Origin of the sequence: Streptosporangium sp. NPDC049644 (genome assembly GCF_040675205.1) — a bacterium.
In the GTDB taxonomy this organism is placed as follows: Bacteria; Actinomycetota; Actinomycetes; order Streptosporangiales; family Streptosporangiaceae; genus Streptosporangium; species Streptosporangium fukuiense.
On the sequence record NZ_JBFAOJ010000074.1, the window covers coordinates 1 to 50,037 of the forward strand.

Annotated in this window: 43 protein-coding genes and 1 pseudogene; 22 read left to right on the plus strand and 22 right to left on the minus strand. The window is 71.1% G+C overall.

Annotation, left to right across the window (positions count from 1 at the left end; genetic code table 11):
- Positions 1-247: 247 nt before the first annotated feature.
- On the minus strand, positions 248-532 hold the full coding sequence (locus AB0J58_RS31775; RefSeq protein WP_364222733.1) for a hypothetical protein: 285 nt from the start codon (positions 530-532) through the stop codon (positions 248-250).
- Positions 533-1,077: 545 nt separating this feature from the next.
- Between AB0J58_RS31775 and AB0J58_RS31780 the strand changes: the two are divergent.
- Positions 1,078-1,251 (plus strand): annotated as a pseudogene (locus tag AB0J58_RS31780) (IS110 family transposase); the annotation flags it as partial.
- 523 nt (positions 1,252-1,774) lie between these two features.
- Here AB0J58_RS31780 and AB0J58_RS31785 read toward each other — a convergent pair.
- The gene (locus AB0J58_RS31785) at positions 1,775-2,326 is read right to left on the minus strand and encodes a hypothetical protein (protein ID WP_364222736.1); all 552 of its coding nucleotides are present in this window, start codon (positions 2,324-2,326) and stop codon (positions 1,775-1,777) included.
- 219 nt (positions 2,327-2,545) lie between these two features.
- Positions 2,546-3,205 carry a TetR/AcrR family transcriptional regulator C-terminal domain-containing protein gene (locus AB0J58_RS31790; RefSeq protein ID WP_364222739.1) on the minus strand — a complete coding sequence of 220 codons (660 nt, stop codon included), beginning with the start codon at positions 3,203-3,205 and terminating at the stop codon, positions 2,546-2,548.
- Positions 3,206-3,265: 60 nt separating this feature from the next.
- Between AB0J58_RS31790 and AB0J58_RS31795 the strand changes: the two genes are divergently transcribed.
- Positions 3,266-3,919 carry a DUF998 domain-containing protein gene (locus tag AB0J58_RS31795; protein ID WP_364222742.1) on the plus strand — a complete coding sequence of 218 codons (654 nt, stop codon included), beginning with the start codon at positions 3,266-3,268 and terminating at the stop codon, positions 3,917-3,919.
- A gap of 104 nt (positions 3,920-4,023) precedes the next feature.
- Entirely contained in the window at positions 4,024-4,857 is an 834-nt protein-coding gene (locus AB0J58_RS31800; RefSeq protein WP_364222745.1) for a hypothetical protein, read from the plus strand.
- 134 nt (positions 4,858-4,991) lie between these two features.
- Here AB0J58_RS31800 and AB0J58_RS31805 read toward each other — a convergent pair whose 3' ends face one another.
- Positions 4,992-7,517, minus strand: a complete 2,526-nt coding sequence (locus AB0J58_RS31805; protein WP_364222748.1) for a M14 family zinc carboxypeptidase — start codon at positions 7,515-7,517, stop codon at positions 4,992-4,994.
- Positions 7,518-7,639: 122 nt separating this feature from the next.
- Complete coding sequence (locus tag AB0J58_RS31810; protein ID WP_364222751.1) at positions 7,640-8,401, minus strand: SDR family oxidoreductase; 762 nt, start codon at positions 8,399-8,401, stop codon at positions 7,640-7,642.
- Positions 8,402-8,643: 242 nt separating this feature from the next.
- On the opposite strand from AB0J58_RS31810, the gene AB0J58_RS31815 reads away from it, so the two are divergent.
- The 5 genes from AB0J58_RS31815 (at position 8,644) to AB0J58_RS31835 (ending at position 14,394) form a co-directional block, all read left to right on the plus strand.
- A complete protein-coding gene (locus tag AB0J58_RS31815; RefSeq protein ID WP_364222754.1) occupies positions 8,644-10,503 on the plus strand; it encodes an ABC transporter substrate-binding protein in 1,860 nt (619 codons plus the stop codon).
- Between the two features lie 66 nt (positions 10,504-10,569).
- On the plus strand, positions 10,570-11,544 hold the full coding sequence (locus AB0J58_RS31820; protein ID WP_364222837.1) for an ABC transporter permease: 975 nt from the start codon (positions 10,570-10,572) through the stop codon (positions 11,542-11,544).
- Positions 11,545-11,549: 5 nt separating this feature from the next.
- On the plus strand, positions 11,550-12,422 hold the full coding sequence (locus AB0J58_RS31825; protein WP_364222840.1) for an ABC transporter permease: 873 nt from the start codon (positions 11,550-11,552) through the stop codon (positions 12,420-12,422).
- Positions 12,419-13,399: an ABC transporter ATP-binding protein gene (locus AB0J58_RS31830; protein WP_364222757.1), complete on the plus strand. Its 981-nt coding sequence runs from the start codon at positions 12,419-12,421 to the stop codon at positions 13,397-13,399. The genes AB0J58_RS31825 and AB0J58_RS31830 overlap by 4 nt, the downstream gene beginning before the upstream one ends.
- Positions 13,396-14,394, plus strand: a complete 999-nt coding sequence (locus AB0J58_RS31835) for an ABC transporter ATP-binding protein (RefSeq protein ID WP_364222760.1) — start codon at positions 13,396-13,398, stop codon at positions 14,392-14,394. The genes AB0J58_RS31830 and AB0J58_RS31835 overlap by 4 nt, the downstream gene beginning before the upstream one ends.
- A 72-nt stretch (positions 14,395-14,466) precedes the next feature.
- On the opposite strand, the gene AB0J58_RS31840 is transcribed toward AB0J58_RS31835, so the two are convergent.
- Entirely contained in the window at positions 14,467-15,765 is a 1,299-nt protein-coding gene (locus tag AB0J58_RS31840) for a DUF2252 domain-containing protein (protein WP_364222763.1), read from the minus strand.
- A gap of 172 nt (positions 15,766-15,937) precedes the next feature.
- On the opposite strand from AB0J58_RS31840, the gene AB0J58_RS31845 reads away from it, so the two are divergent.
- Together AB0J58_RS31845 and AB0J58_RS31850 are read left to right on the plus strand one after the other, a co-directional pair.
- Positions 15,938-16,681, plus strand: coding sequence for an SDR family oxidoreductase (locus tag AB0J58_RS31845; RefSeq protein WP_364222766.1), 744 nt, complete (start codon positions 15,938-15,940; stop codon positions 16,679-16,681).
- A gap of 317 nt (positions 16,682-16,998) precedes the next feature.
- Entirely contained in the window at positions 16,999-19,566 is a 2,568-nt protein-coding gene (locus tag AB0J58_RS31850; protein WP_364222769.1) for a glycosyl hydrolase family 18 protein, read from the plus strand.
- A 261-nt stretch (positions 19,567-19,827) separates the two neighbouring features.
- Here AB0J58_RS31850 and AB0J58_RS31855 read toward each other — a convergent pair whose 3' ends face one another.
- The 5 genes from AB0J58_RS31855 to AB0J58_RS31875 form a co-directional block, all read right to left on the minus strand.
- Positions 19,828-21,030: an FAD-dependent monooxygenase gene (locus tag AB0J58_RS31855; protein WP_364222772.1), complete on the minus strand. Its 1,203-nt coding sequence runs from the start codon at positions 21,028-21,030 to the stop codon at positions 19,828-19,830.
- Between the two features lie 103 nt (positions 21,031-21,133).
- Entirely contained in the window at positions 21,134-24,304 is a 3,171-nt protein-coding gene (locus AB0J58_RS31860) for a BTAD domain-containing putative transcriptional regulator (protein ID WP_364222775.1), read from the minus strand.
- Positions 24,305-24,385: 81 nt separating this feature from the next.
- Positions 24,386-25,165, minus strand: a complete 780-nt coding sequence (locus AB0J58_RS31865; RefSeq protein ID WP_364222778.1) for an SDR family oxidoreductase — start codon at positions 25,163-25,165, stop codon at positions 24,386-24,388.
- A gap of 26 nt (positions 25,166-25,191) precedes the next feature.
- Positions 25,192-26,337 carry an acyl-CoA dehydrogenase family protein gene (locus tag AB0J58_RS31870; protein WP_364222781.1) on the minus strand — a complete coding sequence of 382 codons (1,146 nt, stop codon included), beginning with the start codon at positions 26,335-26,337 and terminating at the stop codon, positions 25,192-25,194.
- Positions 26,338-26,353: 16 nt separating this feature from the next.
- Positions 26,354-26,974 (minus strand): flavin reductase family protein, encoded by a 621-nt coding sequence (locus AB0J58_RS31875; RefSeq protein ID WP_364222784.1) that lies wholly within the window; start codon positions 26,972-26,974, stop codon positions 26,354-26,356.
- 225 nt (positions 26,975-27,199) lie between these two features.
- Here AB0J58_RS31875 and AB0J58_RS31880 point away from each other — a divergent pair, with 225 nt between their 5' ends.
- Together AB0J58_RS31880 and AB0J58_RS31885 are read left to right on the plus strand one after the other, a co-directional pair.
- A complete protein-coding gene (locus AB0J58_RS31880) occupies positions 27,200-28,357 on the plus strand; it encodes an acetyl-CoA acetyltransferase (protein ID WP_364222787.1) in 1,158 nt (385 codons plus the stop codon).
- A gap of 3 nt (positions 28,358-28,360) precedes the next feature.
- Positions 28,361-28,747 (plus strand): OB-fold domain-containing protein, encoded by a 387-nt coding sequence (locus AB0J58_RS31885; RefSeq protein WP_343972124.1) that lies wholly within the window; start codon positions 28,361-28,363, stop codon positions 28,745-28,747.
- A gap of 186 nt (positions 28,748-28,933) precedes the next feature.
- On the opposite strand, the gene AB0J58_RS31890 is transcribed toward AB0J58_RS31885, so the two are convergent.
- Positions 28,934-29,287, minus strand: coding sequence for a hypothetical protein (locus AB0J58_RS31890; protein ID WP_364222791.1), 354 nt, complete (start codon positions 29,285-29,287; stop codon positions 28,934-28,936).
- A 136-nt stretch (positions 29,288-29,423) separates the two neighbouring features.
- Here AB0J58_RS31890 and AB0J58_RS31895 point away from each other — a divergent pair, with 136 nt between their 5' ends.
- From AB0J58_RS31895 to AB0J58_RS31905, 3 genes are all read left to right on the plus strand, one after another.
- Complete coding sequence (locus AB0J58_RS31895; protein ID WP_364222794.1) at positions 29,424-30,170, plus strand: GntR family transcriptional regulator; 747 nt, start codon at positions 29,424-29,426, stop codon at positions 30,168-30,170.
- Between the two features lie 314 nt (positions 30,171-30,484).
- On the plus strand, positions 30,485-31,066 hold the full coding sequence (locus AB0J58_RS31900; RefSeq protein ID WP_343972115.1) for a GNAT family N-acetyltransferase: 582 nt from the start codon (positions 30,485-30,487) through the stop codon (positions 31,064-31,066).
- Between the two features lie 43 nt (positions 31,067-31,109).
- On the plus strand, positions 31,110-31,784 hold the full coding sequence (locus tag AB0J58_RS31905) for a copper homeostasis protein CutC (RefSeq protein ID WP_364222798.1): 675 nt from the start codon (positions 31,110-31,112) through the stop codon (positions 31,782-31,784).
- Between the two features lie 55 nt (positions 31,785-31,839).
- Here AB0J58_RS31905 and AB0J58_RS31910 read toward each other — a convergent pair whose 3' ends face one another.
- Positions 31,840-33,027, minus strand: coding sequence for an aldolase (locus AB0J58_RS31910; RefSeq protein WP_364222801.1), 1,188 nt, complete (start codon positions 33,025-33,027; stop codon positions 31,840-31,842).
- A gap of 194 nt (positions 33,028-33,221) precedes the next feature.
- Here AB0J58_RS31910 and AB0J58_RS31915 point away from each other — a divergent pair, with 194 nt between their 5' ends.
- Positions 33,222-33,734 carry a hypothetical protein gene (locus AB0J58_RS31915; protein ID WP_364222804.1) on the plus strand — a complete coding sequence of 171 codons (513 nt, stop codon included), beginning with the start codon at positions 33,222-33,224 and terminating at the stop codon, positions 33,732-33,734.
- A 50-nt stretch (positions 33,735-33,784) separates the two neighbouring features.
- Here the strand turns inward: AB0J58_RS31915 and AB0J58_RS31920 are convergent, their stop codons facing one another.
- The 5 genes from AB0J58_RS31920 to AB0J58_RS31940 all read right to left on the minus strand — a co-directional run bounded on the left by AB0J58_RS31920 (position 33,785) and on the right by AB0J58_RS31940 (position 40,343).
- Positions 33,785-35,113 (minus strand): FAD-dependent oxidoreductase, encoded by a 1,329-nt coding sequence (locus AB0J58_RS31920; protein ID WP_364222807.1) that lies wholly within the window; start codon positions 35,111-35,113, stop codon positions 33,785-33,787.
- Positions 35,114-35,402: 289 nt separating this feature from the next.
- Positions 35,403-36,992: an AMP-binding protein gene (locus AB0J58_RS31925; RefSeq protein WP_364222810.1), complete on the minus strand. Its 1,590-nt coding sequence runs from the start codon at positions 36,990-36,992 to the stop codon at positions 35,403-35,405.
- Between the two features lie 21 nt (positions 36,993-37,013).
- A complete protein-coding gene (locus tag AB0J58_RS31930; protein WP_364222813.1) occupies positions 37,014-38,162 on the minus strand; it encodes a hypothetical protein in 1,149 nt (382 codons plus the stop codon).
- Entirely contained in the window at positions 38,159-39,226 is a 1,068-nt protein-coding gene (locus AB0J58_RS31935) for an LLM class flavin-dependent oxidoreductase (protein ID WP_364222816.1), read from the minus strand. Before AB0J58_RS31935 ends, AB0J58_RS31930 begins: the two co-directional genes overlap by 4 nt.
- A gap of 121 nt (positions 39,227-39,347) precedes the next feature.
- Positions 39,348-40,343 carry an acyl-CoA dehydrogenase family protein gene (locus tag AB0J58_RS31940; RefSeq protein ID WP_364222819.1) on the minus strand — a complete coding sequence of 332 codons (996 nt, stop codon included), beginning with the start codon at positions 40,341-40,343 and terminating at the stop codon, positions 39,348-39,350.
- Positions 40,344-40,530: 187 nt separating this feature from the next.
- On the opposite strand from AB0J58_RS31940, the gene AB0J58_RS31945 reads away from it, so the two are divergent.
- Both AB0J58_RS31945 and AB0J58_RS31950 read left to right on the plus strand, forming a co-directional pair.
- On the plus strand, positions 40,531-41,097 hold the full coding sequence (locus AB0J58_RS31945) for a hypothetical protein (RefSeq protein WP_364222822.1): 567 nt from the start codon (positions 40,531-40,533) through the stop codon (positions 41,095-41,097).
- A gap of 77 nt (positions 41,098-41,174) precedes the next feature.
- Positions 41,175-42,920 (plus strand): proline--tRNA ligase, encoded by a 1,746-nt coding sequence (locus AB0J58_RS31950; RefSeq protein ID WP_364222825.1) that lies wholly within the window; start codon positions 41,175-41,177, stop codon positions 42,918-42,920.
- 88 nt (positions 42,921-43,008) lie between these two features.
- Here AB0J58_RS31950 and AB0J58_RS31955 read toward each other — a convergent pair whose 3' ends face one another.
- From AB0J58_RS31955 to AB0J58_RS31970, 4 genes are all read right to left on the minus strand, one after another.
- Positions 43,009-43,212: a DUF4236 domain-containing protein gene (locus tag AB0J58_RS31955; protein ID WP_343968950.1), complete on the minus strand. Its 204-nt coding sequence runs from the start codon at positions 43,210-43,212 to the stop codon at positions 43,009-43,011.
- Positions 43,213-43,285: 73 nt separating this feature from the next.
- Positions 43,286-43,480: a DUF4236 domain-containing protein gene (locus AB0J58_RS31960; protein ID WP_343968952.1), complete on the minus strand. Its 195-nt coding sequence runs from the start codon at positions 43,478-43,480 to the stop codon at positions 43,286-43,288.
- Between the two features lie 174 nt (positions 43,481-43,654).
- Positions 43,655-44,125: a ferritin-like domain-containing protein gene (locus tag AB0J58_RS31965; protein WP_364222828.1), complete on the minus strand. Its 471-nt coding sequence runs from the start codon at positions 44,123-44,125 to the stop codon at positions 43,655-43,657.
- Positions 44,122-44,604, minus strand: coding sequence for a hypothetical protein (locus AB0J58_RS31970; RefSeq protein WP_364222831.1), 483 nt, complete (start codon positions 44,602-44,604; stop codon positions 44,122-44,124). Before AB0J58_RS31970 ends, AB0J58_RS31965 begins: the two co-directional genes overlap by 4 nt.
- Positions 44,605-44,796: 192 nt before the next feature.
- Between AB0J58_RS31970 and rimP the strand changes: the two genes are divergently transcribed.
- From rimP to infB, 4 genes are all read left to right on the plus strand, one after another.
- Positions 44,797-45,297, plus strand: coding sequence for a ribosome maturation factor RimP (rimP, locus tag AB0J58_RS31975; RefSeq protein WP_343968958.1), 501 nt, complete (start codon positions 44,797-44,799; stop codon positions 45,295-45,297).
- Between the two features lie 11 nt (positions 45,298-45,308).
- Entirely contained in the window at positions 45,309-46,316 is a 1,008-nt protein-coding gene (gene nusA, locus AB0J58_RS31980) for a transcription termination factor NusA (RefSeq protein WP_343968960.1), read from the plus strand.
- Positions 46,300-46,602: a YlxR family protein gene (locus AB0J58_RS31985; RefSeq protein WP_343968962.1), complete on the plus strand. Its 303-nt coding sequence runs from the start codon at positions 46,300-46,302 to the stop codon at positions 46,600-46,602. Before nusA ends, AB0J58_RS31985 begins: the two co-directional genes overlap by 17 nt.
- A gap of 143 nt (positions 46,603-46,745) precedes the next feature.
- Positions 46,746-49,898 carry a translation initiation factor IF-2 gene (infB, locus tag AB0J58_RS31990; protein WP_364222834.1) on the plus strand — a complete coding sequence of 1,051 codons (3,153 nt, stop codon included), beginning with the start codon at positions 46,746-46,748 and terminating at the stop codon, positions 49,896-49,898.
- The last annotated feature ends 139 nt before the right edge of the window (positions 49,899-50,037 follow it).

The following is a 50,037-nucleotide window of genomic DNA, read 5'->3' on the forward strand; positions in this document are numbered from 1 at the left end:
CCGCGCAGCCGTCGATGCCGCTCTCACCCTGCCCCACCACAACGGCCGGACCGAGGGCGTCAACACCCGCACGAAAAGGATCATGAGACAGATGCGCGGCCGCGCCGGATTCGACCTCCTTCGCCACCGCATCCTCCTCCCGTGACCATTACCCAGCGCTACCACCGATTACGAGACAGAGCCGTGACCCGGTGCCAGGTCGTTACGGAGGACACACAGTGTGGGGCGGACACGGTGCATGGAGATGTCATTCCTCCCAGTCGCCGGTGCCGCCGAGTTCGTTGATGCGTTCGGGCGACAGGCCGGTGAGCAGGGACACATTGGAGGACAAGGAGCCGTCCAGGACCTTCATCGACTCGATCATCCCGCGGCGGATCTGTTCGCGCTGCTGGTCCAGGTAGACGCGAACGGCAGCGGCGACCAGGTCTTTCTTGGTCATCCCGAGGAAGTGGGCTCCCTGGGAGATCAGCTCGTCGGTTGCCGGGTCGACTTTCAGCGGTGATTGCCGCTTGGCCGGGTGAGGCAGCGTCATGGCTTCCTCCTTTCACTTCCCTGGTACCCAGGTACCTCAGGGCGAACAATCATCAGAGAACCAGCGCTTGGCCCGGGATCACGCCGTGCTCGTGGCTGATCGCCCCGACCAGGAAGAGCCGCCCGCCCTGCTCGGTCCGGGCGCCGCGACAGGCCTTGCCATCCAGGGCGGCGCCGGGCGGCAGCCCGGCCGGGGCGGGATGGGTGAGCTGTCGCTAACGTCAAGATGACCACCAGTGGATGCCGAAGCCCGCAGGCCGAGCGCCGCTCAGGCACCGCCGCCAACCGGCGCATCAACGCCGATTCCACCACGATCGGATCAGTCGCCAACTCGGCTTCCCGCAACGCCAGGTCAGCGAACCGGTCAAGACACGGGACGGTCGGGGACGTGGTCAGGGAAGACGGGGACACGAGCGCGACTCCTGCAATGATCTTCGGTTTGAGAGACCTGAAAGATCAGCAGAAGTCGCGTTCTTTTGCCTTCCACCTGGCCAAACACTCAACGTCGGCATACCGCATCAGAACCCGGGAACGCCGGGGCCCTGCCCCGGTGCACGTTCCTATTACGACCGGCTGCGTGCCCGCGACATTGGCCATTACATCGCCCTGCGCCGGCTCGCCAACCGGTTGGTGGGCATCCTGCACGGCTGTCTCAGGACCGGCGCGCTCTATAACGAGGCAATCGCTTGGTCGCACCACACCAAGTCTCCTGCGGCTTGACATCCAAGTTCCCGGATGTCTTTCGTGATCTTCGTGTGGTGGGCTGACAACGTGTTTAAGTAGTGATCACGAGGGTCGGTGAACCCTTTCGAGTGGGCGGGGACCGGGTCGTTGGGCGGAATGGCCTCGGGTAATGCGCCGTAGCAGCGTGTTGATCGCGGCCCAGCGGCTCATCGCCTCGCTGGTCGGCAGGTGGTGCTCGTAGTTGCGAGTCAGTCGCCGGTACGCCATCTGCCAGGCCGGGGCCCGCTCGACCACCCGGCGACGGGGATGGACCTGAAAGCCCCCCTCTCCGCCAGACTTCTGTGAGACATGGATATATGACTCTTTTTGATCTGAAATAGGGTGAAATGGAACGATCAAGACAGTGATGATGGCCCTCTCCGCCCAGGCCGCCATGACGAAGCAGGACGGTCGGGTGACCGACGAGCAACCGGGCCGGCCCAAGCATGGACGACCTCGGGGCCTGGACACGCGCAGGCCTGAGGTTTGTGCGTCACGCGGCCTGCGCGGGCGGGAGGTATCAGCCGGCGGTGACCCTGCTGTACTCGTAGAAGGTGCGACCGTTCTCGTCCCCCTGGTGCTGGCGGCCGGTCATGACCAGAGGGGCGAACGCCTGCGAGGAGTGGTTGCTCTCCGTCATGGCCGCGGTCCACTGCCGGGAGGTGAGCCGCACCTGACTCCCGCGCCAGTGCAGCGTGCCGGCGAGGTACCACGTCAGGCCGTTCTCGTCGCCGTTGTGCCTCCTGCCGATGAGGACCTGATCGGCAGGGGCGGCGAAGTACGAGTTGCTCTCCTTCATACCGTAGCTCCAATTTCCGGTCTGCACGGTGACCGCCTCACCGTCGATGCGGATCTGGCCGCACCGGTATCTGGTCCAGCCGTCCTCGTCCCCCCAGTGGGCGCGGTCGATCAGCACCTCTCCGGCTGAGCAGACGAAGGTGCTGTCCGGCTCCCTGAGGGTGACGGTGGCTCCGAAGACGGTCTCGATCGTCGGAGCCGCAGACGCGGACGCCGGGGCCGACATGGCCAGGACGGCCGCCGCCATCGCGACGGTCAGGGCCTTCTTGTACATTTCCATGTCCTCCGGTTCGCGTTCTGCTTCGTCCGATATGCACTGAGAGCGCATGCGCCGACAACTCACGCCGTCGGGTCTGGGGACAAGATTGCGGGTGGCACTGGAGATCGTCTTGGGGCTGACTTGCGGGTTTCTGGGCGCGATCCGGCTTCCGTAATTCCGCTGAACATGGCTGATCGGTCACCGACCGTAGAACGCAGGTCCGGGCCTCGTTCCCTACGGCTTCGAGCGCTGGAGGGCTGCGGTCGTGCCGTCGATCAGGGCGCGGAGGCCGTGGTCGAAGGCTTCCTCGCCCAGGGGGCTGCTGCCCTCGCGGAGTGCCCGGAGCAGGGTGGCGTCCATGCCGGCATCCAGCAGGGCCGCCACAGCCGCGAGTCGCTGTGACGGATCGCCGGCGCTCTCCTGGCGCTCGGCCTGCTCTCGGAGGACGAAACCGTTGATGTAGCTGGTGCAGCCACCGATGGTGTGCAGGGCGAGAGCGGGGGAGAACCCGCAGTCGACCAGGGCGGTGAGCTCCTCGTCGAACAGCCTGATCGTGGCCGGGCTGAGGCTCGCCGCGTTGGCGACCAGGCGGGCGCCGTCGCGGTGGGCGAGCAGCGAGGCGCGGTAGGCGTGAGCTCGGCGGGTGAGCCAGGACTGCCAGGTTTCGCCGGCGCGGGGCGGCCCCATTCCGGCGGCCAGGATGATCGCGTCGGCCATGCCGTCGAGAAGTTCCTGCTTGGTGCGGATGTGCCAGTAGAGCGCGGGGGACCGCACATCGAGCTCGGTGGCGAGGCGGCGCACGGTCAGCCCGTCCAGCCCGACCTGGTCGAGCAGGCGGAGTGCGGCTTCGATCAGAGTGTCCCTGCTGAGCGCCGGGCGCTTGGTCTCACTCACCATTGACACCTTAGCAGTGCTAAGCCAAGCTCTTCCTTAGCGCTGCTAAGGAGACAAGGAATGCGACTGACCAGAGCTTTACTGGCGTGCGGTGCCCTCGCCGGCCCGCTGTTCATCGTCCTGGTGCTGATCCAGGACTACACCCGTCCCGGCATCGACCCCCGGCGACAGCCACTCAGCCTGCTGAGCCTGGGAGACCTGGGCTGGATCCAGATCGGCAACTTCGTGCTCACCGGCGTTCTCTATGTCGCGTTCGCCGTGGGGATGCGACGCGTGCTGGGTTCCGGCCGTGGCGGGACGTGGGGGCCACTGCTGATCGGCACCTTCGGGCTCGGTCTGGTGACCGTGGGAATCTTCCGTACCAGCCCCGGGTGGGGCTATCCGCAGGGGGCGCCGGCCGGTCTGCCGACCGACATCAGCGTGAGCTACGTGGTGCACGGCGTCGGTTTCGCGGTGCTGTTCGCCTCGCTCGTCGCGGCCTGCTCCGTCTTCGCCCGGCGCTTCGCCGCGCTGGGCGAGCGGCGATGGGCGGTCATCTGTGCCGTGGCCGGGGTGGCGCTGCCGGCGATCTACGTGCTGTCCGGGGTGCTGTCGGAGCGCGGTGAGAACTCGCAGCCGCTGAGCCTCCTGCTTCGTCTCATGGCGGTGGTGGGCTGGGGGTGGGCTTCCCTTCTCGCGGTACGACTACGCCGCGAAACGTGCCCCGCCCGCTGATCGGCTGGTGAGAGCACGACCCGCGGAGACCGGCCGGCGGTCGAAAACACGGCTTTAGGTAAGGTGCCTTATGTCTAATTGATGCTGACATAAAGGGATTCCTCATGGGTGCTTCTGCGGCGTACGTGACCTTCGCGGATCCGGACAAGCTCGATGACGAGAAGGGGCTCGCCGTCGCGGCCTGGGCCGAGGCGGGAATCACCGGCCGCATCGTGCGCTGGGACGACCCCGAGGTCGACTGGGCCGCGTTCGACGCCGTCGTGGTCCGCACCACCTGGGACTATGTGACGAGGCGGGCGGAGTTCCTCGACTGGGCCCGGCACGTGGAGTCCGTCACCCGGCTGCTCAACCCGGCCGCCGTGCTGGAACGTAACACCGACAAGGTCTACCTGCGTGACCTGAAGGCGCCGATCATCCCCACCTCGTGGGTCGCGCCGGGCGAGGCCGCGAACCTTCCGGTCCTCGACGAGTACGTGGTCAAGCCGTCGATCTCGGCCGGGGCCCGCGACACGATCAGGACCGCGGATCGCGAACAGGCCGAGGAGCACGCCGCCAAGCTGGCCGCCAACGGCCGGACCGCGATGATCCAGCCGTACCTGGACATGGTCGAGGGCGAGGGGGAGACCTCGATGCTCTACTTCGGCGGCAGGTTCAGCCACGCCGTCCGGCGCAACCCGATGCTGACCGAGAACGCCACCAAGCCGGGACAGGGCAACGACCACGGGGAGCTCCGCACCCCCGACCCCGACCAGTTCGCGCTGGCCGAGCAGGTGCTGGGTGAGTTCCCCGAACTGCTCTACGCCCGGGTGGACCTGGTCCGGCTGGCCGACGGCAGCCCGGCTCTCATCGAGATCGAGCTGACCGAGCCCTACCTGTTCCTGCACTACGCGCCCGACGCAGCCGCCAACCTGGCGACCGCCCTGGCCAAGGCGATCTGACGGTCCGCGAAGAACAGACCCGGGGAGAGCAGACCCGGAGAACAGGCCCGCAGAACAGGGCAGGGGAGAGCCGGTCTGCGGAGACACACCGGAAACGGCGCGCGCCCCGCGAAGGGACGCGCGCCGCACCGGTTTTACTGCGGAAGCACCACCGCGAGCGGCGAGACCCCCGCGGCACGCAGTGCCCCGGGGAGCTTCCGCGCCCAGGGGTGCTCGTGCGTGTCGAGGCCCTCGGGGTTGGCCACGACGAACCGGACCGCGCCGCCGGTGGCGGCCTGCTCGGTCCAGGTGGCCCCGAAGCCGTTCAGCACCCCGGCGACCTTGTCACGGTCGGACGCGGGAACCGTGACGCGGATCGGCGACTCGTGCTCCGGGATGGCCGCGGCGGCCCGTGAGGCGTCCGGAGCCGGGGCGAGCGCCCGCGCGGAGGCGGACGGCAGGTCGGCGGTGATCGCGTTGGCGACGATCTTCGCCGTGCCGTCGCTGAAGGCGCGGAAGTTCGGCTCGGCGGCGAACAGCACCGCGTGGCCGCCTCCCACCGGCTCGTCGACCGCCGCCGCCGTCCCGGCGAGCTCCTCGGCGCCCAGCGCGAAACCGGACAGGAACCAGTCGGGCGAGTCGGCGGCCGGGTAGGAGGTCACCACGTGCGCGGGGTTGGAGGCCCGCATGACCAGGTCGTAGGCGTAGAACTGCATGACGCTCGGCCCGACGTCCCTGCTCAGCGGCCCCTGGGCCACGTTCGTCCGGAGCAGCGAGCCGGGGATGTCCGAGGTCGGTTGGGACAGCGTCACGCTGGAGACCCCGGCCAGGACGGCCAGCTGGGCGCCGCCCGCCCAGCCGACGTACCGCCCGCCGCCGCCGACCCAGTCGCGCAGCGCCGCGCGCCCGGCCTCGCCGAGGGCGTTGTTCGCCGAGCCGGCCGAACCGTCCGGCACGAGCAGCACGTCCAGCCCGCTCAGTCTGCCCGCGGCGACGTCGGCCGGCGCGAGCACCTGGTAGGACAGCTTCCAGTCGCGGTCCAGGCGGTGGCGGAGCCAGCCGGAGGACTCGGCCGCGTTCTGCGCGGTGCCACCGGACAACTGCAGGACGCCGATCCTGCGGGAGGTGCTGACCTTGACCGAGGGGGCGTCCACCGCCCGCGCCGGTGTCGCGACGGGCAGCAGCACCTGGCCCGAGGAGCCGCCGGAGACGTTGCCGAGCAGCGGCAGGCTCCACGCGGTCACGTCGTAGAAGTAGGGGAACGGGGTGTAGGTGTCCTCGTTCAGCATGGCCTGGACCCAGTGCTTCTGCGCCTGGGCCAGCGGGATCCAGTAGGTGCCCTTGGGCAGGGTGGTCCTCGCCTCGGGCCTGCCGTACGGCTTGAAGTCCTTGACGGTCAGCGGCGTGGCCAGTTTGTAGACCTGGACGTCCATCCGCTGGAGCCGCCGCACGACGAGGTCGGTCTCCGCCTTCTTGGCCGGGTCGTCGGCGCGCAGGAAGTAGTGGCGCACCTTCCGGTCGGGCACCTGGGTGATGACCTCGTGGCCCGGGTTGTAGACCTGGTTCGGCTCCAGGTGGCCGTTGAGCCCCTGCTTGAGGGCGTCGGCGTACATGCCGTGCCAGGTGGTGAGGATCTCGGTCTTCTTGGCCGCCGCCGCCGAGAGCGAGACCCACTGGGTGAGCCACTGCTCGAAGGTCCGGGCCGCGATCGGCGAGGCGCTGCCCTTCTCGAAGGTCATGCCCGCCGCGTTGAACCCGCCTGCCGGGACCGTGTCGCCGTAGCCCATGTAGAACAGGTCGTAGACGTCCCGGTTGAAGAACGGGATCCCGCGCCTGGTGAACTCGCCGATCATCGCGGCGCCGTAGGTGTTGTTGATCCAGTCGACCGTCGGTTCGGCGATGTCGTGGTAGACCGGGTCGGCGTTCGGCGGGAAGAAGTACTCGGTGCCGCCCATCTCGTGGGCGTCGATGAAGAGCTGCGGCGGGTACTTCCGCATCAGTTCGATCTTGCCGTCGGTCTCCGGCTGGGTCCGCGCGAACCAGTCGCGGTTCATGTCGAAGGCGTAGGCGTTGCGCCTGGTGTCGGCCTCGCGGCCGTCGGGGTTCTGCGTCGGCAGGATCACCGTGACGGCGTTGTCCAGGATTCGCCTGGCCGCGCAGTCGTCCCGCCCGGCCAGGTCGTAGAGGGTCTTCAGTGCCGCGTCGGTGCCGCTCTCCTCGCCGCCGTGCACGTTTCCGGCGATCCACAGGATCGCGGGCGTGTTCCTGGCGAGGACCTTCGCCGCGGGGGCGGGGGTGAGGGGGTTGCGCAGCAGCTTGATGGAGTTCTCGATCGCGCGCAGGTTCCGGATGTTCTTCGGGGTGCCGACGATCGCGTACTTCAGCGGACGTCCCTGGGCGGTGGTGGCCAGGGTGCCGGAGACGACCCGGTCGCTGGCCGCGTCGATCGCGGTCAGCAGCGTGTCGGACTCGGCGGAGGTGACCTCCCGCTCGCCGAGGTCGAAGCCGAGGACACTCTTCGGCGTCGGCACCTTGCCGTGGTAGGCGGCGGGAGTCTGGGTGGCGTCACAGGTGGTCACAGGGGGTGCGGCCGGGGTGGGGTCCGCCTGGGCGGCACCGGCTGGAAGAGCGATGGCGACGGCCAGAACGGCCGGCGCCACCACCTTGAAGCGCTTCAGCATGAAGTAAAGCTGTCATCTGTAAGAAATGACAGCAAGAGATAAAATTTCACACTTGCGTTACGAATGGTGCTTTTGGGGCTAAAAGTGATCCGAGGTCCGGATGTGGGGGAAGAGTCCGGGAACTACGCGTGGCCGGAGATGCCGCCGTCCACCGGGATCACGGTCCCGGTGAGGTAGGCGCCGGCGCGCGAGGACAGGAAGATCGCGGTGCCCGCCATGTCGTCGGGGTGGCCGATCCTGCCCAGCGGGACGTGGGAGGCGACCGCCGCGCGCATCGTCTCGTCCTGCAGCGCGAAGGCCATCATCTTCGACTCGAACGGCCCGGGGGCGATCGCGTTGACCGTGATCGACTCCTTGGCGAGCCGCTGGGACAGGTGCCGGGTGAGCATGTGCACCGCCGCCTTGGCCGCGGAGTAGGCGTAGTTCTCCATCGAGGGCACCCGGATGCCGTCCACCGAGCCGATGTTGATCACCCTGGCCGGGGACTCGGGACTCGCGGCGGCACGGAGCAGCGGCAGGAAGCGCTGGGTCAGGTAGAACACGCCCTTGACGTTGATCCCCCAGAGCTTGTCGAACGCCTGCTCGGGGTACTCCTCCAGCGGCGCGCCCCAGGTCGCCCCGGCATTGTTGACCAGTACGTCCAGCCGGGACTCCCGCTCCGCGACCGCCTCGAACAGGGTGGACACCCCGTCCTCGGTGGACAGGTCGGCCGGTACGGCCGTGCATCCCAGCTCCGCGGCGGTCTTCTCGACCTCGGCCGCCTTTCGGGAGGAGATGTAGACCGTGGCTCCCGCGTCGACGAACCCGGCCGCGATCATCCGGCCGATTCCCCTGGAGCCGCCGGTGACGACGACGATCTTGCCTTCCACCGAGAACAGAGTCATGTTCTGTAGCATGCCGCACCCCCGACCGCCTCGTCCATACCGAGCGGTCGGTCCAACATTTCATGAAATATCCCCTTTTGTGCTCATAAGCACTTTTGTGTCGACTTGTAGCGGAGAGCCTGAAAAATAATATCGACAAACAAAACGAGAATGAAACAATTTTCCACCACGCGTTGACACGCGCCGTTTATATGGTGTGCCTTCGTTGTCAATAGATCACCGATCCGAAGGTGGGGCACACCATGGTCAGAACGGGGAAGCGCCTGGCGGCGCTGAGCCTGGCGCTGTCGATGGCGACACTTCTCGTGGCACACGCATCGCCCTCTGCCGCGAAAGCGTCCCAGACCTCCCAGGGGACGGCCGTGCGGTCACCCCAGACCGAGAAGAGGATCGTCCGGCTGGGCGCGACGCAGAGCATGGACTCGATGAACCCGTTCCTGGCGGTCCGGGTGGTCTCCACGTCGATCCACCGCTGGATGTACGGCTTCCTCACGGTGCCCGACTCCAAGACCCTGAAGCCCGGCCCCGACCTCGCCGAGTCGTGGCAGACCTCACCGGACAAGCTGACCTGGACCTTCACCATGCGTGCCGGAGCCACCTGGTCGGACGGCAGGCCCGTCACCGCCCAGGACGCCGCGTGGACCTTCAACAAGATCATGACGGATGACGGGGCCAAGACGGCCAACGGCCCCGCCGTCGAGAACTTCGACACCGTGACCGCCTCCGACGACCGGACCCTGGTCATCAAGACCAAGAAGCCCCAGGCATCGATGCTGGAGCTGCCGATCCCGATCATGCCCAAGCACGTCTGGGAGAGCGTCCCCGACATCGGCACCTACGAGAACGAGACCTACCCCGCCGTCGGCAGCGGCCCCTACATCGCCGTCGAGCACAAGAAGAACGGCTATGTGAGGCTCAAGGCCAATCCGTCGTACTGGCGCGGTGCCCCCGGCATCGACGAGCTGCACGTCATCTTCTACGAGAACCCCGAGGCGGCGATCGCCGGCCTGAAGAAGGGCGACATCGACTGGATCGGCCGTCTGCAGGGCCCGCAGTTCGAGGCCCTCGCGGGCGACCCGAACATCACGCAGTGGAACACCCAGGGCCGCCGGGCCGCCTACCTGCAGTTCAACCCGGGCGCCGCGACGGCCGGCGGCGAGCCGATCGGTGACGGGCACCCCGCGCTGAAGGACGTCAGGGTGCGCCAGGCCATCCATCACGCGATCGACAAGAAGACCCTCGTCGAGCAGGCGCAGAACGGCCTCGCCGTACCGGCGGACGGCTCGATCGTCCCGCCGATGTACCAGGAGTTCTTCTGGAAGGCCGAGGGCGACAAAGCCGTCACCTTCGACCTGGCGGAGGCCAACCGCATCCTCGACGAGGCCGGCTACGCCAAAGGCGCGGACGGCGTCCGCACCATGCCCGACGGCAAGCGCAGGCTGGAGATGCGCTTCAGCATCCACACCGACGAGCCCGTCGAGGACAAGATCGCCCAGTTCCTCACCGGCTGGCTGAAGGACATCGGCATCCAGCTCACCACCCGCAGGCTCGACTCCAACAAGTTCACCGAGGAGACGGGCAGCACGGCGCTCTACGACATCGCGATCAGCGGCTGGTCGGTGAACCCGGACCCGGAGGAGATCCTGGCCACCCACCTGTGCAGCCGCAGGCCCACCGCGAGCGGGCAGGGCGGCGGCACCGAGTCGTTCTTCTGCGACAAGGAGTTCGAGAAGCTCTACCAGGCGCAGCTGGCCGAACTCGACCGGCCGGCCCGGGTCGCGCTGATCAAGCAGATGCAGGAGCGGCTCTACACCGAGGCCCCCGTCGTCGCGATCTACTACCCCAACAACCTGGAGGGCTACCGCAAGGACCGGATCGCCTCCATCACCCCGATCCCCGAGGACAAGGGCATCCTGTACGGCGGGAGCAGCTACTGGCCGGTCTACTCGCTGCGTGCGGTGGAGCGCGCAGCCGCCCCGGCCGGGAGCGGTTCGGGAAGCGGCACCGTGGTGGCCGTCGCGGTGGCCGTCGTGGTGGTCCTCGGCGCCGGAGGCCTCCTCCTGATGCGGCGCCGCCGCGCCTCCGCCGACGACCGCGAGTAGCGGCCGATGCTCACATCGCCGCAACAGGTGAGGGACGACACCGAGGAGGGCGGCGCCCGCCGGGCCATGGCGCGCTACGCGCTGGTCAAGCTCGGCGGGACACTGCTCAGCATCGGACTGGTGATCGTCGCCACGTTCTTCCTGTTCCGCCTGATCCCCGGCGACCCCACCATCGCCTACACCCGCGACGTGCCGGTGACCCCGGAACAGCTCGCCCTGCTCAGGCGGCAGATGGGCCTGGACCGGCCGCTGGGCGCGCAGTTCCTGGACTTCGTGGTCCGGACCCTGCGGCTGGACCTGGGCACCTCGTACGAGTACCGCAGACCGGTCGCCGAGCTCATCGGCGAGCGGGTGGGACCGACGTTGCTGCTGGTGGGCACCGGGCTGGCCGTCGCGGTCGGCCTGGGCATGTGGCAGGGCACCAGGGCCGCCTGGCACCACGGCGGCCGCTTCGACCGCCTCTCCACCGGGACCGCGCTGACCCTGTGGTCGGTGCCGACCTTCTGGTTGGGACTGCTGCTGCTCATGGTCCTCGCCGCGGGGGTCGGCCCGATACCCGGCCTGTTCCCCACCCGGGGCATGGAGGACGTCGACGCCCCCGGCGGGCCGCTCTACCTGCTGCACGTCGCCCACCACCTGGTGCTGCCCTGCCTCACCCTGGTCGCCGTCGTCTACGCGCAGTACCTGCTGGTCATGCGCTCCTCGCTGCTGGAGGAGATCGGCCAGGACTACGTGACCACCGCCCGCGCCAAGGGCCTGCGCGACGACGACGTCCGGCGCCGCCACGCGGTGCCGAACGCGTTGCTGCCGACGGTGACCCTGGTCTTCATGCAGATCGGGTTCGTGGTCGGCGGCGCGGTCTCGGTGGAGTTCGTCTACTCCTGGCCCGGTCTCGGGCTGCTGTTCGTCGAGGCGATCAGGGGACCCGACTACGCCGTCATGCAGGGCACCTTCATGCTCGTCTGCGTCGCGGTGATCGTCATGAACACGCTGGCCGACGTGGTCTACCACGTCCTGGACCCGAGGGTGAGGTCGGCTTGAGCACGATGGCCGGTACCCGCCGCCGCGCCGCTCTGACGCGGTTCCGCCGCCGGTACGCCAGGCAGCGGGCCGGGCTGTACGGGGCGGCGATCCTGCTGGTCGTCGTCCTGGCGGCCCTGCTCACACCGCTGCTCACCGACCCGTCGGGGATGGACGTGACGAAGGCGACGGGCGCCAGGATGGCACCGCCGAGCATGGACTTCCCGCTCGGCACCGACGAGTCCGGCCGCTCGGTTCTGCTCATGCTGCTGTGGGGCGCGCGGGTCTCGCTGCTCATCGGGTTCATGTCGGCACTGCTCAGCATGGTGATCGGCACGGTGTTCGGCATCGCGGCCGGGCACTTCCGGGGCTGGGTCGCCGCCGTGCTGATGCGCGTCACCGACTGGTTCCTGGTGCTGCCCGCGCTGGTCCTGGCCATGGTGCTCGCGGCCATCCTCGGCGGTGGCCCGTCCACGATCATCGTGGCGATCGGGGTGACCTCCTGGGCGTCCACGGCGAGGCTGATCCGGGCGCAGACGCTGGCGGTCGAGGCCAGGCCGTACATCGAGAGGTCGAGGGCACTGGGCGCCGGGCACTGGCACGTCATGACCCGGCACGTGCTGCCGAACGTCGCCCCGCTGGTCCTGGCCAACACCACGCTCATGGTGGCCAGCGCCATCGTCACCGAGTCGACCCTCGCCTTCCTCGGCGCGGGTTCCGGCCAGGTCTCGTGGGGCACCATGCTGCGCGGCTCCTACGACTGGGGCGCGGCCACCTCGGGAGCCTGGTGGTACGTGCTGCCGCCCGGCCTGTGCATCATCGCGGTGGTCCTGGCGTTCACCCTCTGCGGGCGCGCCCTGGAGACCGTACTCAACCCGCGGCTGGGAGGAGCCTCGTGACCCTGCTCGAACTGCGCGACCTGGCGGTGACCTACCGGAGCGCGGCCGGGGACGTGCCCGCCGTGCGGGGCGTCTCGCTCGGCCTGGAGGCCGGCGAGGCGCTCGGCGTGGCGGGGGAGTCGGGGTCGGGCAAGTCGACGCTGGCCATGTCCCTGCTGCGGCTGCTGCCCAGGGGCGCGTCGGTGTCCGGGGAGATCCTGCTGGACGGCGAGGACGTCCTGACGATGAGCTGGGGGCGGTTGCGCGCGGTCCGGTGGGCCTCGGCCTCGCTGGTCTTCCAGGGAGCCCAGCACGCGCTGAACCCGGTGCGCCGGATCGGCGACCAGATCGCCGAGCCGCTGCGGGTGCACGGCATGGCCACCGGGGCCGAGGCCCGGCGCAGGGTGGCGGAACTGCTGGAGCAGGTCGGCCTGCCGGCCTGGCGGGCGCGCGGCTACCCGCACGAGCTCTCCGGCGGCCAGCGCCAGCGCGTGATGATCGCCATGGCGCTCGCCTGCTCACCCCGCCTGATCGTCGCCGACGAGCCGACCACCGCGCTGGACGTGATGATCCAGGCACAGGTGCTCTCGCTGATCCGCTCGCTCATCGCCGAGCACGGGATCGGCCTCGTCATGATCTCCCACGACCTGTCGGTCCTGGCGTCGACGTGCGACCGGCTGGCGGTCATGTACGCGGGCCGGGTGGTCGAGTCCGGCCCCTCGCGCGAGGTCTTCGCGGGCGGGCGGCACCCCTACAGCAGGGCACTGGCCGAGGCGTTCCCCACCGTCGGGGACCCCGCCTCCAGGATAGCGCCCAGGGGACTGGGCGGTGATCCGCCCGACCCCGCGCATTTGCCCGCCGGGTGCTCCTTCCACCCCCGCTGCCCGGTCTCGCTCGTCTCGTGCGCGTCGGAGCCGGTCGAGCTGCGGGCCGTGGGAGACGGTACCGGAGCACCGCACACCGCCGCGTGCGTGCACGTCAGCGAGGAGAGCCGATGACCCTGCTCGAAGCACGGGACGTGCGGGTGGAGTTCACCTCGCGGGGGCGCCGCGCCCGCGCGGTGGACGGGGTGAACCTCGCCGTGGGCGAGGGGGAGATCGTCGCGCTGGTCGGCGAGTCCGGCTGCGGCAAGACGACGCTGGCCAGGACCCTGCTCGGCCTGGAGCGGCCCACCTCGGGATCGGTCCGCTACGGCGGCGTCCCGCTGGCCTACTCGTCGCGCGCCCTGCGGGCCCACCGCCGCGAGGTGCAGCTCGTGCTCCAGGACCCCACCGGATCGCTCAACCCCCGGCACACCGTCTACGAGGCGGTGGCCGAGGGGCCGCGCATCCACCGCCTGCCCGGCGAGGGCGACCTGGTCGCCGAGGCCCTGTCGAGGGCCGGGCTGCGTCCTCCCGAACGATTCTTCGACCGGCACCCGCACGAGCTGTCCGGTGGCCAGCGCCAGCGCGTCGTCATCGCCGGAGCCCTCGCGCTGGAGCCCAGGGTGCTGGTCGCCGACGAGCCGGTGGCCTCGCTGGACGCGTCGGTACGCGGCGAGATCCTCGCCCTGCTGCTCCGCCTCCGCGCCGAGCTGGGCCTGTCGGCCCTGGTCGTCACCCACGACCTCGGGCTGGCCTGGAACATCGCCGACCGGGTCGCGGTGATGTATCTCGGCAGGATCGTCGAGTCGGGGCCGGTGGAGCGGATCCTCACCTCGCCGTCGCACCCGTACACCCGGGCACTGCTGTCGGTCCTGCCGGAGTCGCCCTCGCCCGTGGTGCTGGGCGGAGAGCCGCCGGACCCCACCCGGATCCCGGCCGGCTGCCGCTTCCACCCGCGCTGCCAGGTGCTGGCCTCGGGCGCGGCGGCCGAGGCGGGGGTCGACGGGCTGTGCGCGTCCGGGGAACTGCCGGTCCTGCCCTCCTCGGCCGGGTCCCAGGTCGCCTGCCACCACGCTTCCGCCTCCGCTCGGCGCGAGGCGAGGACGGAGACGGAGGCGGAGCGGCTGTGAGGTGGAGAGGGACCGCGCCCAGGCGCGGTCCCTCCTGAACGGCGTGCCCGGAGAACGGTTCCGGAACCCGCCTCAGAGGCCGGGGAGGAGGCCGTTCCTGAACAGGTCGACGAAGAGCCCGTGGTCGGCCCTGGCCCGCGCCCCGTAGGCGTGCGCGAAGTCGACCAGGGTGCGGGTGAAGCCCTCGGTGTCGCCGCCGATCACGGCCACGATCGCGTCCTCGGTGGAGAAGTCGACCAGGTCGTGGCTGGACTCGTCGTCGGCCACCGAGTGCATCCTGGCCACCGCCCGGCCCAGGTCGCGAATCACCGAGGCGAGCTCGTCCGGCTCGTTGACGTCGCCCCAGTCCAGGTCGGCGGTGTAGGGGGAGACCTCGGCGACCATCTGGCCGACGCCGTTCAGCGTGGTGTAGCCGAGCCACGGGTCGGCGTACGCCTGCAGGGCCCGCTGCGACTCGGCGGTGCGGTGGCCCTGGTGCTTGAAGTAGCCGTGCACCTTCTCGTCCGTCACGTACCGCGCCACGGCCGGCACCTGGGCCTGCTTCATGTAGAGGATGACGTCGTTCTCCAGGGCCTGGGTGTGGCCCTCGAGCAGCATGTTGTACGAGGGCAGCCCGGCCGAGCCGATCCCGATGCCGGTGCGGAGCGCGAAGTCCTTGATCTTGTGCTCGACCGCCGAGACGGCGGGCAGGGTCGTCAGGTAGTCCTGGAAGGCCGCCTCCACCAGCCGCCGGGTCTCCTCGTCGACCGGGTAGCGGCCGTCCATGACGGCGAACCTGCGGTCGAAGTTCTCGACGGTGGTCTCCAACTCCAGCAGCGCCACCCGGGTGTTCAGCCGGGCGTGCTGCAGCACCCGGTGCAGCACGCCGGTGGTGGTCTCCAGGGTCAGCGAGCCGATCGCGTCGTCCCCGCCCTCCGAGATGCCGGTCAGCTCGGCGAGGTAGGCGCCGGCGAACTCGGTCACCAGGGCGCCGATGACGTCGTCGGACAGCGCCTTGGCGTACCCGATGAGCGCGATGCTGGCGGAGAACCGCCGCAGGTCCCAGATGTACGGTCCGACGTAGGCCTCGTCGAAGTCGTTGACGTTGAAGACCAGCACGCCGGAGGCGTTCATGTAGGTGCCGAAGTTCTCGGCGTGCAGGTCGCCGTGGATCCAGACCCGCCTGGTCTGGTCGTCCAGGAAGGCGTCGTCGGCGAACTCGCCGGTCATGTCCGCGTAGAACAGGCAGGCGCTGCCCCGGTAGAAGGCGAACGGCGAGGCGGCCATCTTCCGGAACTTGCGCCGGAAGGCGGCGGGGTCGCGCTTCATGGAGTCGCCGAACTCGGTGATCAGGACGTCGAGAATGTGCGCCGAGCGCCCATCGATGGTCATGGTCCGCACGCTAGGGCGTACGACCGAAACTCCGCCAGTTCCCCAAGATTACAGATCTGGAACGCACCAACGGCCAGGAGCGGTTCGCGCGGCGTGGCGGGTGTCGACAACCGCACCGCACGATCATAGGTTCGACGATGAGACGAGGTCCGCGAGGGGAGTGGAGACCGGCATGGCGGTGCTGGCAGGCAAGGCGGCGGTGGTCACCGGAGGGTCGCGGGGCATCGGCCGGGCGATCGTGGAGCGCCTCGCCCGCGACGGGGCGGACGTGCTCTTCGGCTACGCGAGCGACACCGGCGCCGCGACCGAGGTCGAGCGGACGGTCAAGGAGGCGGGCGGGAGCGCCCGCGCCGTCCAGGCCGACCTGGCGGAGCCGGGCGCCGCCGAGCGGCTGATGGAGACCGCCGAGGAGCTTCTCGGCGGCCTCGACATCCTGGTCAACAACGCCGCGCTGAGCTTCACCCCGACCCCCATCGCGGAGACCACCGAGGAACTGTACGACCGCGCCATGGCGGTCAACGCCAAGGCCGCCTTCCTGACCATCCGGTACGCCGCCAGGCACATGCGCGACGGGGGGCGCATCGTCAACATCTCCACGCTCAACACCGTCCGCCCGGCACCGGGCATCGCCCCCTACGCGGCGAGCAAGGGCGCGCTCGAACAGCTGACCGCCGTCACAGCCCGCGAGCTCGGCGGCCGGGGCATCACCGTCAACACGGTCTCGCCCGGTGCCACGGACACCGATCTGCTGCGCGGCACCAACCCCGCGGCGGCCCTGGCCCAGGTCGCGGGCATGACCTCGCTCGGCCGCCTCGGCGAGCCCTCGGACATCGCCGACGTCGTGGCCTTCCTGGCGGGCCCGGACGGCCGCTGGCTCACCGGCCAGAACCTCCGCGCCGACGGCGGCCTCGGCTGAGGACGTAGGCGAGCGTCTTCCACCCGGTCGAGACCACTGCCGGCGGCCGGACCTTCCCGCGCCGCGTCCGGCCCCGTGCCGTGTCGTGCCTCGCGGCCGGCCGTCGCGCCGCCGGGTCGTTCCGCCTGATCGTCCGACCGCCCCTGTCCGTGGCCGGTGGCCTGACCTGACGGGCCTTCCGTTCCTGGGCGTCCGAGCGGGCGGCCGCACGGTCCGAGCCGTGCGAGAGGCGTTGTTTTAGGCCTTGTCGACCTGGGGCGCCGGAGTTACGATCCGCGTAATTATTAGGAAACTTTCCTAAATGGGAAGGTGTTCACGTGCGCCGATTAGCCTCCGCGCTGCTGGTTCTCGCTCTGGCAGCCACTTTCGCCGCCCTCTCGTCCCCCGCCTCGGCCGCCGCCCGGCTCACCGCGGCCTTCACCCTCACCGGCACCCAGGGCAAGTTCGTGGTGAGCAACCCCGGTACCACTCCGGTCACCGGCTGGTCGATCACCTTCGACCTGCCCGCGGGCATCACGGTCGGCGGTGCCCAGAACGCCACCACCACGCAGAACGGGACGCGGGTCAAGCTGACCCCCGCCTTCTACATCAACACGGTGCGGGCGAACGGCGACACCGAGCCGTACAGCCCCACCTTCACCCTCAGCGCGGCGGCCCAGCCGGTGAGCTGCACGATCAACGGCGCCAACTGCGACGGCAGCGGCGACCCACCCCCGCCGGACGCGCCGGTCACCGCCACCTACTCCGGTAGCGGGACGCAGGGCAGGTTCGTGGTCGCCAACAACACGGACGCCGCGCTCAACGGCTGGTCGATCACCTTCGACCTGCCCGCCGGAGTCACCGCGAGCGGCGCCCAGAACGGATCACTGAGCCAGAGCGGGCGCCAGGTCACGCTGAGCCCGGCCCACTACAACACGACGGTGGCGGCACGCGGTACCACCGAGCCGTACAGCCCCGCGTTCACGCTCAGCAGCGCGTCCGCCGAGCCGGAGAACTGCAGGATCAACGACGTCAGGTGCGACGGTGCCGCCGACACGCCGCCCGGCGCGCCCGGGAACCTGCGTTCGCCGGTCAAGACCACCAGAACCGTCTCGCTGGCCTGGGACGCCGCGACCCCCGGAAGCCTCCCGATCTCCGGCTACCAGGTCTACCGGGGCGCCGACCTCGCCGCGACGGTCACCGGGACGAGCACCACCGTCACCGGCCTGACCTCGAACACCGAGTACACGTTCACCGTGAAGACCAGGGACCGGAAGGGAACCCTCTCCCCGGCGAGCGCCGCGCTGAAGGTGACCACCAACAACGCCGGTGACGACACCCAGCCGCCGACCGTGCCCGCGAACCTGCGCGTCACCGGCAAGAGCTCCTCCGGCGTCTCGCTCGCCTGGGACGCCTCGACCGACAACAGGGGCATCGCCGGGTACGAGGTCCACACCGGCGCGACCCTGGCCACGACGGTGACCGGCACCTCGGCCACGGTCGCCGGGCTCTCGCCGTCCACCGAGTACACCTTCACCGTCAAGGCCCGTGACGTGTACGACAACACGTCGGCGGCGAGCGACGCGGTGAAGGCGAGCACCGACGACATCATCGGCAGCGGATACGCCAGGATCGGCTACTTCGTCCAGTGGGGCATCTACGGCCGTCAGTACTTCGTGCGCAACCTCGACACGACCGGCGCCGCCGCGAAGCTGACCCACCTCAACTACGCCTTCGGCAACATCGACCCGGTGAACCTGACCTGCCTGCAGGGCGTCACCAAGGGCACCACCGGCAACCCGCAGGACCCGAGCCAGGGAGACGGCGCCGGTGACGCGGACGCCGACTACGGAAGGCCGATGAGCGCGGCGCAGTCGGTGGACGGCGTCGCCGACACCGGCTGGGAGAAGCTGCGCGGCAACTACAACCAGCTCCGCAAGCTCAAGGCGAAGTATCCGAACCTCAAGGTGCTGATCTCACTCGGCGGCTGGACCTACTCCAAGTACTTCTCCGACGTGGCGGCCACCGACGCGGCCAGGAAGAAGTTCGTGAGCTCCTGCATCGACACCTACATCAAGGGGAACCTGCCGCTCTACAACGCCGCGGGCGGCCCCGGCAGCGCCGCCGGGATCTTCGACGGCATCGACCTCGACTGGGAGTGGCCGGGCTCGGAGGGCCACGCGGGCAACCACATCGGCCCGAACGACAAGGCGAACAACACGCTGCTGATCGCCGAGTTCCGCAGGCAGCTCGACGCCCTGACCCAGGAGACCGGCAAGCGCTACCAGCTCACCGCGTTCACCCCCGCCGACCCGGCGAAGATCGCCGCGGGCTGGGACCTGCCGGAGATCGCCAAGTCCCTGGACATCTTCAACATCCAGGGCTACGACTTCCACGGGGCGGGCAGCGACAACTCCTGGGAGCCCAACCGGGCCGGCCACCAGGGCAACCTGTACACCGACACCGAGGACCCGTACCCGTTCAAGTTCAGCGTGGAGAACGCGGTCGACGTCTACCTGCGGGCCGGGGTGAACCCGCGCAAGCTCACCATCGGTCTCGCCTACTACGGCCGGGGCTGGCAGGGCGTCGCAGACGGAGGCCGGTCCGGGGAGTGGCAGTCGGCCACCGGCGCGGCGCCGGGCCAGTTCCAGGACGAGGCGGGCACCCGAGGGTACGCCAACCTGCTGGCCGGCGTGCCGGGATGCGCTGTCAAGCACGACGAGCAGTCGGTCTCGACCTACTGCTTCACCGGCAACGGTGGCCAGTGGTGGACCTTCGACGACGCCTGGTCCATCGGTAAGAAGACCGCGTGGCTGCGGAGCAAGAACCTGCTCGGCGCGATGATCTGGGAGATGTCCGGAGACCCCGGCACCCTGACCACCGCCCTGGACGCGGGCCTGCGGTAACCGTTCCACCCGGCTCGCCGGGACGCCGCCACCCGGCTTACCGCGGGGCGACGTCCCGGCCCGCCACCCGCTGCCAGGCGGAGGGCGCCCCGGCAGCGTTCGGGCCCGCCGGAGGTGAGGAAGGGGAACCCATGAACGGTGTCGATCGTGTACAGACCGGCGAGGCCGCCGGGGGACCTGTCGGAGGCGGGCGACGACGGCCCGGGGAGACGTTCCGGGCACGGAGGTCGGCTCCGTTCGTACCGAAGGCAGCGGGACCGGTCAGCACCCGTAGTCCTTCAGGACGATGGCGTTCGCCGTCTTCCTGATGCTCTTGGCGATCAGTCCCTTCCACGGCACGTAGGGCAGCAGCTTGTAGTTCTGGTTGACGATCCAGGCCTTGAGACGGCTCTCCGGAACCATCCAGCCGCCCACTCCGTCCGCCGACTTCTGGCATCCCTTCGCGTACTCGCGCATGGCCTCCTCGTAGCGGGCGAAGCCCACCCGGTGGTCGCCGCCCGCCGCCGCCAGTTCCCCGGCGAGGACGTAGGCGCCGATCACGGCCAGGCCGGTGCCCATGCCCGACAGCGGTGAGGCACAGCAGGCGGCGTCCCCGAGCAGCACCGACCGGCCCTGGGACCAGCGGTCCATGTGGACCTGGCTGATCGAGTCGAAGTAGAAGTCCCGGGCGTCCCGCATCGCGGCCAGCAGCCGGGGGGTCTCCCAGCCGACGCCGGCGAACGCCTCGGCGAGGATCGTCTTCTGCTGCTCGACGTCGCGGCGGTCGTAGCTCAGCGACGGGGAGCCGAAGTAGAACATGGCCTTGGCCTCGGTGTTGCCCCGGGCGCTGTACATGGACACCAGCCTGCCGGGAGTGTTGTAGAGCTGCCCGGTGTGGTCGAGACCGAGGTGGTTGGCGGTGGTGAAGATCGCGCAGTACAGGCCCATCTCCTTCACGAACCGCGACTCCGGCCCGAACGCGAGCGCCCGGACGTTGGAGTGCAGCCCGTCGGCCCCCACGACCAGGTCGAACCGGCGCGGCGCACCCCGCTCGAAGGTGACCTGGACGCCCTTCGCGTCCTCGGTGACGGAGGTGACGGAGTCGTCGAAGACGTACTCGACGTCCTTTACGGTCCGCTCGTACAGGATGCGCGCCAGGTCGCCGCGGAGGATCTCCAGGTCGCCGCTGAAGACGTCGGCGGGCATGCTGGAGATCTTCCTGCCCGCCTCGTTGACGTACGACATCGCGCCCATGTTCGTCCGTTCCCGCCGGATGTCGGCCAGGATCCCCATCCGGTCGAGCACGCTGAGGTGCGCCTCGCCCCGAAAGTCGACCGCGTAGCCGCCGTCGCGGACATCGGGCGCCCGCTCCACGACCGTGGGGGTGAAGCCGTGGCGGTGCAGCCAGTAGGCCAGCGCCGGACCGGCGACACCGGCCCCGGAGATCAGGATGTTCTTGTTCTTCGGACGCGGTGTGGTGTTCATGCCGCGAGCCTGTCCGAGGGCGCTCACCGGAGGCTCACCGAAGGCTCACCGGACGCACGCCCTCGGGGACAGGGTGCCCGGCCCCGAGCCGGCCGCGAGCGGGTCAGCGGGGCCGGAGCATCTCGCGGTCGGTGGCGCTGTTGATCGGTGACGCCCGGATGACGGCCTCGGGGACACCGGCCAGGCGGAGCGCGTCCGCCGCGGGTGACAGGGTGCCCGCGTGGTGGGCGGCCTCGTACGACGCCTCGCCCAGCACGGCCCGCGCCGTGGCGGCCGTGCCGGAGACGTCGGGGTCGTCGGGGACGGCGACTCCCCGCAGGGAGACGGCCGCGCCGAGCAGCACGGCGGCGGTGGGGGCGTCGCCCTCCGACAGGGCGATCCGGGCCAGGGCCTCGACCGGGCGGGCGCTCTCGGTGATCGCCCCCGCCCCCACGGCGACCTCGACGGCCCGCAGGTACAGGGCTCGGGCATCGCCGAGGTCCCCGGAGACCTCGGCGATCCTGCCGAGCCCGAAGAACGCGCCCGTACGGCCTCCCGCGCTCTTCACCCAGTGGGTCTCGAAGCGTTCGAGCGCCTGCTCGTACAGTCCGCGCGCTCCGGCCAGGTCGCCCTCCAGCCGCGCGATGTCGCCGAGGCCGCGCAGCGCCGCGGCCAGATAGGTGGGGCTGCCCGCGCGGCGGGAGATCTCGGCGGCCCGCTCATAGTCGGCGCGCGCCCGCGCGAGGCCGTCGCCGGTCGGGTCCCGCTCCGCCCGCGCGGCCTGGACGAGGTAGTCGCCTCGGTTGCAGAGCAGGTCGGGAACGTCCTCGATGGCCCCGAGCCGCTCGGTGAGAGCGAGGGCCTCATCGGTCAGGGCGATCGCCTTTCCCTCCTCGCCGCGCAGCGCCGCCAGACCGGCCAGCGCGTCCAGTGCCAGCGAGGTCCCCCACCGGTCGCCCAGCGCGCGGAAGGCGTCCGCGGCCGAGGTGAACTCGTGCTCGGCCCGAGCCGGGTCCCCGTTCGAAAGCTGCGGGTAGCCCAGGAGCAGATGGACGACGGCGTGCTCCCAGGGGTCGGGCCCCGCCTGCCCGTGAGCGATCACCGAGAGCGCGGCGCTCGGGTCCTCCGCGCCGGAGGTGATCATCGGCCAGAGAAAAGTGATGACCGGATGGCGGTGCGGCCGCTCCCGGGCGACGACGATCGCCTCGGCCGTCGCGCGGTGGCGATCCCACGACTCCCGCCCACCGTCGCCGGCCGCCGCCGTCAGCGCGCAGAGCACGTACTCGTCCCCGAGCTCGGGGGGCGGGCTGTCACCGATCTCCTCCAGTAGCGTGACCGCCTGCGCCGTCGCCGAGACACGCATGCCGCGCATCCAGAAGTACGACGACAGGGCGGCGAGCAGGCCGAGGGCGAGCTCAACCTCCCGGGCCTCGACGGCACGGCGCAGCGCCGCCTGGAGGTTGTCGTGCTCGGCGACGAGGATCTCCAGCCACCGGAGCTGCTCGGAGCGCCGCAGGTGTGGATCCGCGGTCCGGGCCAGCTCCAGGAAGTGGTCCGCGTGCGCGCGCCGCAGGGCCTCCGACTCCCCGGCCACCTCCAGTTGCTCGGCGCAGTAGGCGTGGATCGTGTCGAGCATCCGGTAGCGCCCGCCGCCGACCTCCACCAGGGACTTGTCGGCCAGGGAGGCCAGCACGTCCTCGGCGTCGGGCACCCCGCAGACGCGCGCCGCGGCCTGTGCGGTCGCACCGCCGGCGAAGACGGTCAGGCGCCTGGCCATCACCTGCTCGTCTCCGGACAGCAGGTCCCAGCTCCATGCCACCACCGCGCGCAGTGTCCGGTGCCTGGCCTCGGCCCCGCGGCTGCCCCGGGACAGCAGGCGGAACCGGTCGTCCAGGCGGTCGGCGAGCTCGGGGAGCTCGTACGTGCGCGCTCTGGCCGCGGCGAGCTCGATGGCGAGCGGCAGCCCGTCGAGCTCGCCGCAGATCCGCCGCACGGCCTCGGTCCCGGCCCCGTCCAGGACGAGGCCGGGACGCACCGCCGAGGCCCGGTCGGTGAACAGCAGCGCGGCGGGGGAGGGGGCGAGCGGCCGGACCGGCCACAGGTTCTCGCCGGTGATGCCGAGCGGCTCCCGGCTCGTCGCCAGGACGCGCAGCTCGGGGCAGCCGGCGAGCAGCCGCGCGGCCAGCTCGGCGGCCGCCTCGACGACGTGCTCGCAGTTGTCGAGGACGAGCAGCAGCGGCCGGCCGGCCAGCGCCGCGAGCAGCCGGGAGACGGGCTCAGCCCCGGCGGGCATGGCGAGCAGCCCGCTCTCGCGCAGACCGAGCGCGGCGAGCAGGGCCTGCGGCAGCCGCCGTCCGTCAGGAAGCGGTGCGAGCTCGACGTAGCAGACGTCCGGCAGGCGCCTCGCGACCTCGATCGCCAGCCTGGTCTTGCCCGCCCCGCCGGGGCCGACCAGGGTGACCAGACGCGCGGTACCGAGCAGTCGGGTGACCTCGGCCAGATCCTCCGCGCGGCCCACGAAGCTGGTCAGCTGCGCCGGTGGTACGGGCGGCTGGAACGGCCGCTCGCCCCGCAGCAGCTCCTGGTGGACGGCCGCCAGCTCGGCCGAGGGATCCGCGCCGAGCTCGTCGGCCAGCAGCCGCCGGGTCTCCTCGAAGGCGAGCAGGGCCTCCGCCTGCCTGCCGCCCGCCTGCAGGGCGCGCATGAGGAGGACGCGGAGTCTTTCCCGCAGCGGATGGCGGGCGGCCAGCTCCTGCAACTCGGGCACCGCGGCCCGGTGCTCGCCCCGCCGCAGGTCGGCCTCGATCCGGTCCTCCAGGGCGCCGAGCCTGCGCTCCTGAAGCCGCAGGACCAGGGCCTGTACGGAGGAGGCGGCAGCGGCGTCGGCGAGCGCGGGCCCCCGCCACAGATCCAGGGCCTCCCGCAGCAGCACGGCCGCCCCCGTCGGGTCTCCGTCGCGCAGGGCCTGGCGCCCCTCGTCGGAGAGCCGTTCGAAGCGGTGGGCGTCGAGATCGCCGGGGCCGGCCGAGAGCCGGTAGCCCGAGGAGACGGCTTCGATCTCGACCTGGGGCCCCAGCAGTCGGCGGAGCCGGGAGACCTGCGACTGCAGGGCGTGTGCCGCCCCGTCCCGGGGGCGTGCGCCGTAGAGGTCGTCGACCAGGAGATCGGCGGTCACCACCTCCCCGGCGCGGGCGAGCAGCAGGCCCAGCAGCGCCCGCAGGGCGGGCCCGCCGACAGCCACCTCGCCGCCGTCGTCGTGCCACACCCGCGTGGTGCCCAGGATCCCGAACCGCATGGGGCAATTGTCGTCGCTCCCCGCCCTGCTGCGGGAGTCGCGGCGTGCGGGCCCTCTCGTTCACGGATGACCCGGCGCCCCCTAGGGGTGCCGGTCGGAGACCGAGACGACCTCGCCGGTCATGTACGTGGAGTACTCGCTGGCCAGGAAGACGATCACGTTGGCCACCTCCCACGGTTCCGCCGAGCGGCCGAAGGCCTCCCGGGAGGTCAGTTCGGTGAGCAGCTCGTCGGTGGTGACCTTGGCCAGGAAGGGGTGCATGACCAGCGAGGGGGCCACCGCGTTGACCCGGATGCCGTGCGGGGCGGCCTCCAGGGCGGCGCACCTGGTCAGGGCCATCACCCCGGCCTTGGCGGCCGCGTAGTGCGACTGACCCTCCTGAGCGCGCCAGCCGATCACCGAGGAGTTGTTGACGATCACTCCGGAGCCCCGGGGGACCATCCGCCGCAGGGCGGCCCTGGTACAGCGCATCGTGCCGGTGAGGGTCACCCCCAGGACGGTGTCCCACTGCTCGTCGGTCATCTCCACCAGCCGCGCCGTACCGCCCAGGCCCGCGTTGTTGACCACCACGTCCACCCGCCCGTGCGCCTCGGTCACCGCGTCGAACATGGCGCCCACCTCGGCCTCGGAGGTGACGTCGCAGGGCACCGCGAGCGGCTTGACCCCGCTCAGCTCGGCCAGTGCCTCGGCGGCCTCGCCGAGGCGCCGCTCGTGCCGGTCGGAGACGACCACGGTCGCGCCCTCCTCGGCGCAGCGCCTGGCGGTGGCGTACCCGATGCCCGTCCCGGCCGCCGCCGTGACCAGGACGACCTTTCCGTCGAGCAGGCCGTGGGCGCGGGGGTAGGGGGGAGGTGTCGCCATACGGGCTCCGTTCCGGTGGTCGTGTCTCAGCCCTTGGGCAGGCCCAGGGTGCGCTCGGCGATGATGTTGCGCTGGATCTCGCTGGATCCGGCGTAGATGGTGTCGGCGCGGCTGAACAGGTAGAGCCGCTGCAGCGCGTTGAGGTCGTACGGCGGGGCGTCGGCGACCAGGCCCGCGCGCCCCTGGACGGCCTGGGCCAGCTCGCCCAGCCGCCGGTGCCACTCCGACCAGTACAGCTTGCCGATCGACACCTCGGGTCCCGGCTCGCCCGCCGACAGCGAGGTCATGGTGCGCAACGCGTTGAGCCGCATGACGTCCAGCTCCAGCCAGGAGCGCACCAGCCGGTCGCGGAGCACCGGGTCCTCGGCGGCCCCGGTGCGCCTGGCGGTGGCCACCACCTCCGCGAACTCCCGCTGGAAGCCGATCTGCTGGCCCAGGGTGGAGGCGCCGCGCTCGTAGCCGAGGGTGGCCATCGCGATCCGCCAGCCCTCGCCGGGGGCGCCCAGGATGTTGCCCGCCGCGGTGCGGGCGCCGTCGAGGAAGACCTCGTTGAACTCGCTGGTGCCGGTCATCTGGAGGATGGGCCGCACCTCGATCCCCGGCTGGTCCATCGGGACCAGCAGGTAGGACAGGCCGCGGTGGCGTGCCGAACCGGGCTCGGTCCTGGCGAGCACGAAGCACCAGTCGGCCACGTGGGCCAGCGAGGTCCACACCTTCTGGCCGGTGACGACCCACTCGCCGTCGTCCAGGCGCGCCCGCGTCTGGACGCCCGCCAGGTCGGAGCCCGCCTCAGGCTCCGAGTAGCCCTGGCACCACAGCTCCTCGCCACGCTGGATGGGCGGCAGGAAGCGCCGCCGCTGCTCCTCGGTGCCGTGCTCCAGGATGGTCGGCCCGATCAGTCCCTCGCCGATGTGCCCGACCCGCGCCGGGGCGGCGGCGCGGGCGTACTCCTCGTGGAAGGCGACCTGGTCCTCCAGGGTGGCGTCCCGGCCTCCGTACTCTCCGGGCCAGCCCAGGCAGGTCCACCCGGCCTCGCCCAGCCGCCGCTCCCAGGCGAGCCGGACCTCGTGCCCCTCGTGCTCGCGGCCGGGCCCGCCCAGTCCCCGGGCGTGCGCGAACTCGCCCGTGAGGTTCTCCTCCAGCCAGGAGCGTGCCTCCTCGCGCAGGGTCATGGGGTGCCTCCAGGCATCAGGCGTGGAAACGGCCGTAGCCGCCCCTGAAGAAGAGCAGCGGGCCGCCGTCGCCATGGACACCGAGCCGGTGGACCCTGGCGACGACGATGACGTGGTCGCCCGCGGGGTGCTCCGCCTCGATCGAGCAGTCGATCCAGGCGAGGCTCTCCTCGATCACCGGGTTGCCGCCCGGGGAGACCGTCCAGTCGAGCCCGGCGAACTTGTCGCCGCCCCGGCCGGCGAGCGCGGCGCAGACCGGTTGCTGGTGCTCGGCGAGCACGTTGATCGTCTGGGTGCTGGCGGCGCGCAGGCGCGGCCAGCTCGTGCTGCTGTGGGCCACGCAGAAGGCCACCAGCGGCGGGTCCAGCGACACCGAGGTGAAGGAGTTGGCCGCCAGGCCGCACGGCTCGCCGGTGTCGGGGTCGATGGAGGTGATGGCCACCACGCCGGTGGCGAAGTGGCCGAGCACGGAGCGGAACCACCGGCCGTCCACGGCCCCGTTGCTCTCGGCTCCGCTGGACGGGCTCTGCGAAAGGCCACTCTGCATGGCGACTCCGTTGGCGGTGGTGCCGCACCCGGCCAAGGTGGCGCGGGGGTGGCCGGCGGTCTCCAGCAGCCGGGCCGCGTGAGTGGTCATGGTGCTACTCGCCTCCTCAATCGCGCCCGATCGGCCTCCGAGGGGGTTCGGCGGCGGACGGCGTCCTCCGCCGTCTGGCGCCATCTTACCAAGCGCTTGCTTGGATTGTAGGGGAGTGCCGGAAAAAGTCCCCGGCAGCCGTCCGGCCCGGGCCCGTCGTTGACATCGGTGATCGGCCCGGCCTAGCCTCTGGCCAAGCGCTTGCTTGTGATCGGAGGGTGGTACGTGGGTGGTTTCCGGGACCGCACGGCCGTCGCGGGCGTCGGGTACACCCGGTTCTCCAAGGACTCCGGGGTCAGCACCCTCACCCTGGCCTGCGAGGCCGTTCTGGCGGCCCTGGACGACGCGGGCCTGACCCCCGACGACGTCGACGGCATCGCCACCCACCGGGTCGGCGACTCCGCCGCGCCCTGCCTGGTCGGTCCCGCGCTCGGCATCCACGAGCCCTCCTGGTACCTCGACCAGTTCGGCGGCGGCAGCGTCTCCCACTCGGTGGTCGGCCAGGCGGCGCTCGCGGTCGCGGCGGGCGTCGCCGAGACCGTCGTCTGCTACCGGGCGATCAACGCGCGCTCGGAGTTCCGGATGGGCGGCACCGGCCGGGGGCTGCCGGTCAGTCCCGAGGTCCAGTACCAGGCGCCGTACGGCTACTTCGCGCCGCTACAGCAGTACGCGATGTTCGCCCGCGCCCACATGTCGAGGTACGGCACCCGTCCCGAGCACTTCGGCGCGCTGGCGGTCGTCCAGCGCGCCAACGCGGCCAAGAACCCCCGGGCGCTCATGCGCACCCCGATCACCCTGGACGACTACCTGGCGAGCCGGTGGATCGCCGAGCCGTTCCGGCTGCTCGACTGCTGCCTGGAGACCGACGGCGCCTGCGCGCTCGTCGTCACGAGCGCCGAGCGGGCCGCCGACCTGCGCAGGCCGCCGGTGCTCATCTCCGCCGCCGCGTGGGGAGGCGGCGACTCCTTCCTGTCCGGCGGCCGGGCGGACACCACGGTGACCAGCGCGGCCGAACTGGCCCCGCGCCTGTACCGCCAGGCGGGCGTCGGGCCCGCCGACGTCGACGTGGCCGAGATCTACGACTGCTTCACCTACTCGGTGATCGTGCAGTTGGAGGACTACGGCTTCTGCGCCAAGGGCGAGGGCGGCCCGTACGTCGCCTCGGGTGCCGTCGCGCCGGGTGGTGAGCTGCCGGTGAACACCCACGGCGGGTTCCTGTCGGAAGGGTACGTGCACGGCGTCAACCACATCGCCGAGGCCGTCTCACAGTTGAGGGGGGACGCGGGGGACAGGCAGGTGGCAGGGGCCGAGGTGGCGCTCTCCACGGCCCAGCCCGGCTACATCCTGCCCGCCACCTCGGCGCTGATCCTGCGGAAGGGGTGAGGGGTGCGTCCGGTTGCCGATCGCGACTCGGCGGAGTGGTGGAGGCGGACCGCCGGCGGGGAGTTCGTGCTCCAGCGGTGCGACTCCTGCGCCACGCCGCGCTTCCCCGCCCGCGCCTACTGTCACCGCTGCAGGACCCGCGAGTGGCACTGGGAGCCCGTCGCCCCGGCCGGCCGCGTCGAGAGCTGGATCGTCAGCCACCAGCCCTTCCTGGCCGGGGTGAGCGAGCCGTACACGGTGGTGATGGTGCGGCTGGACGAGGCGCCCGAATGCGTCATGTACGGCAACTGGCGCGGTGCGGAGCCGCCGGTCGCCGGCCTGCCCGTCCGGGCGTGCTTCAGAAAGGTGGACGAGGAGCTGTCGCTGATCGACTGGCGCCCGCTCGGCTGAGGCGCGTTCGCGGTGGGATCCCCTCATCAGGGCCGCGGCACGGGCGCGCCCCGGCGGGCCCCGTTCCCGCCGGCCGCGCTCCGGAGATGGGGAGCGCGCCCTGGCGGGCGTGGGGGACCCGCCAGGACGCGTTCCGCTCCGGCGCGACGGCGGAGGACCCCGGCGAGGGGTGGGGTCCTTCGCCGGCTAGTCGCGCTCGGAGTCTGTGTCGGCGAAGGCGCGGACCTGGTGGTCCGCCTCCTCCTCCGCGAGGTCGTCGTCAGGCGTGGGCCGCCGGTAGTGCTGCGAGATGAGGCGGGCCGCCCCAGCCGGGTCGTCGGCCGGATGCGAGGACTCAACGCCGTCCTCGTTCCAGATGAAGAGCCCGTTCTTGCACCAAACGGTTAGATCGGTCAGCACCGAGAGCACGGACATCCCGCTTCCGTTGCTCTGGTAGGTGTGGGTGAACCCCTGGCGGTGCAACGCGTAGCGCAGTAGACGCGTCGCCTCGCAGGGGTCGCGCCAGGGCGGGTACGGCGCGTCCACGCGGACCGACAGCACAGGCCTCCACCCCCTCGCTGACCTTTCGATGGATTTGTACCAACGATTGGATGATGCGGGTCTTGGGAGGTTGGGTCAAGGGGCTGTTCCCCGCTAGAACCAGATCGTCTAGTTTTGTTGGCACAAAGGGGACTTAATGGCGCGGTCAACGCTGTATCAACTGGTGGCCTCCGATCTGAGGAGGACCATCTACTCCGGTGCGCTCGGACCGGGGGATCAGCTGCCGACCGAGGCGGAACTCATGCTCGTGCACCAGGTGAGCCGGAACACCGTGCGGCTGGCTCTCGGCGAGCTCGTGAACGAGGGCCTGGTCACCCGCACCCCCCGCAGGGGCACCGTCGTGCGGGAGCGCCGTCCGCTGCTCATGTACCCCCAGCGCGAGTTGCAGCCGCGGGGCGAGGAGACCCTGGAGGCCTTCGCCTGGGCCGTCTCGCAGGAGGGGCGCGCGCCGAGCCAGGAGATCGAGGTCTCGATCGTGCGACCGGCCGAGGAGATCGCCAGCAGGCTGGAGCTCTCGGACGACGAGCTCGCCGTGGTCCGCCGCAGGCTGCGCTTCGTGGACGGCCAGCCGTACAACACCAACGACTCCTACTTCCCGCTGGCCCTGGTCGCCGACTCCGAGATCACCCGTCCCGGCGACATCAGGCGCGGGGCCAACAAGGTCCTTGAGGAGCTCGGCCACCGCCAGGTGCGGATGGTGGACGACATCTGGGCGCGGATGCCCAACAGCGCGGAGACCGAGCGGCTCCAGCTCCAGCTCGGCACGCCGGTCGTCGTCTACGTCCGGGTCGGTTACGACGCGGAGGACGTCCCCGTGCGCGTGGCGGTGTCGGTGCTGCCCGCGGACAAGCACCTGATCAGGTACGAGCTGGAAAGCCGTTGACATCTCGGTAACCGCCCTGACGGGCCGGCCTCCACTCCGTCCGCGCCGCGGACGCCCGGCGGGCCGCGCCCTCGGGGCGGCCGTTCCTCCTCCGCCCGGCGGTTTTCCGGCCGGGTGTTCTCTCACCCCGGCCGTCTCGCCCGAGGCCCCCCGGCCCGCGGCCCTCCCGCCCGCGCCGCTCACCCCGACCGGCGTCTCCCCGCCGCTCGCCCCCAGCCCCTAGGCGCCCGCCTAGCCCGACATGGGTGCCGTGCGCCATCAGGCGAACACGCTCCGTGTCAACTCGCGTACCGAACGCAACGAAGGGATGAACCATGCACTCGAACACCGCCAGTCCCACCACCGTGCGCCCGTTCACGCTGCGCAGGGCCACGGACGGTGATCTCGACGGGGTGCTCGCGCTCCTCGCCGAGACCGCCGGATGGCTGAACCGCCGCGGCGTGCGGCAGTGGCCCGCCGCCGGCTTCCCCGCCGAGCGCATCACCCCGCTGATCGACGAGGGCGTCATGTACCTGCTGGACGGGGAGGACGGGCCCGCCGCGACCCTCGCCCTGGACGCCCACGCCGACCCCGAGTTCTGGGCTCCGGGAGACGACCCGGGCTCGGCGCTCTACGTCCACAAGCTGGCCGTGGCGCGTGCCCACGCCGGCCGGGGGCTGGGAGAGGCGCTGCTCGACTGGGCGGGCCTGCGGGTCCTGGCCCTGGGGAGAAGATGGCTCAGGCTTGACTGCTCCAAGGACAACTCGCGGCTCCAGGACTACTATCGGGGACAGCGTTTCGCGCACCTCCGCACGGTCGACCTGTCGCATCGCGCCTCCGGCGCCCTGTTCCAGCGGCCGGGGGGCCTGCGCGTCCACGCGTCCGGTCTCGCGCTGTCCGTCCCCGAGCATGTCTGAACCACGGCGATCCCAGGGCAAACCCATCCGATAGCCTCCATTCATGACCGGATCCTTGCTTGAGGTGATCACGCTTGACGTGCGTGATGCCGTCGCGGCCGAAGCCGGTGGCGCCGATCGCCTGGAGGTCGTCGCCGACATGGCCGTAGGCGGGCTCACCCCGGCCGCGGAGACGGTCGCGGCGATCTCCAAGGAGTGCGCGCTGCCGCAGATGGTGATGCTGCGTGGCGAGGCCTCGTTCCTGGCCACGCCCGAGTCGCTGAAGACCCTGAGCCGCGAGGCCAGGGCACTCGCCGACGCGGGCGCGGCCGGGTTCGTGTTCGGGTTCCTCGACCGGGCGGGGGCGGTCGACCTGGCCGCCACCGAGGCGCTCATCCACGCGGTCGCACCGCTGCCCTGGACCTTTCACCGGGCGGTGGACCACGCGGCCGACACCCAGGCGAGCTGGCGTGCCGTCCGCCTGCTGCCCAATCTCGCCACCGTGCTCACCTCGGGCGCGCCCGGTGGCGTGGCGGACGGGCTGCCGCTGCTCAAGACCCGGTGCGAGGCGGGCGACGGCCCGCTGATCATGGCCGGGGGCGGGCTGAGGCCCGGCCACGTCGGGGCGCTGATGGAGTACGGCGTGCGGGCCTTCCACGTCGGCAGCGCCGTGCGGGCGTCCTGGTCGGAACCGGTCGACGAGCGCCGGGTCCGCCAGTGGCGGGCCCTGGTCGACTGAGGCGCACCAGGTCTCGCGGTGATCGGCCGGGAGTGCCGGGAGCCGGCGACCGAGGTCAGGCCGGTGGAGCCGGGTCGGCGCCCAGGGCCAGGTCGGCGCGGCGCAGGGCGGCGGTCATGGTCTTGATCGTGGCGGGCTCGTCCATCACGCCCTCGCCCGCCTCGCGCCGCTCCTGCCAGGCGCGCACCCGGTGGGTGTACTCCCGGTAACGGGACAGGTGGAAGGCGTAGACCGTCGCGTACCGGCTGACCAGGTGTGACGGGTGCATGTCCCAGCCCTGGTAGAAGCCCTGGCCCAGGGAGTGCCCGACCAGCTCCGCGTGGCGCCGCCACAGCTCCTGCACGGCACGCCGGTCATCCGAGGCAGGGGAGGCCGCCAGCGAACCGTCCGACAGTTCCACGCCGGTCCCGGCGAAGACCGTCCGCATGACGTTCCTGGCGTGATCGCAGACGGGATGGTCCAGCCGCTGCTCGTGCGGGGGCAGGGCGCAGCTCGCCGTGTAGTCGAAGACGCCGAAGTGCGCCGCGGCCAGCCTGCCCCGCAGGGAGGCGACCAGGCCGGAGTCGAGGAACAGCACCGTCTGCGGCGCCTCGACCTGGATCTCGAACCGGAGCGCGCCCTCGTCGAGGCCCAGCCCGTCCTCCAGTGCCCGCAGGCAGTCGGCGAACTGGTGAAGGTAGGCCCTCATCAGCACCTTCGGGAAGGTGACCACGAATCCCCCGGGCAGCCGCCCGACCCGCTCGACCACACCGGTGAGAAAGCCGTCCAGCGTCCTGAGGGAGCGGACCGGGTCGCCGTCGGCGAACGACTTCACCCGTAGACCCCAGCGGCGGGGGAGCGTTCCGGCCGCGTGCATGGCCGCGATCGCCTCGGCGGCGGCGGAGGCGTGACCGTCCTCCTCCGCGGGGCGCTGCCCGTACCCGTCCTCGAAGTCGACGCGCAGGTCCTCGACGGGCTCCGCACCGAGCTTGGCGGCCACCCGGCCGTGCACGTCTCCGGCGAGGTCCCCGCCCACGCCGAGGATCGCGGCCAGCTCGCCCTGCGGCAGGTGCCGCCGCATCAGCTCCAGCGCGGCGTCACCCCAGGCCCGCACCGTCCCGGCGTCGAACCGGTCCGCGGGGACGTAGACCGTGTGCACCGGCTGCCATCCGACCGGCCCGTACGGGTACAGCGCCGACTGCTCGAGGTGGACCCGCTCGAAGCCCGGGATCAGGGCGGACGGGTCGGCGAGCGTGACGCGCATGCTGGTGCTCCTCTGCGGACGTGTCGCTGTGGACGTGCCGTTTCGAACGCACCTTAGCCGCAGCCGTTCGCCGCCGGTCACCCCCGTCACCGTCGCCCCGAACCGATCAGCGGTCTCAGCCGGTCCCAACCGGATCACAAGTCACCATGGTTAAACTTTGCCGTCGGAGTTCGATCACTCGGCGATGGGATGACATGAACAGACTCAAGGGACTCTCCGCGCTGGCCGGGTCCCTGCTGGCCGTACTGCTGATGACGCAGGCGGCTCCGGCCGCCGCGGCGGCCGCGCCCGCGAAGCCCAAGGTGGCCGTGACGGTGAAGGCGGGTCCGGCCAAGCACACCGGTAAGTGCCCGGTGACCGTCGGCTTCACGGCGAAGATCAAGGTGAGCGCGCCCACCGTGGTGGCCTACCGCTGGCTCAGGGGCGACGGCTCCAAGAGTGCCGTGAAGACCGTCAAGGTGAACGGGACGAAGACCTTGAAGGATCGCGCCACCTTCCGCGGCGACCTGAAGGGCTGGCAGGCGCTCCAGGTGCTGAGCCCGCGCAAGGTCGTCTCCAAGAAGGCGAACTTCGTGATCTCCTGCGCGCCGCAGAACGGCGGCGGCGGCGGTGACAACGGTGACGGCGGTGACGGCGGCGTCGACCCGCAGGGCCCGGCGGAGGGGCAGGGCCCCGACGCTTCGGGTGGCGAGCAGAGCGGCGAATAACGTTCTGGCCGCGGCCGCGCCCCGGTTCTCCGGGCGTGGCCGCGGCCGCGTCATTGACGGCCGCAGGCGGTGAGCATGGCGGCGAGACCGAGGAGTTTCACCCGCTCGCCCCGGTCGAGGGACCTGGCCAGTGTCGCCTCGGCGGCCTCGATGTCCAGCCAGTGCTCGTAGGTGATCGGCGAGATGCCCCGGGAGGCGAGAAGCTCGTCCGGGTCCGTGCGGTGTACCGGATCGCGGCCGGCGAGATCGGCGAGGAGGGTGCGGACCGTCTCGGCGGCGTCGGACTTGTTGGTGCCGATCACACCGCTGGGACCACGCTTGAGCCAGCCCGCCACGTACTCGCGGTCGCGGACCCGGCCGGCCTCGTTCGGCACGGTCATGGTGGCCTCGGAGAAGGGAACGCCGGGCAGCGGCACGCTCTGGTAACCGACCGAGCGCAGCACCATGCCGACCGGGAGGGTCTCGAACTCGCCGGTACCGACCACCCGGCCGTCCAGCAGCCGGGTTCGCTCCAGCTTGAGCGCCTCCACCCGTCCCTCGCCGAGGATCTCCACCGGACGCATCCAGAACCGCACGTCCAGCCGCCGGGGACGGCCCGTCAGGCCGCGGGCCGCCCAGCTCTGCAGGACCTCGACGTTGCCCCTGATCTGCCGGGACGCCGTCGAGACGTCCGCGGCGCTCTCCTCGGGCCGCACCTGCACGTCCGCGTTGGCCAGTTCGCCCAGCTCCCTGAGCTCCTTCAGGGTGAACTTGGCGTGCTCGGGCCCCCGGCGGCCGATCATGTGGATGGCCTTCACCTCGCTGGCGGCCAGCCGGTCGAGCACCTCCTGCGGCACGTCGGTGGCGCGCAGCTCGTCGGCGGTCTTGGCCAGGACGCGCACCACGTCGACCGCCACGTTCCCCACGCCGACCACCGCGACCTCGGGGCTGTCGAGGACGAAGCGGTCACCGGGCATGTCGGGATGGCCGCAGTACCAGTTGACGAAGTCGGTGGCGGCCACGCTGCCCGGCAGGTCCTCGCCGGGGATGCCCATCCGCCGGTCCACCATCGCGCCGGTGCAGTAGACCACGGCGTCGTAGCAGTCGAGCAGATCGGTGACGCCGATGTCCTTGCCGAACTCGACACCGCCGAGGAACCGCACGTCCGGAAGCTCCAGCACACCGCGCAGGTAGCCCGCTATCGACTTGATCGAGGTGTGGTCGGGGGCGACCCCGTAGCGCACCAGCCCGTACGGGGTCGGCAGCCGCTCCAGCACGTCCACCCGCAGGGGCACGGTGGCCTGTTTCCGCAGGGCCTCGGCCGTGTAGATCCCGGCGGGCCCCGACCCCACGATCGCGACTCTCAGCGACACATCGCCTCCCAGGGTGCTGGCGCTCATGACGCGATTCTCCATTACCGGTGCCCGCCGGGCCAGTCTCGGCGGTCCGTTGTGATCGAACCGGTCATCCGGCACGGGGCCCCCGGCGGATACGTTTCCAATATCTCCGAACATTCCCTGCGCACACGGTGTTCCCGGTGTTCCCGGTGTTCCCGGCGGGCCCGGTCTCCCGCGGGAGCATGTGCCCCGGAGGTTCTCCGCATTCCCCGGGAAACTCCCCGCGAGGACGTGCCGCCGAGACGCCCGCTCCCGTGCGCCGGCCCGTTCCCGGGGCCTGCTCGCACGCTGTCTACGGGGTCGTCCGCGCGCGCAGGGCGCGTTTGTCTATCTTCCCGTTGCCGGTGACGGGAAGGGCGTCGACCACGACCACCCGCCTGGGCACCTTGTAGTTGGACATGTTGTCGCGGGCCCAGGAGATGACCTTCTCCGGCTCGACGGCCGCCCCCTGCCTCGGGACCACGAACGCCCAGCCGACCTCGCCCATCCGCTCGTCGGGCACCGCGACCACCGCGGCCTGGTCCAGGGAGCCCTCCCGCAGCAGGAGTCCCTCCACCTCGGCGGGGGAGACGTTGAACCCCCCGGCGATGAACAGTTCCTTCTTGCGGTCCACGATCGCGAGGTCGCCGCGGGCGTCGAGGGCGCCGATGTCGCCGGTGTGCAGCCAGCCGTCCCTGATCACCTCGGCCGTTCTCTCCGGCTCGCCCCAGTAGCCGCGCATGACCCCGTACCCGCGGACGAGGACCTCGCCGCGCTCGCCGCGCGGCACCTCCCGGCCGTCGTCGTCGACGATCCGCACCTCCATGCCCGGCACCGGGCGGCCCGTGCTGCCCGCGACGACCTCGACGGGGTCGTCGGCCCTGGTCATGGAGACGACCGTGCCCTCCATCAACCCGTACGCGTTGATCATGCGTTCCAGGCCGATCCGCTCCAGCAGCCTGCGTATCAGCTCGGCGGGGACGGAGGCCGCACCGCAGATCGCCACGCGCACCGAGTGCTCGCCGATCTCGGTCTCCTCCAGCAGCCGGTGGAACAGCGTCGGAGGCCCGGCCAGGATCGTGATCCCGCCGTCGCGGATCAGGGCGGCCAGCCGGTCGGGGCCGAACGTGGCGATCGGCATCATCGTGGCCCTGCGCATGACCGAGGCCAGCAGCCCGGCGTTGAGCCCGAAGCCGTGCGCGAACGGGGCGATCACCGGGTAGCGGTCGCCGGGGCCGAGCGTCACGATCTCCGCCCAGTCCCAGTAGCCGCGCAGCATCCGGCCGTGTTCGAGCATCACGCCCTTGGGCGTGCCCGTGGTGCCCGAGGTGGAGATGATCTCGCACAGGTCGTCAGGTCGTACGGCCAGCGCGCGCTCCTCGGCCTCTGCGCGCCCGATGAGGGAGCCGGCGGCGAGCACCTGCGAGGGCTGCGCCGAGCCGGGCCGCTCCAGTCCCTCGGGCACGATCGAGTGCCGCAGGTCCGGCAGGCCGGCGAAGGGCAGGCCGCCGCCCGTCTCACCGGCGGCCTCGGCCAGCAGGTCGGCCGGCACGGCGCCGTCGTGACCGTGCCCGGTGATCAGCACGCTCGCCCCGGTCGAGCGGAGCGTCGCGGCGGCCTCGATGCCCTTGTAGCGCGACGACAGCGGTACGAGCACCGCGCCGGCGTCCCAGACGCCGAACGCGGCGATCACCCAGTGCGCGTCGTTCGGGCCCCAGACGGCGACCCGGTCGCCCGGCAGCACGTCCAGTGCGATCAGGCCCCTGGCGACCTCGCCCGCCCGGTCGCGCAGCTCGGCGAGGGTCAGCCGGACCGTCCCGTCGTCCACGACGACGTCCGAGGGATGATCGTCGGCCAGGGCGCGGAGCATGCGGGGAATCGTCCGCCAGCCGGGTACTTCCATAGCGGTCGCGCCTTTCGTGGATCAGCGGGCGATGGCTGTGCGATCCCTGCCCAGGTGGTGGCCTCGCGTGTCGTTCACCACGCCGGGGGAGACCGTCTCCGAGATCCGGTCGGAGATCTCGACGGCGATCGTGACCGGGGTGAGCGCCTTGAGCGACTGCTGCAGGCGCGACCTCCACATGGGATTCCCGACCAGGCTCTCCCGCTTGAAGGTCACGGTCAGGACCGCGGCGTCGAGCGTGCCCTGCCGCGAGACGCCCAGCTCCCAGCCGGAGACTCCGTCGATCTTGTTGATCGCCCGCTGGATCCGGTTCAGCGACACCCACACCCCGCGCACCAGCACGTGGTCGCCGACCGTGTGCTCGGGGGCGGGGATCGCCTCACCGCCGGAGACCCGGACCACCTGGCCGGTGCGCACCGCCTCCCCGGCCCGCGCGCCGGCGACGACCAGCTCGGCCGGCCCCGAGGCGTACGGCGGTGCCTGCAGCTCGTCCTTCTCCAGCGGGGCCAGGCCCACCGAGCCGGGCACGAGCAGGGTCAGCGGCGCCGACTCCGAGGACCGCCAGCCCAGCGGCACCGCGGTGAACGGCGAGCAGTAGACCTCCGTCACCCGTGCCCCGAACTCCGTCGCCAGATGCGCCATCGTGCGGCGCGAGGCGATCTCCCCGGTCAGCACGACGTGCCGCAGGCCCAGGTCCAGCGGGTCCAGCAGGAACTCCAGGTGCAGCCGGGCCAGCAGGTCCATCGCGCCGGTCGGCGTGATCACCAGGGTGGTCGCGCCCAGCGACTCCAGCGCGTGGTGCAGCCTGAGCCTGCCCCGGGGGCCGACGGAGGCGCCCGCCGCCGCGACCTCGGCGGCGGCGCGCGCCCACTGCGGGCCCGCCAGCTCGCCGTCGCCCGACAGCGCCGCCACCACCCGGTCCCGCCCGTCCACGCCCGCCGCCCGCAGTGCGGCGGCGTAGGCGGCGGTCAGCTCGCCCACCTCGCCCGCGGGGGTCACGCTGCCGGCGTCGGCGGAGACCAGCAGCAGCCCGGACGCGCTACGGCCACCGGCGGCGAGGTCGTCCCTGGTCAGCCATACGGAGGGCGCGCCGATCGGGACGGTTCCCGCGGGCGCCGCGGTCGAGGCGGGCGCGGCACCGTCGTCGCGGGCCGCCGGGTTCGTCGTCAATTGATCACCTCGGTCATGAAAAGCCGCATCGACTCGCAGACGTGCTCGTGGGCGAGGCCGCCCACCTGTGCCTGCAGGATCAGGTCGGTGGCCCCGGCCTCGGCGATGCGGGCCGTGGCCTTCCGGGAGCCCTCCACGTCGTCCACCACGACCATGTGGTGCTCGCGGAGCGTGGCCATGGCCTCATCGGGAGGCATGCCGGCCGCGAGCTGGCCCAGGACCTTGTGGGTGGCGTGCCGGGCGTCGTAGTAGTCGGGAGGGGTGACCAGGTTGACCTGGCGCCGGATGTACCACAGGACCGGGTCGGAGGCGATCTCGAACGCCCGTTCCTTGGTGCCGCCGACGAACCACGGGATCATCAGCGCGACCCGCCGGCTGTCGGGGTCGAAGCCGTTGTCGGCCAGGCACTGCCGGTAGCTCGCGATGTCCTCGGCGACGTCGTCGAGGCCCTTGAGCATCGTCATGCCCAGCAGGTTGTAACCGTGCCTGGCCGCGGCCAGGTAGCCCTCCAGGGAGGTGGACGCCACCCACACGGGAGGGTGCGGCACCTGGGCCGGCCGGGGGTAGACGGAGACGTCGGGGATCTCGAAGAACTCGTTGGACCGGCTGATCGGCTCGCCGTCGGCGTTCCAGATGGCGAGGGTGGCCTCCAGCGAGTCCTCCCAGATCTGCCGCGACCTCTCGAAGGGCTTCTGGAACGCCTGGTACTCCAGCGGGGACGCGCCCCGTCCGGTGCCGAACTCCACCCGGCCGCCGGAGATGACGTCGAGGGTCGCGACGCGCTCGGCGGTCCTGATGGGCGACTGGAAGGGCAGCAGCACCACGCCCAGGCCGAGGTGGATCCGCTCGGTGCGCTGGGAGACGGCGGCCAGCACGAGGTCGGGGGCCGAGGAGTGGGAGAAGCCCCGGGTGAAGTGGTGCTCGACGAACCACGCGGTGTCGAACCCCAGCCGGTCTCCGAGGACCACCTGGTCGATCACGTTGCGGAACGCCTGCTGTTCGACCTCCCGGGAGCGTCCGCGGACCTCCAGTTCGTAGCCCAGGCTGATCCTTAGGGACGTCATCCACGCCTCCGTTGTGTGTCCATCCGACCCCCGGCCGAGGCCCCTCACTTAACCAAGCGCTCGCTTGGCGAGATTACCAGCATGCCGGGACCTCAACAAGCCGACGCGTGAGGCGCCCTCCCTACAGGCCCGCGGCGGCGGCCAGGCGGGCGCGGTGCGCCTGCGGGGTGCCGAGGAGCTGGGCGTCCGAGGTGGCCCGCTTGAAGTAGCGATGGGCCGGATGCTCCCAGGTGACGCCGGTGCCGCCGTGCACCTGGATGTTCTCGCCCGCGGCGGCCAGGTAGGCCTCCGTGCAGTAGGAGCCCGCGACGGCGGCCCGGACGGGAAGCTCCTCCAGCGGGGCGCGCGCGGCGGCCAGGGCGGCCGAGCGGGCCGACTCGACCAACAGGAGCACGTCGGCGAGCTTGTGCTTGACCGCCTGGAAGGAGCCGATCGGGCGGCCGAACTGGTGGCGCTGTCTCGCGTGGGCCACCGCGGTCTCCAGGCAGCGGTCCGCCCCGCCCACCTGCTCGGCGGCCAGTGCGGCGACCGCCAGGTCGCGGACCCGCTCGTGCGCCGAGCCGGAGCCGATCCGGACGGCGGGGACGGCGTCGAAGGCGAACGCGGTGAGCGGGCGGGTCTGGTCCAGGGTGGGCAACGGCGTGCGAGAGGAGGGGGCGGCCTCGAGGAGCACGCCGCCCGCGTAGGCCAGCACCAGCTCGCCGTCCAGGGCGTACCGGGCGATCCCGGTCAGCCGGTCGCCGTCCAGCACCAGCTCGGCGTCGCCGGGGAGCAGCACGGTCGCGGTGACGGTGCCTTCAACGATCCCGGGGAGCAGCCTGGCCATGGCCGCCCGGTCGCCGGCGGCCTTGATCGCCTCCACGGCCAGCACCGCGGTCTGCAGGTAGGGGTGGGGCGACAGGGCGCGGCCGATCTCCTCGCACACGACGGCCGCCTCGGCCATGCCGCAGCCCGCGCCGCCGTACTCCTCGGGGACCGCCAGGCCGGCCACGCCCAGCTCGGCGGCGAACCGGACCCAGGGGGCGTCCGGGTGCCGGGCGAGGAAGGAGCGGACCGCGTCGCGGAGCTCCAGCCGCTCTTCGGAAAGGGGTGGGGAAACGCTCGCGAAAAGACTCACGGCAACAGCATAACCAAGCGCTCGCTTGTCTCGTGAAGTTTGCCTCCCTCTGGGTGTTAGCGCAGGTCAGATATACTGCCGGTGGCCACGAGTACATGTGATCGGGGGATCGGTGGCTTTGGTAGAACGCAACTACACGCTTGACTTCGTTGCGGGGGACCGACGGGATCGCGCCATTCTCCGGCACATGGTCCTCTCGCTCTTCGTGGGGATGCTGCTGGGTGGCGTCGGAGCGCTGTCGGCCTACGGGCCCGGCCTGCCCAACGCGATCTACAACCCGTACGCGTACGTCCTCCTCGCCGTCGTCGTGGGACGGACCGCGGCCGGTTTCGGCTGGGCGGTGCTCTCCAGTGTGCTCGCCGCGTTCGGAGTGCTGCTCTCGACGCTGAGCGCCACCCTCTTCGAACCGGGGGACTGGCTCACCAGTCTTGGCGACGACGGCGCCACGATGAATCTCACGGTCGTCAATCTCGTGACGATCGGGGTCCTCTCCTACCTCACCAAGCGCCCCGACCGCTGGGGAGGTCTCGCGGCCGGAGGGGCGGTCGGGCTGGCCCTGTTCGAAGGCACCGACAAGATGATGCCCGGCCCCGAGTTCGTGCCGGGCTTCTGGCCATGGGGGGCGGCGGTCATGCTCGTGCTCGCGGTGGGAATGCTGATCTCACTGGCCCGCAGGCGTGACCGGATCTGCTCCGCGCTGATCGCGCTGGCCCTCGGGGCCTTCCACTTCGTCTTCTTCACCACCGGAATCTAAAGCGGTCGATGGCAGACAATCGGCTTGCCGGACTCGATAGCCTGTAGAGCATCGATCCCCACTAGCTAGGAGTAGCCGTGCTGCTGCGCATGTCGTCGCTGTTTCTTCGAACGCTGAGGGACGACCCGGCAGACGCGGAAGTCCCGAGCCACAAGCTGCTCGTCCGCGCCGGTTACGTCCGCCGCGTCGCCCCCGGTGTCTACTCCTGGCTCCCCCTCGGCAAGACGGTCCTGGAGAACGTCACGCGCGTGGTGCGTGAGGAGATGAACCGCATGGGCGGCCAGGAGGTGCTCTTCCCCGCGCTCCTGCCCCGTGAGTACTACGACGCGACCGGCCGCTGGACCGAGTACGGGGACACGCTCTTCCGCCTCAAGGACCGCAAGGGTGCCGACTACCTGCTCGGTCCCACCCACGAGGAGATGTTCACCGACATGGTCAAGGGGGAGTACTCCTCCTACAAGGACTATCCGGTGACCCTCTACCAGATCCAGACGAAATATCGGGACGAGGCCAGGCCCCGGGCCGGCATCCTGCGCGGGCGCGAGTTCGTCATGAAGGACTCCTACTCCTTCGACCTCGACGACGAGGGTCTCAAGCACTCCTACGAGCGCCACCGCGAGACCTACATCAAGACCTTCGACAGGCTCGGCATCGCCTACAAGATCTGTTTCGCCACGTCAGGCGCGATGGGCGGGTCGGCCTCGGAGGAGTTCCTGGCCCCCGCGGCCACCGGCGAGGACACCTTCGTGGCCTGCCACGACTGCGGCTACGCGGCCAACGCGGAGGCCGTCGTCACCCCCGCCCCGGCTGTCGAGGGCGCCGGCGAGCGTCCCGCCATGCGGGTGCTCGACACCCCCGACACCCCGACCATCGAGTCGCTGGTCAACCACGTCAACGAGCACCACGGCCTGGGCATCACCGCCGCCCAGACGCTCAAGAACATCGTGGTCAAGGTGACCGTCCCGGGCTCCGGCAAGACCGAGACCCTGGTCGTCGGCGTGCCCGGCGACCGCGAGGTCGACTTCAAGCGGCTGGAGGCGTCCCTGGCCCCCGGCGAGCCCGCCATCTTCGAGGCCGAGGACTTCGCCAGGCACCCCGGCCTGGTCCGCGGCTACATCGGCCCGCAGGTCCTGCGGGATCTCGGCATCCGCTATCTCGTCGACCCCCGCGTGGTCGACGGCACCGCCTGGGTGACCGGTGCCAACGAGCCGGGCAAACACGCCGCGGACGTCGTCGCGGGCCGCGACTTCGTCGCCGACGGCACCATCGAGGCCGCCGAGGTCCGCGCGGGCGACGCCTGCCCGGTCTGCGGCTCCGGCCTTTCCATCGACCGCGGCATCGAGATCGGCCACATCTTCCAGCTCGGCCGCAAGTACGCCGACGCCGCGAAGCTCGACGCCCTCGGCCCCGACGGCAAGCCGATCCGCATCACCATGGGCTCCTACGGCGTAGGCGTCTCCCGCGCCGTGGCCGTGCTGGCCGAGCAGCGGCACGACGAACTCGGCCTGCGGTGGCCCCGCGAGATCGCCCCGGCCGACGTGCACATCGTGGGCACCGGCAAGGACGGTCAGATCGAGGCCGCTGTGGAGATCGCCGAGGAACTGGAGGGGCGCGGCCTGCGCGTTCTGGTGGACGACCGCCCCGGTGTCTCGCCGGGCGTGAAGTTCAAGGACGCCGAGCTGCTCGGCATGCCGACGATCCTGATCGTCGGCCGGGGCCTCGCCCAGGGCGTCGTGGAGCTGCGCGACCGCGCCACCGGCACCAAGGAGGAGATCCCGCTCGCCGAGGCGGTCGACCGCGTCGCCGCGGCCTGCCGGGAGTGAACCCGCGGGTTCGTCCCGCGTCACCGCGCATGTGAAGGAGCGGCCCACCCGCGCGGGTGGGCCGCTCCTTCGTGTCCGTGGTCCCGTCTCAGCGGTGACGGTAACGGGAACTCCGGCCGATCGTCCTGCCCACGTGGAATCCGCCGGGCAGGTTGACGGTCACGTGTTTGCGGCCGTCGGGAGTTCTCGCGATGTGGAATCTGCGATTACCGAAGCCGTGGCCGACCCCTCGTGGAGACAGGTCGATCCGGAAGGGACCGATTTTGATCGACTTTCTGTATCCCCAGCCCATTGTTCTCTCCCCGAACCTCGTGCCGTGTCAGAAGAACGACCGGCGTTCGCGAACGGTTCCCGGGAAACGCCCGTCAGCGGCGCGCGCCGCCGCCGATCGTCTTGCGCCAGTGGAATCCGCCGGGCAGGTTGACGCTCAGCGTGCGGCGCCCATCTGCCGTCTTGGTGACTCTGAAGGCGCGGTTTCCCCAGCTGTGACCCACTCCACTCCGCGAAAGGTTAAGACGGAACGGACCGAACTTCATGGATTTCCGGTATCCCCAGCCCATTGCTCCTCCTCAGGCGTGTTTCACGGAGATTCAGCTACCCGGCAGGCACCGTACAAACATGCTCGAAAGCGGTTTTGAATCTCATTTCACGAACGCCGGGGCCGTAATCAGGCGTCGATACCGCGCTGACCAGCTTGTCACTCCGGGAAACGGGAAAGCGGCCATCGGTGAAAGTCAATCGGTGGCGGTCGCCGGAGGGGAGACGGTGGGTGAGGAGCCCGGGGAGGCGGCGGGCGCGGGCGGCATGCCGGGGAAGGTGTCGATCTCCGGGCGCAGGCCGTAGGAGCGGGTGACGCACTCCTGCATGGCCAGCGCGGCCATCTTGCGCAGCGCCGTGTCGGCGGAGGCCGTCAGCTCCAGGTAGGTGCCGGTCACCCTCCGCTCGACCAGCACGGCCAGCTCCACCGCCTGCGCCGCCGTGGACGGCGTGACCGGGAGCTCGTAGACCGCCGTCGGCTCGGCCGGGGTGCCGCCCATCTCGATGATCATGGTGCGGAGCTGGTCACGGCGGGCGCGGTGGGCGTTGTAGGCCGCCGTCATCTCGGTGCGCAGCCTCCCCGTGCTCCTGGCTGCGATGACTCCGTACGCGTACACGGCGGCATGCTCGGCCGCCAGCGCCGCTTCGAGTCCCCGGTCGGCCCTCACAGCGATCTCGACAGGGCCAGGGCGTGCGCGGCCTCGCAGGCGCCGATGGACGCGATCAGCTGGGCCAGCGGGGGCGAGGCCCCCTCGACCTGCCGGGCACGGAGCGCGGCCGCCCTGCGCTCCAGATCGCGAAGGGCCCGCACCGACACCTTGCCGCCCGCGGACGCGCCGCCGGAGAGCGAAGGCGAAGGGGTGGGTGTCGCGGAGGCGGAGGCGGCGGGCGGGAGGCGGCGGCGGAGCTCGGCCAGATGGGCCTCGTGCCGCCGCCTGAAGGGCACGAGCCTGGCCGAGGGGGCCGAGGCGTACAGGGCCACTGTCCGCTCCTTGCCCGCGATCAGCTCCCGCAGGAGCACGGTCTCGGGATCGGGACGCTCGGCCACCGGAGGCACCCGTTCCTCGGCGGCGCAGCCCGCGGCGGCCACGGCCGCCACCCCGAGAGCGCCGCCCCGCAACAGGGCGCGCCGGGAGACGGAACGCACGGACGACCTCCGGTTCTGTGTCGGCAGCTGACGCACCTAGCATCGTACGGGCTTGGAATAATGGCACCCACCTCGCTTCTCGGACGGCTCCGCCACACCGAGTGGCGCTGTTTCCACGCCCTGGTGTGGATAGGCTGGTTAATCGCATGGGCGAGGTCCGCCCGGCTGAGATCGTGACAATGGGAGGTCGGCATGGGCAACGCCACATCCCGCGACCGCCTGATGAAGCTTCTGGAACCTGTCGTCGGAGCCGAGGGGCTCGACTTGGAGGACGTCACGGTCACCCCCGCGGGCAAGAGGCGGCTGCTGCGTGTCGTCGTCGACCGTGACGGCGGTGTGAGCCTCGACGACGTCGCGGAGGTCAGCCACGCGGTCTCCGCGACGCTGGACGCCGACGACGCGATGGGAGGCGCCCCGTACGTGCTGGAGGTCTCCTCCCCGGGGGTGGACCGCCCGCTCACCGAGCCGCGCCACTGGCGCCGCGCGGTACGGAGGCTGGTCAAGGCCGACCTGAGGGACGGCACCGCCGTGGAGGGCCGGATCGTCGCCACCGACGAGACCGGCGTGGAGCTGGACGTCGACGGCGCGCCGCGCCGCATCGACTATGAGGACCTGACCCGAGGACGGGTTCAGGTGGAATTCCGCCGGCTCGACGACGCCGAAGACGACGGCGAAGACGGCGACGAGGGCTAAGGGGGAGCCTCGTGGACATCGACATGAGCGTCCTGCGCAGCCTGGAGCGGGAGAAGGACATCTCCTTCGACCTGGTCGTCAAGGCGATCGAGGACGCGCTGCTGATCGCATATTTCCGGAGCGAGGGCGCGGCGGCCAAGGCGCGCGCCGAGCTCGACCGCAAGTCCGGGCACGTGACCATCTTCGCCGCCGAACTCGACTCCGAGAGCGGGGAGGTGCTCAGGGAGTTCGACGACACCCCGGGCAACTTCAGCCGCATCGCCGCGACCACCGCCAAGCAGGTCATCCTGCAGCAGCTCCGTGACGCCGAGGACGAGATCAACTTCGGGGAGTTCGCCAGCCGCGAGGGCGAGCTGGTGGCCGGCGTCATCCAACAGGGCAAGGACCCGAGGGTGGTCCTGGTCGACCTCGGCAAGATCGAGGCGGTGCTGCCGCACAGCGAGCAGGTCCCGGGTGAGGAGTACGTCCACGGCGAGCGGATCCGCTGTTACGTGGTCCAGGTCAAGAAGGGGCACAAGGGCCCCTCGGTGACCCTGTCGCGCACCCACCCCGGGCTGGTGAAGAAGCTCTTCGCGCTGGAGGTGCCGGAGATCGCCGACGGTACGGTGGAGATCGCCGCCATCGCCCGCGAGGCCGGTCACCGCACCAAGCTCGCGGTCAGGTCGCGGCGGCCGGGGGTGAACGCCAAGGGCGCCTGCATCGGCCCGATGGGCTCGCGCGTGCGCAACGTGATGACCGAGTTGCACGGTGAGAAGATCGACATCATCGACTGGTCGGAGGACCCCGCGGAGTTCGTGGGGAATGCCCTGTCACCGGCACGTGTTTCCCATGTAGAGGTGATCGATTCCGACGGCCGCGCCGCGCGGGTGACCGTGCCGGACTACCAGCTCTCCCTCGCCATCGGCAAGGAGGGGCAGAACGCCCGGCTGGCCAATCGCCTCACCGGCTGGCGCATCGACATCCGCCCCGACACCCAACCGGGGGACGCGGCAGGTTCCGCAGATGCGTCCACACGGTAAGCTGGAATATGGTGGCCAGGCTGCCCCACTGAGAACGTGTGTGGGGTGCCGGGTTCGCACGGTTTCCTCCGAGCTGCTCCGCCTGGTGGTGGTCGAGGGCGTCATAGTCCCCGACCTGCGAAGACGGCTCCAGGGGCGTGGTGCTTCACTGCATCCAACCCTGAGCTGTCTCGAACTCGCAGAGCGTCGCCGAGCGTTTCCGCGTGCGTTTCGCGTTGCGGTTCCGCTCGACCTGTCGCGGCTGCGTGGCCACCTGGAAGAGCAACAGGCTGAAAGGATCGGGTGAAATGGTTACCGACTGTCATGTAGGACGCCGATTTGATGGGCTGGTCAGATAGCTATGAGCGCCTGATGAGCATGCGGCGATGAGTACGTCAACGTAACGACGGTCCGGCGGCACCGCCTCCCGGGCCGAGACAAGGGAGTGCAGTGGCGAAGGTCCGGGTATACGAGCTCGCCAAGGAGTTCGGTGTGGAGAGCAAGGTCGTCATGGCCAAGCTCCAGGAGATGGGCGAGTTCGTGCGTTCGGCGTCCTCGACTATCGAAGCACCGGTAGTCCGCAGGCTCACGGAAGCGCTGGGCGGCCCCAGTAAGGGTTCGTCCGACAGGGGCAGAGGCCCCAGGCCGCCTCAGGCGGCACCTCGGCCGGGTGACGGCCAGCCGAACGGCGTCTCCTCGGCGCCGACATCCATCCCCAAGCCGGGACCGGCCCCTCGGCCGGGACCGCGACCGGGTCCCGTACCGGCTCGTCCCGCGGCGCCCGCGCCGCAGGCCCCGCCGGTCGTTCCCAGGCCGGAGCCCCAGCAGGCGCAGCCGCCGCGGCAGCAGCCGCCGCAGGTGCAGCCGCCGCGCTTCGAGGCGCCCCGCAGCGACAGCGGCCGCCCGGCGGCCTCCGGTCCCAAGCCGGGCCCGCGGCCCGCTCCGCGCCCCGGTCCGGCGGCGCGCCCCGAGGCACGTCCAGAGGGTCGTCCCTCGGGTGGCCCCGGCGGAGCGCCCTCGGGGCCCAGGCCCGGTGCCGGCGCGGGTGCGCCCAAGCCGGGTCCGCGTCCGGGCCCGCGTGGTCCGCGCCCCGGTAACAACCCGTTCTCGTCGAACGCCAGCGGCATGGGCCAGGCCCGTCCGCCGCGTCCCGGCGGTCCCGGCGGTCCCGGTGGTCCCGGTGGCCCCGGCCGCGACGGCGGCCCCGGCGACAGGGGGCCGCGCCCCGGTCCGCGTGAGGATCGCGGTCCCCGCGAGGGTCGCGACAACGCCGGTCCCCGTCCGCCCGGCGCCCGTTCAGGTCCGCCCGGTGCGGCCGGCCCGCGTCCGGGTCCCGGCGCGGGTGGCCCGCGTCCCGGTGGCGGTGCGGGTGGCCCCGGCGGTCCGCGTCCCGGTGGTCCGCGACCCAGCCCGATGATGATGCCGCAGGGCCGGCCCGCCGGTCCCGGTGGCGGCGCGGGCCGTCCCGGTGGCGGCGCCGGCGCCGGTCGCCCCGGTGGCGGTGCCGGTCGTCCCGGCGGCGGCGGCGGTCGTCCCGGTGGCGGCGGCGGTTTCGCCGGCCGTCCGGGTGGCGGTGGCGGCGCTGGTCGTCCCGGCACCGGAACCGGTGGTCCCGGTGGCGGTGGCGGCGGTTTCGCCGGCCGTCCCGGTGGCGGTGGCCGTGGCCGCGGTGGAGGCACCGCGGGCGCGTTCGGCCGTCCCGGCGGACGTCCGACCCGCGGTCGCAAGTCCAAGCGCCAGCGGCGTCAAGAGTTCGACAACATGCAGGCCCCGGCGATCGGCGGCGTGCAGGCTCCTCGCGGCAACGGGCAGACGATCCGCCTGTCGCGTGGCGCCTCCCTGTCGGACTTCGCCGACAAGATCGGCGCGATCCCGGCGTCCCTGGTGCAGATCATGCTGCACCTGGGCGAGATGGTGACCGCCACGCAGTCGGTCAACGAGGAGACGCTCCAGCTTCTGGCCGCCGAGCTCGACTACAACCTGCTTGTGGTCAGCCCGGAGGAGGAGGACCGCGAGCTCCTGGAGACCTTCGACATCGAGTTCGGCGAGGACGAGGGCGACGAGTCCGACCTGGTCGCGCGCCCGCCGGTGGTGACCGTCATGGGTCACGTCGACCACGGTAAGACCAAGCTGCTCGACGCCATCCGCAACACCAACGAGGTGGCGCAGGAGGCGGGTGGCATCACCCAGCACATCGGTGCCTACCAGATCGCCGCCGAGCACGAGGGCGAGGACCGGAAGATCACCTTCATCGACACCCCGGGTCACGAGGCGTTCACCGCCATGCGTGCCCGAGGTGCCAAGGTGACCGACATCGCCGTCCTGGTCGTCGCGGCCGACGACGGTGTGAAGCCGCAGACCATCGAGGCGCTCAACCACGCCCAGGCGGCCGACGTGCCGATCGTCGTCGCGGTGAACAAGGTCGACAAGGAGGGGGCGGACCCGAGCAAGGTGCGCGCCCAGCTCACCGAGTACGGCCTGGTCGCCGAGGAGTACGGCGGCACCACGATGTTCGTCGACATCTCCGCCAAGAACGGGACCGGCATCGAGAACCTTCTCGAGGCCATCCTGCTCACCGCGGACGCCGAGCTCGACCTGCGGGCCAACGACACGATGGACGCGCAGGGCGTCGCCATCGAGGCCCACCTCGACAAGGGCCGTGGTCCGGTCGCGACCGTGCTGGTCCAGCGCGGCACGCTCCGGGTCGGCGACTCGATCGTCTGTGGCGAGGCCTTCGGCCGCGTCCGGGCGATGCTCGACGACAAGGGCGAGGCGATCCAGGAGGCCGACCCGTCCCGTCCGGTGGCGGTCCTCGGTCTGACCGCGGTGCCGGGTGCCGGTGACAACTTCATCGTCGTCACCGACGACCGGATGGCACGCCAGATCGCCCAGCAGCGCGCGGCGCGCAAGCGCATCGCGGACATGGCCAAGTCCGGCCGTCGCCGCACCCTCGAAGAGCTCTTCAGCGAGATGGAGAAGGGCCAGGTCGACGAGCTCAAGCTCATCATCAAGGGTGACGTCTCCGGTTCCGTCGAGGCTCTGGAAGACGCGCTGCTCAAGATCGACGTCGGTGACGAGGTGCGCCTGCGGGTGCTCCACCGCGCCGTCGGTGCGATCACCGAGTACGACGTCAACCTGGCGGTCGCCGACGACAACGCGGTCATCATCGGCTTCAACGTGCGTCCCGAGGTCAGGGCGCGCGACCTGGCCGAGCGCGAGGGCGTCGACATCCGCTACTACTCGGTCATCTACCAGGCGATCGAGGAGATCGAGGCGGCCCTCAAGGGCATGCTCAAGCCGGAGTTCGAAGAGGTCCAGATGGGCACCGCGGAAGTCCGCGAGGTCTTCAAGGTGCCGAAGATCGGCAACATCGCCGGTGCTCTGGTCCGCTCGGGCACGATCGTCCGCAACAGCAAGGCCCGTCTCATCCGCGGCGGGGTCGTCATCTCCGACAACCTCACCGTCTCCTCGCTGCGTCGCTTCAAGGACGACGCGACCGAGGTGCGCGAAGGGTTCGAGTGCGGTATCGGTGTCGGCTACAGCGACATCAAGATCGATGACGTCATCGAGACCTTCGAGATGCGGGAGAAGCCGCGCGCCTGATGCCAGGACAAGGCGACAGGGCCGTCCGCCGGCCGCCCCCTCCGGGGCGCGCAAATGGGATCGTGGAGCTCGACCTGACTCCATGATCATCTTCTATGTGATCTGAACATCGACGCCGCCTCCGGGCGGTTTTTTCATG

Coding starts and splice junctions, on each gene's coding strand:
- AB0J58_RS31810 (WP_364222751.1), bottom strand. CDS start 8,401: ATGACTCTGTTCTCGGTGGAAGGCAAGATCGTCGTCGTCACCGGCGGC.
- AB0J58_RS31945 (WP_364222822.1), top strand. CDS start 40,531: ATGGTCCTCTCGCTCTTCGTGGGGATGCTGCTGGGTGGCGTCGGAGCG.
- AB0J58_RS31815 (WP_364222754.1), top strand. CDS start 8,644: ATGGTCAGAACGGGGAAGCGCCTGGCGGCGCTGAGCCTGGCGCTGTCG.
- AB0J58_RS31775 (WP_364222733.1), bottom strand. CDS start 532: ATGACGCTGCCTCACCCGGCCAAGCGGCAATCACCGCTGAAAGTCGAC.
- AB0J58_RS31805 (WP_364222748.1), bottom strand. CDS start 7,517: ATGCTGAAGCGCTTCAAGGTGGTGGCGCCGGCCGTTCTGGCCGTCGCC.
- AB0J58_RS31820 (WP_364222837.1), top strand. CDS start 10,570: ATGGCGCGCTACGCGCTGGTCAAGCTCGGCGGGACACTGCTCAGCATC.
- AB0J58_RS31860 (WP_364222775.1), bottom strand. CDS start 24,304: ATGCGGTTCGGGATCCTGGGCACCACGCGGGTGTGGCACGACGACGGC.
- AB0J58_RS31960 (WP_343968952.1), bottom strand. CDS start 43,480: ATGGGCTGGGGATACCGGAAATCCATGAAGTTCGGTCCGTTCCGTCTT.
- AB0J58_RS31840 (WP_364222763.1), bottom strand. CDS start 15,765: ATGACCATCGATGGGCGCTCGGCGCACATTCTCGACGTCCTGATCACC.
- AB0J58_RS31935 (WP_364222816.1), bottom strand. CDS start 39,226: ATGACGTCCCTAAGGATCAGCCTGGGCTACGAACTGGAGGTCCGCGGA.
- AB0J58_RS31900 (WP_343972115.1), top strand. CDS start 30,485: ATGCACTCGAACACCGCCAGTCCCACCACCGTGCGCCCGTTCACGCTG.
- AB0J58_RS31955 (WP_343968950.1), bottom strand. CDS start 43,212: ATGGGCTGGGGATACAGAAAGTCGATCAAAATCGGTCCCTTCCGGATC.
- AB0J58_RS31985 (WP_343968962.1), top strand. CDS start 46,300: ATGCGTCCACACGGTAAGCTGGAATATGGTGGCCAGGCTGCCCCACTG.
- AB0J58_RS31800 (WP_364222745.1), top strand. CDS start 4,024: ATGGGTGCTTCTGCGGCGTACGTGACCTTCGCGGATCCGGACAAGCTC.
- AB0J58_RS31895 (WP_364222794.1), top strand. CDS start 29,424: ATGGCGCGGTCAACGCTGTATCAACTGGTGGCCTCCGATCTGAGGAGG.
- AB0J58_RS31845 (WP_364222766.1), top strand. CDS start 15,938: ATGGCGGTGCTGGCAGGCAAGGCGGCGGTGGTCACCGGAGGGTCGCGG.
- AB0J58_RS31910 (WP_364222801.1), bottom strand. CDS start 33,027: ATGCGCGTCACGCTCGCCGACCCGTCCGCCCTGATCCCGGGCTTCGAG.
- AB0J58_RS31875 (WP_364222784.1), bottom strand. CDS start 26,974: ATGACCACTCACGCGGCCCGGCTGCTGGAGACCGCCGGCCACCCCCGC.
- AB0J58_RS31925 (WP_364222810.1), bottom strand. CDS start 36,992: ATGGAAGTACCCGGCTGGCGGACGATTCCCCGCATGCTCCGCGCCCTG.
- AB0J58_RS31785 (WP_364222736.1), bottom strand. CDS start 2,326: ATGTACAAGAAGGCCCTGACCGTCGCGATGGCGGCGGCCGTCCTGGCC.
- rimP (WP_343968958.1), top strand. CDS start 44,797: ATGGGCAACGCCACATCCCGCGACCGCCTGATGAAGCTTCTGGAACCT.
- AB0J58_RS31855 (WP_364222772.1), bottom strand. CDS start 21,030: ATGAACACCACACCGCGTCCGAAGAACAAGAACATCCTGATCTCCGGG.
- AB0J58_RS31915 (WP_364222804.1), top strand. CDS start 33,222: ATGAACAGACTCAAGGGACTCTCCGCGCTGGCCGGGTCCCTGCTGGCC.
- AB0J58_RS31905 (WP_364222798.1), top strand. CDS start 31,110: ATGACCGGATCCTTGCTTGAGGTGATCACGCTTGACGTGCGTGATGCC.
- AB0J58_RS31865 (WP_364222778.1), bottom strand. CDS start 25,165: ATGGCGACACCTCCCCCCTACCCCCGCGCCCACGGCCTGCTCGACGGA.
- AB0J58_RS31835 (WP_364222760.1), top strand. CDS start 13,396: ATGACCCTGCTCGAAGCACGGGACGTGCGGGTGGAGTTCACCTCGCGG.
- AB0J58_RS31825 (WP_364222840.1), top strand. CDS start 11,550: ATGGCCGGTACCCGCCGCCGCGCCGCTCTGACGCGGTTCCGCCGCCGG.
- AB0J58_RS31920 (WP_364222807.1), bottom strand. CDS start 35,113: ATGAGCGCCAGCACCCTGGGAGGCGATGTGTCGCTGAGAGTCGCGATC.
- AB0J58_RS31795 (WP_364222742.1), top strand. CDS start 3,266: ATGCGACTGACCAGAGCTTTACTGGCGTGCGGTGCCCTCGCCGGCCCG.
- AB0J58_RS31870 (WP_364222781.1), bottom strand. CDS start 26,337: ATGACCCTGCGCGAGGAGGCACGCTCCTGGCTGGAGGAGAACCTCACG.